Here is a 43417-nt window from a genome sequence, read left to right as displayed (position 1 = left end):
CGCCGAGCCAGCACCCGAGCGTCGGGCAATCCGCCGGGCTGTTGCCCGGCCAGCGGCCGCTGCCCAAGCTCCGTCCGCTAAGCCCGCCAGTACGGCCCCGCGTAAAGCTGCCGCCCCGGCATCCAAGGCCAAGCCGGCTGCAAAGTCTCCTAAAAGCAAGGCCGCTAAGGGCAAATAGAAGCCCGACTTCTGGTAGTCTGATTGCCCAATACCCACCACGCCGCACCACTAATGCCCGCTCCCGATAAATCTGCCGCGCCCGACCCGATTATTCAGCTTATCGTTTTTCGACTGGGGCAGGAAGAGTACGCCATCCGGATCGAGCAGGTAAAGGAGGTAACCCTCACGCCCGACATTGCGCGCATGCCCAAAACGCCGTCGTTCGTGAAAGGTATTGCCAACCTGCGCGGTGATATTATTGCCGTAATCGACCTGGAGGAGCGGTTTCAGCTACGCGAAGCCACCGAGGGGCCGGCTGCCCACACCTACACCATGGCCATCGAGGCCAAAGACTATACTATTGGCATAGTGGTGCGCGAGGTGCCTCAACCATTGTCGGTGCCGCAGTCGGCCATCGAACAAACGCCCGAATTCATTCAGGAGGCCAACATTCACGATAAATACATTGAGGGCATTGCCCGCATCAACGACCGGATTATTGTGGTGCTCGACATGCTAAAGCTGTTGACACCTGCCGAAATCATGCAGTTGCCCACTGCGGCGGCATCTTAGCCCCGTAGTCGCCGTACAACGGGCCAAGCCAGCCATCAGGCCAGGCCCTGCACTCTCACTTCGCATTTCACTTCCCCATGAAAAACCGCATTCTCATCGTCGACGATTCGTTCTACATGCGCACGATGCTCAAAAACATGCTCACCGATGCCGGCTACGAAGTAGTTGGTGAGGCGGCCAATGGCCAGCAGGCCCTGGAAATGGCCATCGAAACCAAGCCCGACCTGATTACGCTCGATGTAATTCTGCCCGATAACACCGGCCTCGACGTACTGCGCGGCATCCGCCAGGAGCAGCCCGATGTGAAAGTGGTGATGTGCTCGGCCGTAGGCCAAGAGGTTATTGTGAACGAAGCGCTGGAAAGCGGCGCCTCGGCGTATATCGTGAAGCCTTTTTCGGAAGAAAAAGTGCTCGAAATTGTGGGCAACGCCCTGCAATAGTCAGTTGCCAGTTGAAGGGACGTCATGCTGAGCATGCTCAGTATGACGTCCTCCTGCCTGTTGACTTACAAATAGCTTCCCTCGTGTCGTTTCCCCCGTCCGTATTTCTTGTCCTCGTTGCCAGCCCCCACCTGATTGGTGAGGCTGGTTGGGCGTGCGTGGCGGGCGGTTTTCAACTTTCGTGGCGCGATGAGTAACCGGGAGCAGGAGTACCGTGAGCTTTTCATGGCCGAGGCGTTGGAATACTACGACGCCATGAGCCGGCACATCAGCGAGCTGGAGCGCGACCCGGCCGATGAGCAGGCCCTACGCGAGCTGTTCCGGCTCATGCACAACCTCAAGTCGAACGCCCGGGCCATGGGCTACACCAGCATCGGCGAGGCGGCCCATCAGATGGAAACCGTGTTTGGCCAGCTGCGCGACGGGGAGGCCACCTTCACGGGCAGCATGGTGCCGGTACTGTTTGGTGGCATCGATACGCTGGGCGAGTTGATTAGGGCTGCGGGCGCCCAACAGGAAATGCCCGACGTGCAGCGGCTGCTCGACAACCTCGACCGGCTCACCCGCGGCGAAGAGCCCAACCTCGACGACGAGGAAGCCGACGACGAGGAAGACGTTAGCCGTAAGCTCGAACTCTCCGACCTGGTCTACATTCAGGTGCGCAAGCTCGACCACCTGATGAACCTGATGGGCGAGCTGATTATCGACCGGGACCGGATTCTGACGCTGAGCCGCGAAATAGACGCCCCTGCCTTAACGGCCGCCGCCGCCCACTTCTCGCGCATTGCCGATGAGCTGCAGTATAGCATCATGGACGCCCGCCTGGTAGGCGTGGGGTCGCTGTTCAGTAAGTTTCCGCGGGTGGTACGCGACGTGGCTACGGCCGAAGGCAAGGAAGTAAACCTGACGCTGCAGGGCGAAGACATCCAGATTGACCGCAATATCCTGCAGATTATAACCGATGCGCTGCTGCACTTGGTACGCAACGCTATTGCCCACGGCCTCGAAACGGCCGCCGAGCGCGAGGCGGCCGGCAAGCCTGCTGAGGGCCAGCTTACGCTTCTGGCCCAGGCCGAGCGCGACGATGTGCTGGTACAGGTGCAGGACGATGGCCGGGGAATTGATGTGGAAAAGGTGCGCCGCAAGGCCGTGGAGCGTGGCCTGGTAACCCGGGCCGCTGCCGCCCAACTGAACGATGCTGCTGTGCGGGCCTTCCTGCTGGAGCCCGGCTTCTCGATGGCAAAGGAGGTGACCGAAATTTCGGGCCGTGGGGTGGGGCTCGATGTGGTGAAGCTGGCCATCGATTCACTGGGTGGACAGCTACGCGTTGATTCCGTTCTGGGCGAAGGCACCACCTTTACGCTGGTGCTGCCTACCTCCATTGCCGTAAAGGGTGCCCTGCTGTTCGAGCTCGATGAGCGCAGCTACGCCCTGCCCCTCATGCATACCGACTCGGTGGTGTCGCTGATGCCCGGTAGCTTCAGCGTGGTAGGTGGGGTGCTGCTTACGCGCCTCCAGGACGAAAACGTGCCCGTGGTATCGTTGCGCGAGCTGCTGCACCTGAGCGGCGACCAGCCGCTGGCGCCGGCCCGCAAATCGACTCTGCAGGGTCGCCAGGATATCATCATTGTCAACTACAACAACCGCCGGCTCGGCCTTATCGTCGACCGGTTTTTACGCCAGCAGGACATCGTGGTGAAAGCCATGAGCAAGCCGCTGGATACCATTGATCTGTTTGGGGGGGTAACGCTACTCGGTAGCGGGCAAGTGTGCCTGGTGCTCGATGTGCCAGCGCTAACCCGACTCTTTTTAGCCAAACGGCCATAACTCTCGTACTGCAGTCTGGCCGGTTGCCCTTGTGGCCTGCCCTTTCACCTGAACCCTATGGAATTGCACATGACGGAACTGGAGCGCGACATTATTCGCGAAATCCTGAACATCGGTCTGGCCCGCGCCGCCGACTCGTTCGCGGTGGTAGCCCAGGAGAAAGTACTGCTTGAAGTTCCCAACCTCGAAATTGTATCGGGGCGGAGCATTCTCGAAAAAGTAAGTGACCTGCAGGCCGGCCACGTAGTCATTCAGTCCGATATCCTGGGCGACTTCAACGGCACTACGCTCATGTTTTTTTCGGGCCAGCATGTACAGCGCCTTTCGCGGGTTTGCCTGCGTATGCAAACCCCCGACTCGATTGCCATCGATCCGATGCAGGAGTCGCTGCTGCTCGAAATCAGCAATATCATTACCGGGGCGCTGGTAACGCAGCTGGCCAATATCCTCAAGGCGCGCATCTACGGCGCCCCGCCCGCTCATCCGCAGGGCGACATGAATGCTGCTTTGCGCAGCCTGCTGCACGACAATCCGATGGTGCAGCCGCTTATCTTTTCGGTAATAACCCAGTTTTCGGACAAGGAAAACTCGGTGGAGCTGCCGCTTATGATCTTCTTCGACCGCGAGACCTTTGACAAGATCATCGCCATCATTCGCACGTACGACTTCATGGGCGGCCACCAGCTCGGCGGCTAGGTGTACCTTCGAAGTGCCCTACTGCCGTAGAGCGAAAATCCGTTTCGCGACGGGCCGGACGAGTTCCTTTGCGGAACACTCGCTTCGCCCATCGCGAAACGGATTTTCGCTCTACGGGCATTTAACGCCGGCTTTTGTACCTTCTGCTTTCACGCCTCAACCTGTAATCTGCCATGGCTAATTCGGCCTCCTCCCTCAAAGAAAAGCTTGCCAACTTCGACCCCAACTCCCTCGCCGATGCCGCCGGTGGGGTGTTTGGGCTCCCGTTTACGCCCGAGGAAGCTCAGGTAGTGGTAGTGCCCGTGCCCTGGGAGGTAACTGTGTCGTACCGCGCTGGTACTGCCCAGGGGCCCGAGGCTATATATGCCGCCTCGCTGCAGGTTGACCTCTACGACCCCGACCTGCCCGACGCCTGGCGTATGGGGCTGGCCATGGAAGAGCCCGACGCCGCCATTGCCGCCGAAAGCCAGGAGCTACGCCCGCTGGCTGAGGCCTACATCGGCTGGCTCGAAGACGGGCAGCCCGAGGAGGGTCGCACCGAGCACGCCCCCACCGCCGGGCGCATCAACCAGCGGGGACGCGCCCTGTTGGAGTGGCTTAAAGCCAAGACCGGTGCCCTGCTCGATGCCGGCAAAGGCGTAGTGGTGCTGGGCGGCGACCATAGCACGCCGCTGGGCTACCTGCACGCACTGGCCGAGCGCCACGAGGAGTTCGGTATTCTGCAGATTGATGCCCATTGCGACCTGCGCCCCGCTTACGAGGGCTTCGAATTTTCGCACGCCTCCATCATGCACAACGCCCTGCAGCTGCCGCAGGTGAAAAAACTGGTGCAGGTTGGCATCCGCGACTATTGCCAGCAGGAGGCCGATTATATCGACCAGAGCAACGGCCGGGTAGCCCTGTTCGCCGACCGTTTCCTGCAGTCGGAAATGCTGGGCGGTAAGTCGTGGAAGAAAGAATGCAAGAAAATTATTGCCCAGCTGCCCCAGAAGGTATACCTGAGTTTTGACATCGACGGGCTCGACCCTAAGCTCTGCCCCGGCACCGGCACGCCCGTACCCGGGGGCCTCGAGTTCGAGCAGGCCGTGTACCTGTTGCGCATGGTAGTGCGCTCAGGCCGAACCATTATCGGGTGCGACCTGAACGAAGTGGCCCCCGGCGACACCGAATGGAACGCCATAGTGGGGGCGCGTCTGCTCTACCACATGGCCAACTGGATGGCTGTTTCGCAGGGCCGCCTCAAGGCCCGTGCCATAGAATAGCGTCCGGGTGCCGGCAACTGAAAAAGCGGGGGCTCGTATGGTATTCAACTCCCTGAATACTGTACTTCTCTCACCCAAACTACTCTTTCTACCCCATGAGCTTCATTCTCAAATTCATTCTCTCAGCCATCGTTACGTACCTGCTGGCTACCTTTTTGCCCGGCGCCTACATCCGCGGCTTCACCGACGCCATGATTCTGGTGGTGGTGCTGGCCGTTCTCAACGCCGTGGTAAAACCCATTCTACAAATCATTGGGTTGCCCATTACTATTCTCACGCTGGGCCTGTTCCTGTTCGTCATCAACGCGCTGATTATCATGCTGGCCAGCTACCTGATGGCAGGTTTCGAGATTAGCGGCTTCCTTTCGGCACTGCTGTTCAGCATCGTGCTTTCTCTAGCTACATCGGTGGTCGATTTGGTGGTTGACTAACTCTCAATCTCACTTTGCTACCTGCAGAATGCCCCGCTAACGAAAGTTGGCGGGGCATTCTGCTTGAATGGACATACGTATCTGGGTACATCTACCAACTGCTGAAGTGCCTTTACCGCCAGCGTCGGTAGGCCAGTCTCAGCATAATGCCGGCAACACTATCAGCAAGCTCTTAAACAGCCTCGGCGGCTTGCGGCTGGCGGTGGCTTACTTTGGCTGCCGGGCCCGGCGTCGGCGCCAGGTCTGCAAGGCCAAAATACCGGCCGTCAGCAACAACAGCAGTGGCCAGGCCGCCACGAGGCCCAGCATGAGGTTGGTGAGCACTTCCCAGCCGCTGTAGAACGATTCGAGCAGTCGGCTCCCGAAGGACAGCATCGGCGCATCGGGCCGACGCTGGCTGAGCTCCTGGTAGTAAGTGAGCGTAATAGTGGAGTAGCTTACCTCATCGTTGAGCGTGCGCAGGCGGCTTTGGGTGGACTCGATTTCCTCCCGAATCTCGCCCACCTTCTCCTCAATCTCCAGCATGTCCGACACTTTATTGGCCTTCTTGAGCAGTTCCAGATACCGCTGTTCCAGGGCCCGCTTGGATGCCAGCCGGGCCGTTACATCAGCGTGCTGGGTAGTCACGTCGTCGGTGGAAAGCTGCTTGGATTCGACGATGCCCAGACGGCCCAGTCCGCTTAGCAATGCCGGAAAGCGGGCCGGCGCCACGCGAATCTTCATCTCGTGCCGCCACTCGGTATCCTCACGCTCCTCCGAAGCTCCTTCCACGAAAGCCCCAAGAGCCCGCGTGAGGCTATCCATGCGCTGGTTGGCGCGGGCTAGGTCGGCCACCTTCATGCGTACCGTTGCCTGGTAGACCAGCTTGCGGTTGGCGGCTGGAATAGCGGAGTTGGACTCATCGGCCGGGGCCGCGTTTACGACGGGCGGAGTGAACTTGATTGTTGCAGCCGGTGCGGCTTCTTCCTCGGCAGACATCTCGCCACTTACTTCGGCGTCGGACGCGACCTCAGCCATTGGCGCTTCCATGCGCTGGCTGTTACCACAACTCAGCAGCCCTACTGTCAAACTCAACCACAACAATATCGGGATACGCATACGGCAGGATTTTTATGATGTGTGACTGGACAAAGCGGTTAGCGCTTGCCCTTCATACCCAACCCGCCGGAAGGTAACCTGCTGCCTACCGGTCAAAAAAACCGCCCGGCCCCACATAGTAGGAACCGGGCGGCTCAAGTCTAACAGTACTTGTTTCGGCATTAATAACTGATCAACAGTCGGCTATCTACAGCCTCCGGATCTGGGCGCCAAGGGCGATAAGGCGCTGGTCGATGTGCTGGTAGCCACGGTCAATCTGCTCCACGTTTTCAATTACGCTCCGGCCCTCGGCCGAGAGGGCCGCAATGAGCAGCGCCACGCCGGCCCGGATGTCGGGCGAGGTCATGGTGATGCCGTGCAGGCGTTTCTGGTGGTTGAGACCGATGACGGTGGCCCGGTGCGGGTCGCAGAGAATCACCTGGGCCCCCATGTCGATAAGCTTGTCCACGAAGAACAGCCGAGACTCGAACATCTTCTGATGAATCAGGACGGTGCCCTTGGCCTGGGTGGCCACTACCAGCACAATGCTCAGCAGGTCGGGCGTGAAACCGGGCCAGGTGTGGTCGGAGATGGTGAGGATGCTGCCGTCGAGGTACGTATCAATCTCGTAGTGCTCTTGGGCCGGAATGTGGATGTCGTCGCCGCGGAATTCGAGCTGGATGCCCAGCTTGCGGAAGGTATCGGGAATGAGGCCCAGTTCGGCAATCTGACAGTCTTTGATGGTGATTTCGGAACCCGTCATGGCGGCCAGCCCGATGAAGGAGCCGATTTCAATCATGTCGGGCAGCATGCGGTGCTCAGTGCCGCCGAGCTGTTCCACGCCCTCAATGGTGAGCAGGTTGGAGCCAATACCGTTGATTTTCGCGCCCATGCGGACCAGCATTTTGCAGAGCTGCTGCAAATACGGCTCGCAAGCGGCGTTGTAAACGGTTGTCGTGCCCTTGGCCAGCACAGCGGCCATCACGATGTTGGCCGTGCCCGTAACGGATGCCTCATCGAGCATCATGTAGGCGCCGGTCAGGCCGTTGTCAGCCTTGATGCGGTAGAAGTCTTTGCCTTCGAGCGTGAGCTTGCCGCCCAGCTTTTCGAGGCCCAGAAAGTGCGTGTCCATCGGCCGGCGGCCAATTTTGTCGCCGCCCGGCTTGGGCAGCTGGCAGCGTCCGAAGCGGGCCAGCATGGGCCCCAGAATCATCACCGAACCACGCAATGACCCGGCCTGGGCAATAAACTCGGGCGTGTCGAGGTAGGCCAGGTTCACGTTGTCAGCCTGAAACCGGTAAGAGTCGGAGGACAACTTGCCCACTTTTACGCCCAAATCGCGCAGCAGCTCGATGAGCTTGTTCACGTCGCGGATGTCGGGCACGTTGCTGATGGTGACCGGCTCGCTGGTCAGCAACACCGCGCACAGAATCTGGAGAGCTTCGTTTTTAGCGCCCTGGGGCACAATTTCACCACGCAGCGGCTTACCGCCAATTACTTCAAAGGAGGCCATGTGTTAAGCTGTTAGCTGACAGCTGACAGCTGTAAGCTTGATGTTCGATACTAGATTGGCAGGAGCCAGGAATTGAAAGAGCTATCAGCTAACAGCTAATAGCTTCACAAAGCCCTACTGCGGAGGCTGCTGAGGCTCGTTGCGGTTTTTACGGCCGCCACGGCGCTGCTTGTCGCGCCGGTTACCGCTGCCACTACTGCTATTGCCGCCACCACTACCGCCGCTGCGGCGGTTGCCGCCGCCGTCGCGCTCCTGGCGAGGCTGGGGCACGATAAAAGCCGCTTGCCGGCCGCCGGTGGTAGCGGCAAACTCGAACAGGTTTTCGTTCTGTACGCGGTCGGGGTCGAGACTCAACTCGCCGCCCGACAGCTCGCGCAGGTGCTTAATAATGGTGAGGTCCTTGGCGTTTTCCTTGTTGTGGGAACGGTACAGGAACTTCATGGTGCGGCCGATGATGATGGCGGCCTGCTCGCGCTCGGTCTCATCTTCCAGCGTCAGGGCCTGCGCCACGAGTTGCTCCACGGCCTGTCCGTAGGCCCGGAACTTGGGGCCTTTGGCAGGGTAGGCGAGGCGCTTGGGCGGCCCCAGGTTTACCTGAGCGGCCAGCGTGAAGGGCGCGTCCACGTCCAGCTCGCCATCGGCCATTTCAAAGATGTGGTTCCAGACCTTGGCCTGGCTGTCGGGCTGGTCGCGCAGCGTGGGCTGAATGCGGAAGATGAGCTGAACAATCTGCTGGGCCCGGCGGGTCCGCTCGTCGCGGTCCTCGATGCTGGCCAGCTGCTGCACGAGGATGAACGTGCTCTGGCCGTATTCGCGCTGGAGCAGCTCGTGTTTATGAAGAGAAGGGAGGGTCATGAAAATGGTATTCGAAAGGTCAAATATACGCCAAACCGCGCGCCGCTGGTAGTGCGTTTTGCACAGAAGCCAGCCGGACAAAGCTGGGTAGGGGCCACATGGGCCAGGCGGCCGCGTTGCGTCTTTCTAAAAGTAACGCAAAGCAACCGAATCAAGCCGAACCAACCGCTAATGCACCCGCAGCTTGGCGAAGCTCAGCAACAGCGTTTTCTCGCCTACTTCCTCGAACTGAATAATGGCCTTGGTGGAACCCTGAACGGTTTCGAGGCTGGTAACCTTGCCGAAACCGAACTTGGGATGCTCCACGCGCTGGCCGGTTTCCAGCTTGCTCGTGTCGGAGGGCACGAAGTCGGCGGGGGCCACGTACTTGGTGGCGGCGTTCTTTCGGGGCGGGGTGGGCACCAGGTTGGAGCGCCGCTCAAACACATGGCCAAAGGGCGACTCGCCCGGTCCGGTGCGGTCGGGCCCAGGGCCGGCCGAGAACTTGAAGTCGACATATATCGGGTCGATTTCGTCGAGAAACCGGCTTTTCTCGCAGCTGCGCAGGTTGCCCCACTGGTAGCGCGAGGTGGCATAGCTCAGCGTCAGCTTCTTCTCGGCCCGCGTGATGGCTACGTAGAACAGCCGGCGTTCCTCCTCCAAATCGGCCCGCGAGGTAATCATCATCTGGCTCGGAAACAGGTTTTCCTCCAGGCCCACGATGTACACGTTGCGGAACTCCAGGCCCTTAGCCGAGTGAATGGTCATCATCGTCACCTGCTCGCCCTCCTGCGCCGCGTCCTTGAGGTCCGAGTCCGTCACCAGGGCAATATCCTGCAGGAAGGAGCCGAGCGTTTTGTCCTCGCGCTCGGGGTCTTCCACGAAGGCCTTGATGCCGTTGAGTAGTTCCTGGATGTTCTCGTAGCGGCTCAGCCCTTCGATGCTCTTGTCGGAGTACAGCTCCTCGATCATGCCCGAGTTCTTGGCGATGAACTTGGCCGCCTCAAACGCATCTTCCTTGGCCGCCACGGCGGTGTAGGCCTTTATTTTCTCCGAGAAATCGACAATCGGGTTGGCGGTGCGGGTGGGCAGAAACTTATCGGCGTTGCTGACGACCTCCCAGATGGTGTGGTTGGCTTCTTCGGCCGCGTTGATGAGCTTGGCAAGCGTGGTGTCGCCGATGCCGCGCTTGGGGTAGTTGATAACCCGGCGCAACGCCTGCTCGTCGTTGGGGTTCACCGTGAGGCGCAGGTAGGCCACCAAATCCTTGATTTCCTTACGCTGATAAAAGCTCAGGCCGCCCACGATTTTGTACTTGATACCGAGCTTGCGCAGGGCTTCTTCCATGGCCCGGCTCTGGGCATTGGTGCGGTACAGAATAGCGAAGTTGTCGTAGGACAGATGGTGGTTCATCTTGTCCTCGTAGATGCTCTGGGCCACCAGCTTGCCCTCTTCGTTGTCGGAGGAAGCCTTGAACACCTCAATCAGCGGGCCTTCCTCGTTGTCAGAAAACACATCTTTGCGCAGCTGGGCCTGGTTATTTTTGATAACCGAGTTGGCCGCTTTCACGATGTTCTGGGTCGAGCGGTAGTTCTGCTCCAGCTTGAATACCTGCAGCTCGGGGTAGTCCTTCTCGAAGTTGAGAATGTTCTGAATATCGGCACCGCGGAAGGCGTAAATGCTCTGGGCGTCGTCGCCCACCACGCAGATGTTGCGCTCCTTTGCCGCCAGCTTACGGGCAATCAGGTACTGAGAGTAGTTGGTGTCCTGGTACTCGTCCACCATCACGTACTTAAACATGTTCTGGTACTTGTTCAGCACATCGGGATGGTCCTTGAACAGCACGTTGGTTTGGTACAGCAGGTCGTCGAAGTCCATGGCCCCGGCCTTAAAGCAGCGGTTGGCATACTGCTGGTAAATCACGCCCAGCTTGGGCCGCATGGCTGCCTCATCGTCCTGCTTTATCACCGGGTCCTGGAGGTACTGCTGCACCGAAATTAGCTTGTTTTTAGCCCCCGAAATCCGGCTCAGCACCATGTTGGGCTTGTACATCTTGTCATCCAGCTCCAGTTCTTTCAGAATCTGGCCAATCAGCGTCTTGGAATCCTGGGTGTCGTAGATGGTGAACGAGCGGGGATAACCGATCTTATCGGCCTCGGAGCGCAGGATGCGAGCAAAAACGCTGTGGAACGTGCCCATCCATAGGTTCTTGGCCTCGGGGCCGACGACCTTCTCGATGCGGGCGCGCATCTCCTTGGCGGCCTTGTTGGTGAAGGTGAGGGCCAGGATATTGAACGGGTTGACGTTCTGCTCCAGTAGGTTGGCGATGCGGTAGGTGAGCACCCGGGTTTTGCCCGAGCCGGCGCCGGCAATAATCATGCAGGGGCCTTCAATCTGCATCACGGCAGCGGCCTGCGAGGGGTTCAGTAGAGCGTGATAATCGAGTCCCATATTCGGTAGTCAGCAGCGGAAAACTAAGCCGGTTGGCTTGTTAGCAAAGGTAAGGCTTTCGGGCGGGGGAAGGAAACCTAACCATATCTTCGTGTCATGAACCCCACCGACCGCGCCCCCTTCCCCCTCTCCATCCTATGCCTCTCCGATAGTTGGGGCGGGCTGGAGTTGAACACGGCCCGGTTTGCGGGCTGGATGCAGACGCGGGGCTGGCCGGTGCAGGTGGTTACCCGCGCCAACTCGCCGCTGGCCGCCCGCGCCGCCGAACTGGGCGTAGCTGTCGTAACGCTCGAAAACCCCTGGAAAGCCCTCGACGTGCCGGCTGCCGGTCGCCTGGCCGGGTCCCTGCGGGTATTTGGGACGCGGGCGCTGCTCATCAGCCGCAACGGCGACCTGGGCTTGGCCGTGCTCTGTAAGCGGCTGTATCTGCCTAAGCTGCCGCTGGTTTATCAGCAACATATGCAGTTGGGCCTGGCCAAGCGCGGCCTGTTGCACACGCTACGTTACCGGGCGCTGGCGGCCTGGCTGGCCCCGCTGCCCGGCCTGGCCCGGCAGGTACTGGAAAAAACCCGATTGACTCCCGAAAAGCTGCACGTAGTACCGCTGGGCGTAGAACTGGAGAAATTCGCTGACGAGCAGCTAACCACCGTCGAAGCCCGCCGTCGTCTGCAGCTGGTGTTGCCCGATGATGCCGTGCTAATGGGCCTCATCGGCCGTCTCGACGATGGCAAGGGGCAGGATTTCGTGGTGGAAGCTCTGGCGGAGCTGCGCCAGAAGTTCCCGCAGTTGCACCTGCTGCTGGTAGGGGAATCCACCCGTAACGAAGGCAATTCCTACGCCGACGCGCTGCAGGCCCGCATTCAGGAGCTGGGACTGACCGGCGTTGTACACCTGCGCGGCTTCACGCCCCAGCCCGAAGTAGCCTACCGTGCCCTCGATATCTCCATCACGGCTTCCACGAACGAAACCTACGGCATGGTGACCATTGAGGCCTTGGCGGCGGGAAAGCCAGTGCTGGGCGCCGCCGCCGGCGGCACCCGCGAACTACTCGACGACAACCGCACCGGCCTGCTGTTTGCGCTGCGCGACCAAGCCTCGTTCGGGGCGGCGGTGGCGCGGTTGCTGCAAGAGCCGGGCCTGATGGCGCGCTTGGGCGAGGCCGGGCAGCAGGAGGCGCTGGCCACGTATTCGCACCATCGCCAATGCGAGCTGACGGAACAAATCCTCTGGTCGGTGGTGTAATTGCGGGTATCTTTGCGGCGGAGTTTCTCGCGGACCTCCGCCAGAAACCAGACAGTGCATGATTCAGATTCAAAACACCATCATCTCCGACGACGTTCGGGACAACTTTTTCGTCTGCAACCTCGAAGCCTGCAAGGGCGCGTGCTGCGTGGAGGGCGACCTGGGTGCGCCCCTGGAACCCGAGGAGCTAGTCATTCTCAACCAGGAGTACGAAAACATCAAGCCCTTCCTTACCGATGCCGGCCGCGCCGCCATCGAGCAGCAGGGTCGCTATATTAAAGACTGGGAAGGCGACTTTAGCACGACCACCATCAACGACCGGGAGTGCGCTTACGCCCTCTACGACGAGCGGGGTATCCTCAAGTGCGGCATCGAGCAGGCGTATCTGGCCGGGGCCACCAGCTTCAAAAAGCCCATCAGCTGCCACTTGTACCCAATTCGCATCACGAAGTACGACGGTTTCGAGGCCCTCAACTACGACCGGTGGACCATCTGCTCGCCCGCCTGCTCGTTTGGAGCCACCCTGGGCGTACGCATCTACCAATTCCTCAAGGAGCCGCTGATTCGTAAGTACGGCGAGGCGTGGTATGGTGAACTGGTAACGGAAATCGAGCAGGGCGGCGAGAAATAATATCTGGCGTAACGCTTAGTGGCGCTAAGGGATAGGGTCTTATCACATAAAAGAGGCCGGCCAATTGGCCGGCCTCTTTTATGTGGCTCTAACGTACTTCAGCAGGTTACTGCCACGTATCGGTGCGAGTAGCGGTGGTGCTGCTGGGCGTGAAGGCACGGTTGGCGCCGCCTTCCCACAGCACGTTGCCGGCCGCGTCTTTGCGCAGATACTTGTACTGCACGGCCGTACCGCTGATTAGGTTCACGGTGCCGCTCCATTTGGGGTAAGCCGCGCCGCTGAGCTTCTTGGCGTTGGCTGCATTCCAGGAGCCAAGTTGAGCCGTGCTACCCACCACGTACACATCCTGGCCGCTGGTGGTGTTGCTGTAGGTCACGTTGAATGTCACGGCCGTGGTAGTGCCGCCGGTGGGCGGGGGCGTGGTGGTGCCGCCGGTGGGCGCCCATACGGCGTAGCCGCGGGCCGGTACCGAGAAGGTGGCGTAGCCGCTGGCATTGGTCGTGATGGTGCCACTTATGTTGCCGCTTATGTTGCCGGTCTGGTCGGTGAGGGTGGCGTTTTTGAAGGGCGTCGTGATGCCCTTACTGCGGCCGGAGATGCCGTCGTTCAGCAATAGCAGCAGGCCCTGGTGGGTAGCGTCGCCGGCGCGGGAGTAGGCGTACACGTCGGCGTCGTTGGTGCTGGTGTACTCGGTGGCCGCCCCGTAGGCATTGGCCTGCCGGATCTGCATGAGCTTCTTGAGCTGGGCGCCCAGGCCGTACTCGTAGTAATCCTTGTAAAACACGCAGGGGTAACCCTTTTCGCGGGTCAAAATGTAAGCGTAAGCCAGCATCTTCAGGTTGGAAACCGGCGAGAACAACGCGCCGGTCGTATGGTCGGTGTCGTGGTTATCCACAAATGAAACCGAAAGCGCCCCGTTGGCCTCGGTGAAACCCGCGAACTGCAGGCCACGCATGTCCCAGCTGCCGTTGCCGTTGCTCATGTCGGCAAAGGTGTAGTGCAGCGGCACATCGAAGAGGCTGGTGCGGCCCCCGGTGGCAGCGGCGTAGTTATTCATGTCGGAAAGATTTCGGAACCAGGCCTCACTCACGACAAAACGGCCGCTGGTTTTCGCGTTATCCAGCCAGCGGTTCAGGTAAGTCGTCTGGATGTGTTTGGTGGCGTCGAGGCGGTAGCCATCCAGGTTAAGCTTGGTGGTAATCCAGTTGCTCCAGTTGATGGTTTCGTTGGCGTTATTGAGGTCGTTGTAGCGGATTTCCGAGCCCAGCAGGTTGTCGTAGGCGTCGTTGTTGGCGTAGGGCTGAAAATCGTAAGCCGCCCACTGGTACCAGCCGTTGTTGGGGGCTTGCTGCGTGGCCGAAAAGTTGTACCAGTGCCACTGGTAGTTGCTGTAGGTGTTGTTGCGGCCGGGGTAGGTGAAGCTGGTATACACGTTGTACTGGTTGTTGGCCAGCTCCTGGTTGTCGGCCGAGGTCAGGTGGTTCATCACCATATCCTCGTACACCTGAATGCCCTGCCCGTGCAGCGCCCCAATGGCCGACTGCAGCTGCCCGATAGTGCCATAACGGGTTGCTACGGTGCCTTTTTGGTTGAACTCGCCCAGGTCGTACCGGTCGTATACACCGTAGCCGACATCGAACTTGCTGCTGCCTTTGTAAGCCGGCGGAATCCACAGGGCCGTAATGCCAGCCGCTTTCAGCTCGCTGGCCTTTGCGCCCAGGTTCTGCCACCAAGTGCCGGCGGCGGTGCTCATCGGCACATCCCAGTAAAAACCCTGCATCATCACCCCGTTGGCAATTGTGGCATCCGACGACGATTTGGTGGTCAGCGGAGTAGAAGCGGAGGCAGCGGGCTCCATGCTTTCCTTGGTACACGAGCTCAACCATGAGCCAGCCGCAAGCAGCCCCGCCAGGGAGGCCGCTGTAAATAGGTTTTTCATACGGGTGGTGTTTTGGTTATAAGTAGTAGAACACCACAAGTATAAAGCCTTCGAATGGGAATTGTGCAATATTATTCGGGCCTTAACTAAATTAATAGTAAGTAATCACCTACCCAAAAAAGTTCGTTTTTGATATCATAATGATGTTGTGTTAGCCTGTTTGAGTAAATATTGTGTACTGCGAAAATGAGTAATGTTATATTTGCATTAAACGGTGCCCTGTTGCTTTGCAGTGCGACTTCCAATTCCTGCAACAAAAAAGCGGGCTGCCTCCGGTTGGAGGCAGCCCGCTTAATAGGTCCGATACTATCGGCTATTTCAGCTGCGAAAAGTCGAAGGAAGTTTCGAGGAATTTGGTCGTGAAGTCGCCGGCTTTGAACTGCTCGTTGTCCATCAGGGCCAGGTGGAAGGGGATGGTCGTTTTCACGCCTTCCACCACGAACTCGCTCAGGGCGCGCTTCATCTTCACAATGCACTCCTCCCGACTCTGAGCTACCGTGATGAGCTTGGCAATCATGGAGTCGTAGTTGGGCGGAATCTGGTAGCCGGCATACACGTGGGTATCCACCCGCACGCCGTGGCCGCCCGGAATATGCAGGGTCGTGATTTTGCCTGGTGAAGGCCGGAAGTTGTTGGCCGGGTCTTCGGCGTTGATGCGGCACTCCATGGCGTGCATCTGGGGGAAGTAGTTGGCGCCCGAAATCGGGATGCCGGCCGCCACCTTAATCTGCTCCTTAATCAGGTCGTAGTTCACCACTTCCTCCGTCACGGGGTGCTCCACCTGAATGCGGGTGTTCATCTCCATGAAGTAGAAGTCGCGGTTTTTGTCCACCAGAAACTCGATGGTACCCACGCCCTCGTAGCCAATGGCCGAAGCGCCGGCAATGGCCGCCGCGCCCATCCGCTCGCGCAAATCGTCGGTCATGAAAGGGGAGGGAGCCTCCTCCACCAGCTTCTGGTGGCGGCGCTGAATCGAGCAGTCGCGCTCGGAGAGGTGGCAGACGTGGCCAAACTGGTCGCCGCACACCTGAATTTCGATGTGGCGGGGCTCCACCACAAACTTCTCCAGGTACATGCCGTCGTTGCCGAAAGCGGCTTTCGACTCGGTGCGGGCGTCGTTCCAGGCCTTCTCGAACTCGTCTTCGGAGTTGATGATGCGCATGCCGCGCCCGCCACCACCGGCCGTCGCCTTGATGATAACCGGGTACTTGATTTCGGCCGCAATCTGCTTGCCCTGCTCCACCGATTCGAGCAACCCCACCGAGCCGGGCACCACGGGTACGCCGGCGGCAATCATGGTGGCTTTGGCCGAAGCCTTGTCGCCCATGCGGTTAATCATGTCGGGCGAAGCGCCGATGAACTTGATGCCGTTCTCGTGGCACACACGCGAGAATTCGGCGTTTTCGCTCAGGAACCCGTAGCCCGGATGAATGGCGTCGGCGTTGGTGATTTCGGCGGCTGCAATCAGCGTCGGAATGCTCAGGTAGCTCTGGGCCGAAGGGGGCGGGCCGATGCACACGGCCTCGTCGGCGAAGCGCACGTGCAGGCTCTCTTTGTCGGCTGTCGAGTACACGGCCACCGTCTTGATGCCCATTTCTTTGCAGGTCCGAATCACGCGCAGCGCAATTTCGCCCCGGTTAGCAATTAGTATTTTTTTGAACACGGTTTTTTCAATTAAAAATTAAAAGTGAAAAATCAAAAATTGAAAGAATGAAGTTGGCCAAGACGTGCGGCGTAATCCATTTTTAACTTTTAATTCTTAATTTTTAATTGACCTAAATTGCTTCAATCAAAAACAGCGGCTGGTCGTACTCAACGGGCGAGGCGTTTTCCACCAGTGCTTTCACGATGCGGCCCGACTGCTCGGCTTCTATTTCGTTGAAGAGCTTCATGGCCTCGATGATGCAGATAACCTGGCCTTTCTCCACCATATCGCCCACCTGCACGAAAGCCGGCGTTTCGGGGGTGCTGCTGCGGTAGAACGTGCCAATCATCGGCGACTTCAGGGGCGTGGCGCTGCTGGCGGCCGGAGCGGGCGCTTCGGCGGCCGCAGGGGCGGGGGCAGCAGCCGGGGCCGCCTGAAGAGCGGCCGGAGCAGGAGCCGGAGCATGCGCAGCGGCTGGCGCGGCCATCGTCACGGTTTTGGTGCTGGGGTCGCGCTGTACCGAAATTTTAAACTCTTCGGTTTCGATATTGACCTTGTTGAGGCCCGATTTGGCGATGAAATCAATCAGGTCCTGGAGTTCTTGGGCTTTCATGGCAAAGGAAAAGGCGTGGCCGGTGGATTGTTGACGTGCGTTACTTAACTCGCTCGACGTAGCTGTAGTCGGCGGTTTTGATCCGAATCTTGGTGTCCGTATCAACGAACAGCGGCACCTGAATGCGGGCTCCCGTTTCGACGGTGGCGGGCTTGAGGGTGTTGGTGGCCGTGTCGCCCTTCAGGCCGGGCTCGGTGTAGGTTACCACCAGCTCCACGGTAGTCGGCAGCTCGGCCGTGAGGGGCTGCTCGGTTTCGGCGTGGAACAGGATGCCAACCTCCTGGCCTTCCTTCATCAGGTCGGCGAAGGGCACCATGGCTTCGGGCAGTACCACTTGCTCAAAGGTCGCATTGTCCATGAACGTGAAGCCGTAATCATCTTTGAACAGGTACTGGTGGGGGCGCTGCTCCACGCGGGCCGTTTCTACTTTCACACCCGCATTGAAGGTGTTATCGAGGGTGCGGCCGGTTTTGATGTTGCGCATCTTGGTACGCACAAACGCCGGGCCCTTACCGGGCTTCACGTGCTGAAATTCGGTGATGACGTGCAGCTCGTTGTTGTAGTTGATTACGAGCCCGTTGCGGAAATCTGCGGTAGTGGCCATTTTCTGAATTAAAAATTAAAAGTAAGGATTAAAAATTGAGAGGGCGGGATTGACTTACTACCTCTTTTTGAGCGGGCAGTCAGCCAACTTTAAATTCTTAATTCTCAATTTTTAATTGTGCCAGCGGCACCATCGTATGCCCATTTCAGGTAGAGCGCGCCCCAGGTGAAGCCACCACCGAAAGCGGCTATGATGAGGTTGTCGCCCTTGCGCAGCTGCTGCTCGTAGTCGGAGAGGCAGAGCGGAATGGTACCGTTGGTGGTGTTGCCGTAACGATGGATGTTGAGCATTACCTTCTGGGGACCGATACCAACGCGGTGGGCCGTAGCATCGATAATGCGCTTGTTGGCCTGGTGAGGCACCAGCCAGTCGATGGTTTCGGCCGTGAGGCCGTTGCGCTCCGCTACCTGGGCCGCTACGTCGGCCATGTTTTTTACAGCAAACTTAAACACGGCCGCGCCTTCCTGATGCACGTAATGCTCCCGGTTGGCCACGGTTTCGGCCGAAGGCGGACGGCGCGAGCCACCGGCTTTCTGGTGCAGGTACTGCTCGCCGTTGCCGTCGGAGTGCAGCTCTTGGTCGAGCAGGCCCAGGCCCTCGTGGTTGGGTTCGAGCAGCACGGCCCCGGCCCCGTCGCCGAAGATGATGCAGGTGGAGCGGTCGGTGTAGTCGATGATGCTCGACATCTTATCGGCCCCCACTATTACTACCTTCTTATAGGTGCCGGTGGCAATAAACTGGGCTCCGGTGGCCAGTGCGTACATGAAGCCCGAACAGGCCGCCTGCATATCGAAGCTGAAGGCCTTGGTGGCGCCCACGGCCGCCGAAATAATATTGGCTGTGGCCGGAAACACCAGGTCGGGGGTGGTGGTGGCGCAGATGATCAGGTCAATGTCGGCGGCGGCTACCCCGGTTTTGGCCAGCAGGTTTTCCACCGCTTTTATGCCCATCACCGAGGTGCCCTGATCTTCACCCTTCAGGATGTGCCGCTCCTGAATACCCGTGCGGCTCAGAATCCACTCATTGGTCGTGTCAACCAATGTTTCCAGTTCCTGGTTGGTAAGCACGTAATCGGGCACGTAAGCACCCACCCCGGAAATGGCGGCGGTAATCTTCATGAGTGGGGTAAAGGGATAATAGAAGGTGCCGCAAAAAGTCCGGCCTCCCCAAAGGAAACCGGACTAAGCCGAAAATCAGGACTTGAAAGTAGCTTTAATTTGGTCGGCAATGCCGGCCGAGGCCATTTGATACCCTTGCAGCAGCATATTGCAGATGGCTTTGGGAGTGCTCACGCCATGCCCAATGATGGCATTGCCGTTGACGCCCAGGATGGGCGACCCGCCCACCGACTCGTAGTTGAACTGTTCGAAAAACGGATCGTGGAAGTTTTTATCAACCAGCGCATCGTACACCGACTCAGCCATTTTCAGCAGCACGTTGCCCGTAAAACCGTCGCAGATAATTACATCGGCTTTCTCGTTGAACAGGTCGCGGCCCTCGATATTACCGATGAAGTTGATATGCGGGTTGACTTTGAGCAATTGGTGGGCGGCCTGGGTTGCAGCCGTGCCTTTGCCCTCTTCCTCACCCAGGTTCATCAAGCCTACCTTGGGTCGCTCGATGCCCAGCACATACTGGGCATACAGGGAGCCCAGCTCGCCGAACTGCTCCAGCATTTCGGGCTTACAGTCGGCGTTGGCGCCCACATCGAGCATAATGCAGGTGCCGCCGTGTAGCTTGGGAACGAAGTTGGCAATAGCAGGACGCAGTACGCCGGGCACGGCCTTTACGCTGAACATGGCCCCCACGAGCATGGCCCCGGTATTGCCGGCCGAGCAGAACGCCTCCACCTCGCGGGCGGCCAGCATGCGGTAGCCCACGGCAATACTCGAATCCTGCTTGTGCTGGTAGGCTTTGGCCGGATGCTCGCCCATCTCAATTATTTGGGAGGCGGGCACCAGGGTGAGGCCGGCGGCGGCGGTCCCGTGCGCAACCAGCAGCGGCCGCACGGCTTCCTCCTGACCAATAAGCACAATCTCAGCCTTGCCTGCCAGCTGCTGAGCGGCAAGCACGGCCCCGTCGACGGCGGCTTGGGGAGCGAAATCACCCCCCATTGCGTCCAGAGCTATCTTCATGAAAGAAAAGTCAAGAGGGTCGGGATGTTGGTTGAGCTATTAGCCAATAGCTATTAGCCAATAGCTGTTAGCCGTTAGCTTCTGTTTTTTTGACAAGAGCTAACAGCTAACAGCTAACAGCTAACAGCTATCAGCTACAAAAGAAGGCTATTCGTCGTCGCTGTCGAGCGGCGCGGCGGCGGCTACGGGGGCGTAGTTCTTGATGGCAACTTTGCCGTTCAGGTACAGGTCGCCGTCAACTACGTAGGCCTTGTGGCGCAAGTGCAGCTCGCCGGTGTTGGCACAGAGGGTTACAGCTTTAGGGGTGAGCTTGTAGTGGCTGCGACGTCTGTCGCGGGCGGCGGAGGAGGTCCGGCGTTTAGGATGAGCCATGAGAAGAAAACAGTGAAAAAATGAAAAAAGTAAACGTGAAAACTCAAGCGGGTTTAGCGCTTAATTGAGGTTGCGGAGGGCATTCCAGCGCGGGTCGGATTCATCCTCGTCGTCGTCGGCAGCTTCGCCGCGGGTTGTGAAGATGAGCTTGGTTTTGGCGTCGGGCTCGTCGTCGGGCTCGTTCTGGAAGCGCGGGTGCAGCTTCTTCATTGGCAGGGCCAGCCCCACGAAATCGAACAGGTGCTGGGCCAGCGGCAGTGCCTGGGTATCGGGCGTTATTTGCAGCACATTATCGTCGAGCTCCTTGTTCTCGTCGCCGAAGCGCACCAGCAGTTGCTCGTGAGTTTCGATGTCCTGGTCGTAATCATCAAGGCTCCGGTCGCACACCTGGCGCACGGTACCTTTCATATCGAAATCAATGGTAATCAGGCGCTCAGTTTTGTGCAGCGTTACGTCCACATGCACGTTGCCGTCCGGAATCAGCTCCTGGTCGAACTGCTCGAAAAAGGCACGGTCGAGGTCGAACTCGAAGAGGTGCGTTTTATCGGCCAGCCGGGCTATATTGATGGTAGTGGGCGAATCCTTTTTCACGGGAGGTAGTAGCAAGGGGGCAAAAGTAGGCACTTTTACCCGGTATGTTAATCGTATAATGAGTGTAGGGTGGGGTCAGGCGTTTTTTAGAATAAAGTCTGACGGTATCCCCAGCCGCTCGTAAAGGCGTTTAGCTAGGTCGAGCGTTACGCGGCGCTTACCGCTCAGGATTTGGGAGAGGCGGCTGGCAGGCACTTCGAGTAGTTCGGCCAACTCCTTCTGCTTGAGGCGCATCTGCTGACGCTTGAGCTCAATCATCTCGGCCAGCGAGGTGGGCAGGTTCGGAATCGGCAGCAGCCCCAGCTTGCCCTCGTAGACATCGAGGGCCGTAATCAGCTCCCGAAACTCGGTTTCCAGCGCCTCGTTACCGTCCACGCCAGCGGCCGCCAGCGCATCGAGGCGGCGCAGAGCAGTACGGTAGTCGATGGGCGTCTGGAGGAGCATGTTTTTAAGCTGTTAACTAATAGCTTCTAGCTGGTAGCCAGTGGGCAAGCAAAACGCCGGAGCCTAGTGGTTCCGGCGTTTCTGTTGCAAAGGTAAAGAGTAATTCCGAATGCGCAAACAATCTTTCGTTTTTGGAAAGAAAGTTTCGGTATAGGGTTGATCAGGTAGCAGCGTGAAGCGGTGAAAAGAACGTCATGCAGAGCGGAGCGAAGAATCGCACGTGCTGACGTTGAGGACTGTTAGCTCGACGACTGCGAGCGAGATTCTTCACTTCGCTCTGAATGACGGTCCTCCTCACCTTCTATTATTCCCTTCTGCCGCCGCGTGGGGCCGGGCCGGGAATCAGGGGTTTGATTTCGGCTTCGGCTTGGCGGTATTTTACCAATTCGCAGGCCAAGTACAGCGCCTCGCGGAACGACGTTTCATCGGCTTTGAACTGGCCGGCGAGGCCGTAGGCGGTGCCGTGGTCGGGGGAAGTGCGGATGACGGACAGGCCAGCGGTGTAGTTGACGCCGCGTTCGAAGGCCAGGGTTTTGAACGGAATCAGGCCCTGGTCGTGGTAGAGGGAGAGGGTGGCGTCGAACTGCTTGTACTGGCCGGTGCCGAAGTAACCGTCGGCAGGATAGGGGCCGAACACCAGGTGGCCGCTCTGGAGCAGCTGCTGGATTACGGGCGTTACCACGGCGGCCTCCTCAGTGCCAAGCAGGCCGTTTTCGCCGGCGTGGGGGTTGAGGCCCAGCACCGCTACGCGGGGCTTCTCGATACCAAAGTCGTTCTTGAGCGAGGCCAGCAGGATGCGCAGTTTGTTGGTGAGTAGCTCTTTGGTGAGGCGCGCGGACACATCCTTGAGCGGGATGTGACCCGTGGCGGTGGCCACTCGCAGCTCGTCGGCCACGAGGAGCATCAGGCTCTCCTTGGCTTCGAAGAAGCTGGTCAGAAACTCGGTGTGGCCGGGAAAGCGGAAGTCGTCGGCCTGGGTGTTTTCCTTGCTGATGGGGGCCGTAACGAGGCCGTCGAGCAGGCCGGCTTTCAGGTCGCGGGCGGCGGCGAGCAGACTCTGGCGGGCCGCCGCGCCGCTGGCCGCGCTGGGCTGGCCGGGCGTGAGCTGCACATCGTCATCTTCCCAGCAGCTCACGGCGTTGTGCTTACCAGGGGCAATATCGGCCGCCTCACGTACCTGCCGGAACCGGAGCGGCTCGTGGTTGGGGTCGGCGGGAAAGTCGTCGAAGAGCACGGCGGCTGTGCCGTACACTACCGGGGTGCAGAACTTAAGCAGACGCGGGTCGAGGAAGGTTTTATAGATGACCTCGGGCCCGATACCGGCCAGGTCACCGACGGAAATACCAATTCGTGGGAGCATTCTTTAGTTAGAGCTTAGTGCTTCGTTGTTAGTGCTTAGACTGTTCGGGTGGGATACAGAGTAGGCGTTAACCGAGCTTTTGTTTGTAGTGGTTGATGAAGCCGTGCAGTAGCTTTTTGCAATCGGTAAGTTGAAGCAACACGGCCTCTAGCTCTGGCAGAGCAATTAGCTGCTGGTCGAAGCTTAGATACAATTGGGTTTCCAGTTCATAAAGAGAGCCTCGGGCAATATAGAAGAAGCTGATGGAGTCTTTAGGATGCTGACGTCCACATCCTTCGGCTATGTTGGATGGTACGGAAACAGCGCTGCGCCGCATCTGGCTCGTCAGCCCAAATACTTCCTCCCTAGGAAATCCTTTGGTCAAGGAGTATACCTCACCCACCAATTGCCGACTCCTTTGCCAGACTGTCAAATCAGTGTAAGAAGAAGTCATGTATTTAGAGCTTAGCGCGTTGCTATTAGTGTTTAGTTGCACGTTTTGGAATCCTAGTTACAGGATGGATTCTTATTGTCGGTGTTTCCTAAGCACTAATAACAAGGCACTAAGCTCTAAAAACTAAGCTCTACGCACTAAAAACTCATACGTGAGGCGTACGGCGGTGCCGGTGCCGCCTTTGCCGCGGTACGAGTCGGGGGCGGTGAGGAAGGCGGGGCCGGCAATGTCGAAGTGGACCCAGGGGTAGCCCTCGGCGTAGCGCTCCAGGAACTTGCCTGCCGAAATAGCCCCGGCCTCGGCCTTGCCCAGGTTGGTCATGTCGGCAATGGGGCTCTTGATGTGGTCGGCGTACTCGTCCCAGAGGGGGAATTCCACCAGCCGCTCGTGGGTAGCGTCGCCGGCCTTTTTGAGGTCGTGCATTACGTCCTCGTCGGCGGTGCCCATGTACACGATGCCCTCGATGCCGATGGCGCGGGCGGCCGAGCCGGTGAGCGTGGCGTAATCGAGCACCAGTTCGGGGTCGTACTTCTTGGCGAAGGCCAGCGCGTCGGCCAGAATCAGGCGGCCTTCGGCGTCGGTGTTGAGCACTTCCACGGAGAGGCCGCTGTACATCGTAATCACGTCGCCGGGGGCCAGGGCGGGGCCGCCAGGGCGGTTGTCGGTGGCCGGCACCAGCCCGATTACGTGCAGCGGAACCTTGTTTTTGGCCAGGGCCGTGAGCACACCCACCACTACGGCCGCGCCGCCCATGTCGCACTTCATCATGTCCATGCTGTTGGGCGTGGGCTTGAGGCTGAGTCCGCCGGTGTCGAACACCACGCCCTTGCCCACCAGCACAATCGGCTTGGCGTTGGTGGCGCCAGCAGGCTTGTACTCCATAATGCTGAACGTGGGCGGCTCGGGGCTGCCCTGGTTTACGGCCAGCAGTCCGCCCATGCGCAGGGCCTCAATACGTACCAAATCCAGCACTTCCACCTCGAAACCGGCTTCCTCGCCGGCCTTTTCGAACTGATGCGCCAGCTGGGTAGCGTTGAGGTGGCTGTAAGGGCGGTTCACCAGGTCGCGGGCCAGGTACACGCCCTGCAGCACGCCCTCCAGCTCGGCCACCTTCTGCTCCGACAAATCGGGGCCAACCAGCGTGAGCCGTTGCAGGGTGGGAGCTTGCTTGGACTTCTCGTCGGTTTTGTAGCCTGCGAACTGGTAGGCGGTCAGGGCAATGCCTTCGGCCAGGGCCAGCGAGGCGCCAGCGGGCGTGAGGTTGCAGATGAACAACTCCTCCACCTTATCGGCCTTGAGGTGGGCGTGCAGCTTGTGGCCGGCTTTGCGCAGCGCCTCCAGGCCCAGGGCCGGCGTCTTCTTGTCCTCGGCTACTATATAGTAATGGTGGTGACTATATTGGTTGACGACAACCAGTTTCTCATCAGCGGCCAACTGGGCGGCCACGTAGCTACGGGCGGCTTCGGGCAGGTCGGCGGCGGCCGTTACGGGCAACTCGGTGGTGCCGGCGGGCAGGATGAAGGCCGTGCTGGCAGTAGCAGGAAAATCGGCGGCGTAGGCGAGGGTCAGGGACATGGGCGGGATAGAACTGGGATGAAGCACCGGCCGAAACGACCGGCCGCGGCGTATCTTTGGCCGTGAAGGTAGGAAGTTTGATGCTTTGCAAGAACGTCATGCTATGCGAAGCCAAAGCATCTCTACCTCTGGCTAGCTTTTGCTGAAAACAACGAAACGGTAGAGATGCTTCGGCTTCGCGGACGCCAGATGAAGCATGACGGCCTATTTCTCTGCCAACGTCCGGCCAACCTAATTACCTGCCCCTCCGCCACTCACTTCTCCAGAATGGATTTCGTTAAAGCCAAAAAGCACCTCGGTCAGCACTTTCTCAACGACCCCAACATTGCCCGCAACATCGTGGAGGCCCTGCGCCTGCCCGACGGCGTAAAGCACGTGCTCGAAATCGGGCCCGGCATGGGCGTGCTGACCCAGACGCTGCTGCTGCACCCGGAATACGAGACGGCCGTAGTGGAAATTGACCGTGACTCGGTGACCTACCTGCAGAAGCACTACCCCGCCCTCGAGGACCGGATTTACTCCCAGGACTTCCTGAAAATGGACCTGACGGCGCTCTACGGCGAGCAGCCGCTGAGCATCATCGGCAACTTTCCCTACAACATCAGCACCCAGATTTACTTCCAGATTCTGGCCCACCGCCAGCAGGTGCGCGAGAGCGTGGGCATGCTCCAGAAGGAAGTAGCCGACCGCCTGGCCACCGGCCCGGGCTCAAAAACCTACGGCATCCTGAGCGTGCTGCTGCAGGCTTTCTACACGATTGACTACCTGTTCACGGTGCCGCCGCACGTGTTCAGCCCGCCGCCCAAGGTGCAGTCGGCCGTCATCCGCCTCACCCGCAACGATACCGAGCAGCTGGCCTGCGACGAAAAGCTATTCTTCCGGGTCGTGAAACAGGCTTTCCAGACCCGCCGCAAAACCCTGCGCAACGCCCTCAAACCTTTCGGCATGCCCCCCGAAACCACCACGGACGCCGTGTTCGACCTGCGGGCCGAGCAGCTCAGCGTGGCCGATTTCGTGGACCTGACCAACCGAGTGGCGGCAGATAAGACGCTGTAGAAAGCGCACTTTCTCACGTGCGCCTAACGGTGCTCATAAAGTGGCAATTGCTGAAGCATTTTAACTATTCATTATTCATGAGCAATATTTCACGCTGGGCACTCGGGGGTTTAGTAGCAGCATTTGGAGTGCTGTTACTCGGAATATTTGCTATTTATTTTGTTTTCTTCTCTGGTCCTGATGTGGAGCAGGCAGCACGTAATTCTAGTAATTCCCACCGGGTAGAAATTGGAATGAACCGCCATCAGGTTTTAAGTATTATGGGTCCGCCTAAACGAACAGAACCTCGCCTGCAACAACCAGGTACTGTCTACGTGTATGCGACCTCCTCCCTTGCTTCTCACGAAATCGCAGTTGCGATGGGACCGGATAGTTTAGTTGCAACTGTCTATCATGGATATTAAGCTAACCCTAGCCCCCTCTCCTTTTTCATTCCGCGCATGAAGCGGCGTAGGGGGTGAGGCACACGTGAGGTGCCTACATCTTCTCCTTGGAGTTCTGCACCGAGTAGATAAGGCCCAGCGTGAGGCCCTGGCCGGATGCCTTCCATCAACCTCCCTACTTACCTGAAAACGATGTCCCTCTGCCTCGTCATCGACGAAATGCACTCCAGCCTGCCGGACTACCTGGAGCCGCTGGGCCTGACGCTGCACTACCGCCCCAACCTGACGGCCACCGAGGTACCCGCTGCGCTGGCCGCCCACCCCTACGAGGGACTGGTGGTGCGCTCGAAGCTGCATGTTACGCGCGAGCTGCTGGCCTACGGTCCGCAGCTGCGCTACGTGTGCCGGGCCGGGGCCGGGGTCGATAATATTGATGAACAGGCCATGGCCGACGCGGGCGTAACGCTGCTCAACGCCCCCGAGGGCAACCGCGACGCGGTGGGCGAATACGCCGTGGGGCTGCTGCTGGCGCTGTTCCGTCATATTCCGCGGGCCGATGCCGAGGTGCGGGCCGGGCAGTGGCACCGCGAGGCCAACCGGGGCGAAGAACTGGGCGGCAAAACCGTGGGGCTGCTGGGCTACGGGCACATGGGCCGGGCGTTTGCGCGCCGCCTCAGTGCCTTTGGCTGCACGGTGCTGGCCCATGACTCCGACCCCACCTGCCCGCCCGACGAGTACGCCACGCTGGTGCCGCTGGCCGAATTGCAAGCCCGCGCCGAAGTGCTGAGTCTGCACATTCCGTACTCGGCGGCCAACCACCATTTCGTGAACGAGGAGTTTTTGGCCGGCTTCCCGAATGCCGTCTGGCTGCTGAACACGGCCCGGGGCGAAGTGCTCGACCACGCTGCGCTGGTGAGCCGCCTGCGCACCGGCCAAATTCGCGGCGCAGCCCTCGACGTGCTCGAAAACGAGAAGCCCACCACCCTCACGCCTGGGCAGCAAGCCCGTTTCGATTACCTGCGCACGGCGCCCAACGTGGTGCTCGCGCCCCACATCGGCGGCTGGACGGTTCAGAGCTATGAGCGCATCAATGCCGTGCTGGCCCGCAAGCTGGCGGCTTTTTTAGCCGAGTGAAGAAGTGAGGGGCTGAAAGAGGAAAAGGAGCGTCATTCCGAACGCAGCGAAGAATTGCGCGTGAAGTCATCGAACAACTGTTGCAACGTCAGCACGCGAGATTCTTCGCTGCGCTCGGAATGACGCTCTTCCTCCCCGCAGTCATAGAGTCGCCGATTTTCGTATATTTGCCAGCACCTACCAAGGGGAGAACGGCCAGCCACGCTGGCCGTTCTCCTTATTTTTTTGAGCTAATTCCACCCATGTCATGTCTACCATCAACTACTATACCCCCGAAGGCCTTCAGAAGCTCAAGACTGAGCTCCAGGACCTCAAAATCCGGGGCCGGGCCAAGGCCGCCGACGACCTGCGCGAGGCGCGCGACAAGGGCGACCTAAGCGAGAATGCCGAGTACGACGCTGCCAAAGATGCCCAGGGGCTATTGGAGTTGAAAATATCCAAGCTGGAAGAAGTATTGGGCAATGCCCGCCTGCTCGACGAAACCAACCTCGACCTGAGCAAGGTGCTGATTATGAGCAAAGTGAAGCTCAAAAATCTCAAGAACAACATGGTGCTCGACTACACGTTGGTAGCCGAGGAAGAAGCCAACCTGGCCTCTGGCAAAATCTCCGTTAAGTCGCCCATCGGCAGGGGCCTGCTGGGCAAGTCGGTCGGCGACACGGCCGAAATAACGGTGCCGGCTGGCAAGCTGCAGTTCCAGGTGCTGGAAATCAGCCGCTAGCGTTTTAGCAGCGAGAAATCAGAAGTGAGAGGTGAGACCCGGTTTGGGCCTCACCTCTTCGTTTTTGCGGTAAGTTCGTAGACTAACCGCCGGAGCTTTTCGTGCAGTCTGCCCAACACGACAGCCCGCTCATCCTGGCTGCCGTACCACCTCTCACCCTCACCTCTCACTCATAAGAAAATATGGCTTCCATTTTCTCCCGCATCGTGGCCGGCGAGCTGCCCGCTTATAAGGTTGCCGAAGACGAGCACCACCTGGCTTTTCTCGACATTACGCCGCTCGTGGAGGGGCACACGCTCGTTATTCCGAAGCGGGAGGTGGACTACATCTTCGATCTGCCGCCGGCCGAGCTGGCGGCGCTGCACCTGTTTGCCCAGCGCGTGGCAGCCGGGGTGCGGGCCGCCGTGCCCTGCAAGCGCATTGGCGTAGCCGTTATCGGGCTCGAAGTGCCCCACGCCCACATCCACCTGATTCCAATGAACAAAGTGTCGGATATGAACTTCGCCAACCCCAAGATAAAGGTGGACGAGCGGCGCATGAACGAGCTGGCCGCCGCCATCGGGGCCCAGGTGCCCGCCGTGGTGGCCGGCACGCCCGAACTGCCCACCGACCCGCGCGATACCAAAGGTGGCCGCGAAACCGTGGAAGCCTCCGAACCGGACGCTTTCCAGGCCCCAGCTCCCGACGACGAAGCCCAAAACGACGCGGCCCCGCAGCCCCTACGCGGCATGACCAAAGGCCTCAGTTATGTGAGTGAGTCGGAGGCGGCGCTGACGGCGGTGAGCTTCGCGGCTCCGGCCGGCGGCCTCACCGACGAGGCGCTGGCGAAGCTGGCGGGCGTACCGGCCGGCACGCCCGTGGAGCGGCAGGAGCTGACGCATTTCCTGCGCAACCACACCGCCGACGAGGGCTTGAGCGGCAGCGCCGAAACGGCCAACCGCTTCAAACAGCTGCAGATGTTTCTGAAGCAGGAGCTGAGCGGCACGCAGGTCTACCGCTTCGGCAAGGGCCCGCAGGTGCCGGTGCTGGTGCTTGGCGAGGGTGAGGGCGGCCGGCTGCAGGGCTTCAAAACGGTGCTGACCGAAACCTGAGAGCGTAAGCCAAGAAGCATAAGGTCCCCTGTTATCCTGAGCATTGCCCAGGATAACAGGGGACTTTCTTTTAGAAGCTACTCCGGCAGATTTGGTGGCTCTGGCGCCGGCAGGGGCTCGGCACGCTGGTGCTGGATCCGGCGGCGTATGCGGTTTTCGCGCTCGAATACGCCCACCAGCACGATGAGGTAGGAGAGCAGCAGCGGCCCCATCACCAGGCCCAGAATACCGAACAGCTCGACGCCCAGCACTACGCCGGCCAGCGTGATGAGCGGGTGGATGTCGCCCATGCGACGGGCCAGCACGATGCGCAGCAGGTTGTCGATGTTGATGATGACGATGACGCCCACCACCAGAATGCCCACGCCTTGGCCCACGTTGCCCTGGGCCAGCTTGAGGATGGCCGCCGGTCCCCACACCAGCGGCGTGCCCAGCACCGGAATAAAGGCCGTGAAGAAAGACAGCGTACCCCAGAACAAGGCGTCCTTAACCCCAAAAACCTGCAAGGTGAGGGTGGTGAGCAGGGCCTGCACCAGGGCAATGAGCGCCTGCCCGAGCACGTTGGCGTTTACCGTGTTGCGCAGCGAGTCGCCCAGCTCCTGCAGCGTGCCGGCGCGGAAGGGCAGGTAGCGGCGCAGGCCCCGCACGAAGGCTTCTTCCTGCACAAACATGAAGTAGAGCGTGAACAGCATGAGGCCGATAATGACCGTGAAGTGCAGCAGTCCGCTGGCCAGCGACGGGATGCGCGTGCTCAGCCAGGCCACCGCCTGCTGAATTATCTCGCGCACGTTGGTTTCGGTGGTGAACTGGTAGCCGGTTTTCTGCTCCACCAAGTGCAGCACCGTCATAATCTGGCTGGTGTCCTGGGCATAGAGGCGGATGCGGTTGACGAGCATCAGCACGAGGCCCGTGAACGGCATGATGATGACCACCACGGCAAACACCAGCAGCCCGGCCGTTACCAGCTGCCGGTTCCAGTGGCGGCGGTGCACCAGGGCCGCAAACCAGGGCCGCAGCACCACGTACAGCACGCCCGCCCCCAGAAACGCCGTGATGTAGGAGCCCAGCCCCAGCAGAATCAGCGCCGTCAGGCCCACGAGGCACACAATCAGCAGCACGTACTGCTGGCGGGGCGTGTAGATGTTTTCGGAAGCCATGAGCCGTTGAAGTCGAAGAGGAGAAGTCAAAAGTAAAGTCTTGCCCGTCAATCTGCCCGGGCCAGGGGGTGCCAAGGCCCGGTGCCGACCGATTGCGGCGCGGGGTCCGACTACTGTTCTTGAAACCCAGACCTCCGTCAGGCCACCCGGCGGCCCAGGGCGGCTACGGCCAGGCCCATGGCGGCAATTAGGGCGAAGGAAACGCGCAGGCTGCTGAAGCCGGCCACGAAGCCAATGAGCGGCGGGCCCAGCAGAAAGCCCATAAAGCCGACGGTGGTAACGGCTGCCAGCGCCATGCCCGCCGGCATGGTGGTGGAGCGCCCGGCCGCCCCGTACACCAGCGGCACTACCGCCGCCGTGCCCAGGCCCACCAGCATAAAGCCCAGCGTCGCCGTCCACAGCGCAGGAAAAGCCACCGCCAGCAGCAGCCCGGTGGCCTCCAGCAGCCCGCTAAGCACCAGCGTGCGGCGGCGGCCGTAGCGGTCAATGAACCAGTCGGCCACGAAGCGGCCAGTGGCCATCAGGGCCATGAAGGCGGCGAAACCCAGGCCCACCCAAGCCTCGGGCGCATGCACCACCTGCCGGAAATACACCCCGCTCCAGTCGAACATGGTGCCCTCGCACAGCAGCGAGCAGAACGCCAGCACCCCCAGCAGCAGCAGCGAGCGGTCGGGCAGGGCCAGCAGGGGGGCACCGGGCGGGCGGGGCGCATCGGCGGGCAGCAGGCGCGGAGCCAGCAGCAGCAGCGTGGGGAGTACCAGCACGGCTACCCCCAAAAAGTGCTGCAATGGCCCGACTTGCTGCCCAACCAGCAGCACGGCCAGCCCGGCGCCCGCAAAGCCGGCCAGACTCCAGAGGCCGTGGAAGGTGGCCATAATGGAGCGCCCGTAAAGCGCCTCCACGCCCACGGCCTGGGTGTTCACGCCGATGTTGCCCAGCTCGCCGGCCACCCCGAACAGCACCAGCGCCGCCAGCAGCTGGGGCACGGTGGTGGCCAGCCCCAGCAGCGGCAGCCCCAGCCCGTACAGCAGCATGCCCAGCAGCACCACCCGGCGGCTCCCGAAGTGGCTCACGAGCCAGCCCGCCAGCGGCAGCGCACCCAACGAGCCCACCGGCAGCGCCAGCAGCACCCCGCCCAGCTCGGCCGGCGACAAACCCAGCCGGCTTTGTACCGCCGGAATCCGCGAGGCCCAGGTGGCAAAGCACAGCCCCTGCACGGCAAAGGCGGCGGCCACCGTCCAGCGGTAGGTTTGAGGAGTGTGGGGCATTAGTTGAAATTGAACGGGCTGTTTAGGGTGAAGAGTAGGGGAGAAATAACGTCATGCTGAGCGCAGCCGGAGGCGAAGCATCTCTACCGCCATAGTAATCCTGACGTTGGTATTAGCATGGCGGTAGAGATGCTTCGGCAAGCTCAGCATGACGGTCTTCCTTAACGACTACAAGCCAACCACCACTTTCTAGCGTGTCGGGCCGCTGTCTGCCTGCGCTTCCAGCCGCTCCTGCGCTAAGAGGGGCAGGGCCGAGAGTAGGTCGAGGCCGGTGGCGGCTTCCAGGGCGTCGATGCTGGTGCGGTAGCGGCTCCAGTCGGGGCTTACCTGCTGATCGTTGGGCGTGTCGATGGCAATGAGGCGGGCCTGGCCGGCCGCAATGCGCTGCAGGTCGTTGGAACCGGCGGGCAGCAGCACCAGTACCTTCCAAACGCGGGCCGGCACCGTTACGCGGCCTTCATCGATAGTGGTTTTGAAGCCCTGCAGGCCGGTACCGCCCTGCCCATAGCTGCCCATGATGAGGTACACTTCCTGCCCGCGCTGCACCTGGGCGCGGGTCCACTCCTCGAGGTTGCCCCAGGTGCGCTGGTTGTTGTTGGCGGCCTGCGGAATCATGTTGGTCATCAGGAAAGTGGCCGAGTTGTCGTCGAGCGTGCGGGTGCGGTCGGCGCTGGGGCAATTGTGGCCCCTATCGAAGCCCGAGCCGCTGTAGCTGCGCGAGGTGGTGGCGTAGAACTGCCGGGGCAGGGCCGGGTCGGGCCGGAAATCGTCCTGGCGCGGCGCGCTGCCCATATCGGCGGCGCCCAGGTGCCAGCTCACCCAGGTGGGCGTGCCCCGGCGGGCATGGTAGCCCACCGCGTATTGGGGCCGCGTGAGCAGGTAGTTGTTGGGCGTATTCAGCGAAGCCGTGGCCCCACTGGGGTTGCCGAGGGCCAGGTTGTCATCGGGCTGAGAAACGGGCGACTGGGCTGCAGGGCCGGGAGCAGGGGCTGGCACCGGGCCGGGCTGGCTGGCCGGGCCGCCGGCTACGGGCGCGCCGGTGCCGGTTTCGAGGCCGATATCGTCGATATTGAGGCGGCCGGAGCCGGTGTCGGTCTTGCGGATTTCCAGCCGCAGGCTGCGGGCACTGCCGCCCTCAAAAGTGGTAACGAGCAGGCGCGGGCCCTGGGTGCGCACCGGCTGGCCGATGCGGCGGTAGCTGCGGCCGCCATCCTGGCTGCCCCACAGCTCCCAGGTGCTGGCTGCATCCTGCCCGTAGGCGGCCGAGCTGATGCGAATAAGCTGCACGCCGGCCGGGGCGTCGAAGGTCATGGTCAGGCGGCCGCCGGTGCGCAGTCGGGCGGCGCGGGCTCCCTGCTTGTGGTCCTGGTCGGAAGCGCCGATGAGGGCCTCGGTGAGTTGCCAGGCGCCCGTGCCCAGCGTTTCGGTGGCGGGGGCGTAGCTGCCCTTGGCACCGGCTTCGAAGGTTTCGGGAAAGCGGCTTGCGGCCTGGGCCGGACTGCTTTGCACGGCAATGGCCGGCGGGCCGGTAGGGGCAGGCGGGCGGAGGGTTTCGGCGGGCTGCGGCGAGCAGGCATTCAGCAGCAGCGAAAGCAGGGCGGGGGCAAGGCGAATCATGGAGGAAAGGTAGCTATAAGCTGTTTGCGAGGGAACAAGCGGGCCTTTTTAGGTCGGCTGTTGCCTTATAGTAATAGTAGGCGTCGTTGTGCAATGGCAGGTGGGGGCTGGTTCCGCAGCCAGCTTCGCAAATACACCCATATGCCAGCTCTTTCGTACAACCGCGTACCTATTCCGAAACCTTACTTCTGTTGCCAATGCCCCGCCTGCAACGGTTTCTGCTTCATCTGCTGCTGATCGTCAGTCTGCCGGCGCTGCTGGTTACGCTGCTCTCGCTGCTGACGGCCCAAATCTGGTGGCTGAAGCTGCTCGACTTCCCGCGCTTCCAGCTGCTGCTAGTGCATCTGGCGGGGCTGCTGGGACTGGGGCTGTTGCTGGTGCTGGGGCGGCGGCAGCAGCAAACTACCCGCCGTTGGGTGCTGGGCCTAAACTTGGTGGGGGTGGCCGTGCAGCTGTACTTCCTGCTGCCCTACCTGCCGCTGGCCCCGCGGCCCGTGCCCGATGCCACCGCCGCCGAAGCCGCCGATACCACCGCCCGCCTGCGCCTGCTGGAGGCCAACGTGCTGCAGAAAAACAACCGCGCCGACCTGCTGCTGGCCCGCGTGGCCCGGCAGCGGCCCGACCTGGTGCTGGCCCTGGAAACCGACCAGCGCTGGGTAACGGCGCTCCGGCCGCTGCGCCGCACCTATCCCTACTTCATCGAGCTGCCCCGGCCCAACACCTATGGCATGGTGCTGTACTCGCGCTTGCCGCTTATCGGGCCGCGGGTGTACGATTTCCAGGAGCCCGGCGTGCCCACCATCATCACCGATGTGCGCCTGCCCAACGGCCGGCTGGTGCGCCTGTATGCCGTGCATCCTTCCCCGCCGGTGCCCAGCCACCACCCCACCAGCCTGAGCCAGCCCAACCGGGTGCTGCTGCAGGTGGGCCGGCGCGTAGGGCAGCATCCCGGCCCGGCCCTGGTGCTGGGCGACTTCAACGACGTGTCGTGGTCGAGTCCTACGCGCACGTTCGAGGCCAGCGGCGAACTGTCCAACGTACGCCGGGGCCGGGGAATGTTCAGCACCTTCAATGCTACCAGCTGGGCCATGCGCTGGCCGCTCGACCACCTGTTCGTGACCCAGGAGTTCCGGCTGGTGCGGCTGGAACGGCTACCCGACATCGGCTCCGACCACTTCCCGCTGCTGGCCGAGGTGGTGCTGGCCAAATAGGGCCGGGAAGAATCGGCTGGGTTTTTGCCCGTTCGCCCGCGGCTTCAGTCTAATTCTCCACCCTTACTTTTTCCGCACATGAAAAGCATTCTACTCGCGGCCGCGCTGGCCCTGACCGGCCCGGCTGTTTTCGCTCAGGGAACCCCGGTGGGGAATCTGACTGCCGACAAGAAAGACAACACGCTGGTCGTGGAGTTGCCCCAGGAAGGGGTGGCGGCCTGGCAGCGCGTGGCCCAGGTGCTCACCGATCGGGGTTATCCGTTCGCACACAGTGATATCAACCTGCTGGCCCTCACCACTGCCTTCAATCCCATCAGCAGCACCAGCAGCCTGAGCGTGTCGGCGCTAATCCGGGGCCGTCAGCTCACGTTGCGTGGGCGTTCCGAGTCTGTTTCGGTGGTGGGTACGCCGAGCCAGCTTACCACAGTGCGGCGCAGCACCTCGCTGGCCGGCGTCAGTGAGGGGTGGCAGGAGCTGGAAGCCATCGCCCGCGAGCTGGGCGGCACGGTGCGGTACTCGCGCCTGGTAGTCCGATAAGCGCCTCCGCGCCGGACGAACGATCCGGCGTACCAACGGGTTTTTGCGCCGCCACTGTTGCTCCTAACACTTTTAGGCGTTACGCAAGTGTGTAGCGCTGTCCTTCGGTTCGCGCTACACACTTGCGTAACCCTTTCACGGAATTCCTGCCTTTATTTTTCTGCTTATGCTACGCTACGTCCTCCTGTTATCCGGGCTGCTGTTTCTGACCGCGTTTTCAACCTTCGCCCAAACGGGCGGGCTGCGCACCAAGCCCATCGATTTCGACAATACCATTGTGCTAACGCTGCCCGACGAAGGCCGCGCCGCCTGGCAAAGGGCCGGCCGCCTGCTCGCCCAGCGCGGCTACCCGATACGCTTTGCCAGTCCTGAGCTGCTCACGCTCAGTACCGAACCCGTTGGCAATTACACGCAGCGCGTGATGGGCATTACGTTGGTAGTGGAGGGGCACGAGTTGCGCCTGCAGGGCTATTACCCCAGCGGAGGGAATGGAGCCAGCTGGCTGAGTGTGATGGAGTATGCCAATGGCCAGGGCGTGCAGGGCCGCAGCTGGAAGGAGTTGGAGGAGATGGCCAGGCTTCTGGGCGGCACCGCGCACTACACTCGCTCGCCCACCCACTAGCCGCCCGGCCCGGCTCCATAGCGGGGCCGGCTTTTCTGCTTTATACCGTGTATCCCTATGAAAAGGATCCTGTTTCTGTTGCTGATGGCCTGCGCTGGTTTTCCGGCCTTCGCCCAATTCCCCGCGTTGCACACCGCGCCCGACCGCGCCGATGATACCATTGTGCTGACGCTACCCGGCGAGGGCGCGTGGCCTGGCAGCGGGCGGCTGCCGTGTTAGGGGCCCGTGGCTACACCCTGCGCCACTCCGACGCCGAGCTGCTCACGCTCAGCACCGATTTTACTACCCTCGAATCGAACCCGATTATGAGCATTTTCGTGCAAGTAACGGGCCACCAGCTGCTACTGCGCGGGCGCTGGATAACGGGCACTACCATAACCGACGTACCGCAGGTCGTGCGCCGGGGTGGGTTTCTGGGCGGCACCAGTACCGAGTGGCCCGAGCTGGAAGCCATTGCCCGCGAGCTGGGCGGCGCGGCCGCCTACTACAACTCGGTGGCGCGGTAGCCGGCTACTACCGTCCAATTGGGCTTACCGATACAGGCCAACCTGCCGTCGGCCTGTATCGGTAAGCCCCAACAGATAGGCTTCTCGCAACCAGTCGTTCCACTGCATAGTAGCCTCAGCGCACAAAAAAGCCCTCCCGGCCATGTGGCCGGGAGGGCTTTCGCACTTGAGGTGGACTTGGCGAAGACTAAGGTCTGTTTGTTTAAAAGCGCCCGAAGCTATGCGCTACGGAATGGCAACGCGCGACACGGTGAAGGGCAGCGTGGGGGCCGCGGGTGGGGGCGTGCTGCCGTTGGGGCGCAGGTTGAGCTGGGAGTTCACGACCAGGAAGAAATTATCGGCGCGGGCGATGGTGGTGTTGAACTTGAGGTTGCTACCGAAGCCCGCGCCCACCGTGCCCTGGGTGAAGGCATCGTTGAGCTGCACCGGAAATACCTGGCCCGTGGAGTTGCGCGATACGTAGAGCTTGGTGCCCGTCAGCCAGAGCCCGTCGCCGGCCGTTACGGGCTGGTCGAGCGTAACTTCGGCAATGGCCTTGCTCGTGCGGTCGATGCGGAAGACCTTGCCGGTGTTAGAGATGACGATGATCAGGTAGCGGCCATCGTCGGTGAGGGCGATGCCGTTGGCGTTGAAGCCCGTACCGTAGGGTAGCTGGGCGTCGGTGAAGGCCAGCCACTCTTCTACCTCGCCGGGCGTGCTGCCGCTCACCGCCGCGCGGTACACTTTCTGCACCCGCGAGTCGGTGAAGTACACGAAGTTGGCGTCCACGGCGCAGTCGTTGATGAAGCCGGAGTTGAACAGGGCCTTGGTGTCCCAGGTTTTAAGCAGGCTGCCATCGGGGTTGAGAACGTGAATCTTGTTTTCGGCCCCGCCAGCAATCCAGAGGCGGTTTCGGGCGTCGGTTTTCAGGCCCCGGCAGTCGGCCCGGTTCTGGGCGGCCCCGGCGGCGAAGATGCTCGCCGCGCCGGTTTCCACGTTCACCTGCACCACGTCGCCGTTGGTGGTGCTGCCCACGTAAAACGTGCCCTGGCTGGGGTTGTAGGCAATTCCTTCGGGAAAGAGCTGGTTGCCGGGCAGTACGTAGGACTCCTGCTTTATTTCAAACCGCTGGGTGGGCTCGTCGTCGTCGTCCTTGTTGCAGGCCGAGGTGCCCAAAACCAGGGCGGTGAGGGACAGATAGAGAAGGTTGCGCATTGACACAGGAAGGAAGAGGATGGGAAGATGGAATAAAGCAAAGGTCTGCTTAACGAAATGATAATCAAGATGTTGTTCGCGCAGTTAACTCTATACGCCCAGCAGCCCGATTGCCTCGGCGCTGAACCTGTAGAGGGCGGCCACCAGCGCATCGGGCTGCTGCTCGGCGTCGTTGGCATTGGTGGCGGCGCGGTACCGTGCCTCGTAGTTACTTCTGCTTGGTTTTGAGCTTGGTCGTGTTGGACGGGGCATTGGCTTGCTGCATCTGGGCGGCCAGCAGGCGGCTGCTCATAGCCATGATGGTCTGCTCATCGGAGAGGGAGGCATAGGAAAGGGCTACCAGGGCACCCTGCCATTTGCAGCTGAAGTCTTCGATGCGGCCGGGGCCGTAGAGGGCCTCCAGCGCGGGGCGTACCTTCCGCGTTTCGGCCGCGCCCTTCACGATGATGGTGACGGCCGCGAACTGCCCCCGAAAAAACTTGTAGTGAATGCGCGCTGCCGTGAAGCCGCCCACCTGCAATTGCTCGTCGAGGCGCTCATACACTTTCTCGTCGCCTTTGTCGCGCAGCAGCTGCAGGTGCAGGGCCTCGGTAAGCGGCGCCCCGAAGGGCAGGCCACGAAAGCCATTGGCTGCATCGAGGCGGGCAAGGGAATGGGTGTGGGCTGGCTGGGCCAGCAACAGGGCCAGCAACAGGGCCAGCAGCGTGGCAGGCATGATTTTCATATAGCGGAAAAGAGGGGCAACCGGCGCCAGACGACCAGTGCAAACGCTGCGCCAGAGACGGTAGCAGGGTTGCAAGTAAAACTACTACACAGAAAAAAGCGGGCTGGAAAACAAGCGGGAATTATGGGGTCTGCCGGCGGATGGAAACAGGGAGGACGCCGGCGCAACGCCCGGGCTGCTACTGTCGTCCTTGCCGCGTACCTTGCCTTCTAACCCGCCGCTCCCTATGAAACATCGCTACTTCCTGCCCGCCGCCGTGCTGCTGGCCGGCGCCTGCTCGCTGGCCGCCTGCGACTCGGGCAGCAAGCCCCGCACCGACACGGCCGCCACCGCCGACGCCACCTTCGACGATTACAAGGCACGTTTCATCGACTCGCTCTGGTATTATAACCCCGAGTGGGCCTCCTCGCAGGGCTTCCACCGCTACGACTCGGTGCTGATAGTGCCTTCGGCCGGCCGCCGGCAGACGGAGGCCGCCGCCATTGCCCGCCGGACCAAGGAGATGCAAAACTTCGAGCTGGGTAAGCTTTCGGTGAACAACCAGACCGATTACCGGCTGATGCAGAACTACCTGGCCTCGGCGCGCTTTTACGCCGATACGCTGCGCACCTGGGAGTGGAACCCGGCCAACTACAACGTGGGCGGCGCGGTGGCCGAGCTGCTCAACGGCCGCTACGCCCCCCTCGACAAGCGCCTGCGCGCCATCAGCCAGAAGCTTATTCAGGTAACCGACTACTACGAGGCGGCCAAGCAGAGCATCCAAAAGCCCACCCGCGAGCACACCAACCTGGCCATTCGCCAGAACCAGGGCGGCCTGAGCGTGTTCGGCCCGGCCCTGCTCGATTCGGTGGCCAAATCGGGGCTGAGCGAAGCCGAGAAGCAGGAGTTGCGCGGCCGGGTGGCCACCACCCGGCTGGCCATGGAAGGCTACATCGGCTTTCTACAGACCGAAGTGCTGCCGGCCGGTAGCTTCCGCAACTTCCGCATCGGGCCGGCGCTGTTCAACCGCAAGTTTGCCCTCGATATCCAGAGCCGCTACTCGGCCGATGAAGTGTACCGCAAGGCCCTGGCGCACCGCCAGGAACTGTTAACCGACATGAAGGTCCGGGCGCTGCGCGTCTATCCTAAATACGTGCAGTACCAGGCCGTGCCGCAGGACACGCTGGCCATTGTGCGCGACGTGGTAGCGGCCCTCTCGCGCGAACACGCCACGCCCCAGCGCTTCGTGGACGCCGTGCGCGAGCAGATGCCCGAGCTGGTACGCTGGGTAAACGAGCACGATTTGCTTACCCAGGACCCCACCCAGCCGCTGGTAGTGCGCGAAACCCCGCTCTACATGCGCGGCAGCGGTGCCGGCGCCAGCGTCTCGGCCCCCGGCCCCTACGATAAGGGCGCGGATACCTACTACAACGTCGACCCCATTGTGGGGCTGCCGGCACCTCAGGCCGAGAGCTACCTGCGGGAATACAACACCTACACGCTCCAGATTCTCAACATCCACGAGGCTATTCCGGGCCATTACACCCAGCTCGTGTACGCCAACCGCAGCCCGTCGCTCATCAAGTCCATCCTCGGCAACGGGGCCATGATTGAGGGCTGGGCCGTGTACGCCGAGCGCATGATGTTGGAGAGTGGTTACGGCGGTAACACCGACGAGTTCTGGCTGATGTGGAACAAGTGGAACATGCGCGTCACGCTCAATGCCATCATCGACCATGAAGTGCAGGCCGGTAACCTCACGGAGGCCCAGGCCGTGGAAATGCTGCGCCGCGACGGTTTCCAGGAAGAAGCCGAAGCCCGCAACAAGTGGCTGCGCGCCACCCTCAGCCAGGTGCAGCTCAGTTCCTACTTCACCGGCTACACCGAAATCTACGACCTGCGCGAGGAGCTGAAAAAGAAGCATGCCAAGGAGTTCAACCTCAAAACCTTCCACGAAAAGTTCCTCAGCTACGGCAGCGCCCCGGTAAAATACATCCGGGAGATGATGCTGGCGAAAGAGAAGAAGTAAGAAGCTGATGAGTTGAGTGGGTTCACTCATTCTTCATTGCGAGCGAAGTGAAGCAATCCGTTCCTGTAGCGCTGCAGCCCCAATAAGCGCAAAGCCCCTGATGCCAGCACGGACATCAGGGGCTTTGCGGTTTTTAAGATTGCTTCGCTTCACCCGCAAGGATAAGCGGGTTTGCTCCGCTACTTCTTCTTCGCCGGGGCGGTGCTCTTCGCCGGCGCACTGCTGCCGGCGGGCACTACCTGGCCGTTGCGGAAGGTCTTGCGCTCCTTAACCGTAGTGCCATCGGGGCCGAAGTAGGACCAGACGCCAGTTTCCTTGCCGTTGCGGAAGGCGCCGCTGGCTTCGGGCGTGCCGTCTTCGCGGAGCAGGCGGTAGGGCCCGGTTTTGAGGCCGCGCACGTAGGTGGTTTCGGCCTGCAGCTTGCCCGAAGGGTAGAATTCCTGGCCCAGGCCGGCGGGCTTGCCGTTCTCGTTCAGCAGCTTGCTTTTAAGCGTGCCGGTATGGTAGTAGGTCATCTGCTCGCCGCCGAGGCGGCCGTTCTGGTAGGTTTCGAGCTGCTGCACCTGCTTGCCACCGGGGAAATAGGTACGCCACTGGCCCACGGGCAGGTTGTTCTTGTACTGCTGCTCGCGCTGCACGGTGCCGTCCTCGAAGTAGCTCGTGATTTTCCGGTCGCGGGCCTGGTTGGCGTACTCGGTTTTCTGCCGGGGCTTGCCCGTTTCGTAGAAATCCTGCTGGGTACCCACCAGCGTGCCCTGGCGGTAAGTCATGGTACTCCTGACAGCGCCGTTTTCGTGGTAGGATTTGGCGGGGCCGTCGAGGTTGTTGGTGCCACCAGCCAGGGTGCGGGCCTGCTTGGTGAGGTCGTCGCCGAGCGGGTTTTTCACGGCCCGGCCCACCAGCGGCACGGCCACGTAGGTGCCTTCGGTCTGGAGCTGGCCCGAGCGGTAATAGCTGCGGTAGCGGCCGCGGCCGGTCTGGTCGGCCAGCACTTCAGTTTCGAGCTGGCCGTTGTCGTAATACGTTTTGTAGGGACCCGCCAGCAGCCCGCGGCGGTAGCTGCCCTCGCTCTGGAGCTGGCCGTTTTCGTAGTAGGTTTTCACCGGCCCATTGGCCTGCCCGTCGGTAAAGGTTATTTCGGCTTTGGGCTTGCCCGAATCATACAGCTCGCGCACCAAGCCCGAGGGCTGGCCCTTAGCCAAGGTGGTTTCCAGCTTGATGCGGCCGTCGGGGAAGAAGTAGCGCAGTTCGCCGTTGGGCTCGTCATCGGCGAAGGAGCCTTCCTGGGCCGGCTTGCCGGTGTCGTAGTAGGTTTTGAAGGGACCTTGGCGCACGCCGTCCTGGTAGGTTACCTCCAGCCGCCGGCCGCCGTTAGGGTGAAACTCCACGTAGGAGGAGTCGCGCTTACCGGCGGTGTAGCGGGTTTGGGCCTCCAGCTTGCCGGTGTAATAAAACCGCTTGTAGGGCCCCTGCATCACGGTATCAGCCCCCACAAGGGCCGAAAATTTCTCCCGCGGATGCACCCGCGTCGAGTCAAAGTAGGTTGTCAGCCGCCGCAGCTTTTGGGCCTGGGCGGCGGTGGTGGCAGTGAGGAGGAAAATAAAAGCGGGCAGAAATCTCATAGCGACAAGAACGGGGAAAAGGGCGAAGTAGTGCCTTGCGAGCAGGTGGGCAAACAAAAGCCCTGCCGCAAAAGGTGCGGCAGGGCTTTCAACTCCAAACGGAAATCGGCTACACAGTCCGTGAAATCCGATAAAATCCGTGCTAATTCGTGATCAGACTTTCTCTAGCACAATGCTGCTGGCACCACCGCCACCGTTGCAGATGCCGGTAACGCCGATTTTGCCACCCTCATTTTCGAGTACGCTCAGTAGCGTAGTCACAATGCGGGCGCCGGAAGCACCCAGCGGGTGGCCCAGCGAAACGGCCCCGCCGTACACGTTTACCTTGGTGCCTTCCAGGTTCAGCAGCTTGTTGTTGGCCAGCGAAACCACTGAGAAAGCCTCGTTGATTTCGTAGAAATCTACATCGGAAGCGTCCAGACCGGCGTTCTTCAGCGCCTTCGGAATAGCCAAGGCAGGGGTAGTGGTGAACCACTCGGGCGCCTGCTCGGCATCGGCGAAGCCCCGGATAATGGCCAGCGGCTTGATGCCCAGCTCGTCGGCCTTCTCGCGGCTCATCAGCAGCACGGCGGCGGCGGCGCCGTTGAGGGTGGAGGCATTGGCGGCCGTTACGGTGCCCTCTTTGGTGAAGGCGGCCCGCAGCCCGGCGAACTTACTGAAGTCAGCCTTCAGGTACTCCTCGTCGTCGGAAATAACGGTTTCCTTGCCGCGCACCGTGATGGTGACGGGCACGATTTCGTCCTTCTTCTTACCGGCTTTGGCAGCGGCAGCGCTCCGCTCGTAGCTCTGCTGGGCAAAGGCGTCCTGGTCTTCGCGGCTGATGCCGTAGTGGGCGGCCGTAGCGTCGGCGGCGTTGCCCATGGCGTAGTCGTTGTAGGGGTCCCAGAGGCCGTCCTTCATCAGGCCGTCAATCATCTGGCCGTTGCCATACTTAGCGCCAAAACGGGCTTTGTCGAGGTAGTAGGGCACGTTGCTCATGCTCTCCATGCCGCCGGCCATCACCACATCGGCCTGACCCAGCATAATGGCCTGGGCGCCGTACATGATGGCTTTCGAGCCCGAGGCGCACACCTTGTTCACGGTCGTGCACTCCACGGTGTCGGGCAGGCCGGCTTTCTTGGCGGCCTGGCGGGCAGGTGCCTGGCCCAGGTTGGCCGAAATCACGTTGCCCATAATTACCTGCTGCACTTCCTTGCCATCAACGCCAGCCTTCTCCAAAGCGCCCTTAATGGCAATAGCGCCCAGCTCTACGGCCGACAAAGAGGCCAGGCTACCACCAAACGAGCCAATTGGGGTCCGCACAGCGGCTACGATTACTACTTCCTTGATTTGCATAAGTTGAATTGGGTGGGGTGAGATTAGAGCCTAAAGGTACGAAAGGTGAAATAGTGAGTTGGCTGGCGGAGAAACAGTGGTCTGGTGAGTGGTTGATTCGATGAACCGTAAATGGGTGTCATTCTGAGCCGAGCGAAGAATCTCGCGTGCAATGCTAGCTCTTGTCTTACTCTGTGTGACGACGGAAACTACTCTGGCACGCGAGATTCTTCGCTGCGCTCAGAATGACACGCTTTTACGGTTCACCATTGCACTACCTAACCCAAGTTGCGAGGTATAAATAAGGCCAAAAAAAAGTCTGTTCGGCGTGAACAGACTAGGTTTGAAGTATTCGACCCCTTCAAGCCCTGCCGACCATGCGCGAACAGACCGTTGCAATGTACT

The 43417-nt window shown here is 60.7% G+C and carries 43 protein-coding genes; 19 read left to right on the top strand and 24 right to left on the bottom strand.

The window, feature by feature from the left end; all coding sequences use genetic code 11:
• Positions 1 to 201: 201 nt before the first annotated feature.
• The 6 genes from D0N36_RS15980 (at position 202) to D0N36_RS15955 (ending at position 5388) form a co-directional block, all read left to right on the top strand.
• Entirely contained in the window at positions 202 to 732 is a 531-nt protein-coding gene (locus D0N36_RS15980; RefSeq protein WP_242478952.1) for a chemotaxis protein CheW, read from the top strand.
• 77 nt (positions 733 to 809) lie between these two features.
• Positions 810 to 1172: a response regulator gene (locus D0N36_RS15975; protein ID WP_019948088.1), complete on the top strand. Its 363-nt coding sequence runs from the start codon at positions 810 to 812 to the stop codon at positions 1170 to 1172.
• A 189-nt stretch (positions 1173 to 1361) separates the two neighbouring features.
• On the top strand, positions 1362 to 2999 hold the full coding sequence (locus tag D0N36_RS15970; protein WP_116942836.1) for a chemotaxis protein CheA: 1638 nt from the start codon (positions 1362 to 1364) through the stop codon (positions 2997 to 2999).
• Positions 3000 to 3056: 57 nt separating this feature from the next.
• Positions 3057 to 3695, top strand: coding sequence for a chemotaxis protein CheC (locus tag D0N36_RS15965; protein WP_242478951.1), 639 nt, complete (start codon positions 3057 to 3059; stop codon positions 3693 to 3695).
• Between the two features lie 173 nt (positions 3696 to 3868).
• Positions 3869 to 4957 (top strand): agmatinase family protein, encoded by a 1089-nt coding sequence (locus D0N36_RS15960; protein WP_116942835.1) that lies wholly within the window; start codon positions 3869 to 3871, stop codon positions 4955 to 4957.
• A 95-nt stretch (positions 4958 to 5052) separates the two neighbouring features.
• Positions 5053 to 5388, top strand: a complete 336-nt coding sequence (locus D0N36_RS15955; RefSeq protein WP_116942834.1) for a phage holin family protein — start codon at positions 5053 to 5055, stop codon at positions 5386 to 5388.
• 207 nt (positions 5389 to 5595) lie between these two features.
• Here the strand turns inward: D0N36_RS15955 and D0N36_RS15950 are convergent, their stop codons facing one another.
• The 4 genes from D0N36_RS15950 to D0N36_RS15935 form a co-directional block, all read right to left on the bottom strand.
• Positions 5596 to 6486 (bottom strand): DUF4349 domain-containing protein, encoded by an 891-nt coding sequence (locus D0N36_RS15950; protein ID WP_116942833.1) that lies wholly within the window; start codon positions 6484 to 6486, stop codon positions 5596 to 5598.
• 187 nt (positions 6487 to 6673) lie between these two features.
• Entirely contained in the window at positions 6674 to 7978 is a 1305-nt protein-coding gene (gene murA, locus D0N36_RS15945) for a UDP-N-acetylglucosamine 1-carboxyvinyltransferase (protein WP_116942832.1), read from the bottom strand.
• 114 nt (positions 7979 to 8092) lie between these two features.
• Positions 8093 to 8833, bottom strand: a complete 741-nt coding sequence (locus tag D0N36_RS15940) for a DUF4290 domain-containing protein (RefSeq protein ID WP_147320944.1) — start codon at positions 8831 to 8833, stop codon at positions 8093 to 8095.
• 168 nt (positions 8834 to 9001) lie between these two features.
• The gene (locus D0N36_RS15935; RefSeq protein ID WP_116942830.1) at positions 9002 to 11263 is read right to left on the bottom strand and encodes an ATP-dependent helicase; all 2262 of its coding nucleotides are present in this window, start codon (positions 11261 to 11263) and stop codon (positions 9002 to 9004) included.
• A gap of 96 nt (positions 11264 to 11359) precedes the next feature.
• Here D0N36_RS15935 and D0N36_RS15930 point away from each other — a divergent pair, with 96 nt between their 5' ends.
• Together D0N36_RS15930 and D0N36_RS15925 are read left to right on the top strand one after the other, a co-directional pair.
• Complete coding sequence (locus tag D0N36_RS15930; protein ID WP_116942829.1) at positions 11360 to 12505, top strand: glycosyltransferase family 4 protein; 1146 nt, start codon at positions 11360 to 11362, stop codon at positions 12503 to 12505.
• 58 nt (positions 12506 to 12563) lie between these two features.
• Entirely contained in the window at positions 12564 to 13136 is a 573-nt protein-coding gene (locus tag D0N36_RS15925; protein WP_116942828.1) for a DUF3109 family protein, read from the top strand.
• A gap of 106 nt (positions 13137 to 13242) precedes the next feature.
• On the opposite strand, the gene D0N36_RS15920 is transcribed toward D0N36_RS15925, so the two are convergent.
• The 12 genes from D0N36_RS15920 to D0N36_RS15865 all read right to left on the bottom strand — a co-directional run bounded on the left by D0N36_RS15920 (position 13243) and on the right by D0N36_RS15865 (position 24847).
• Positions 13243 to 15075, bottom strand: coding sequence for an alpha-amylase domain-containing protein (locus tag D0N36_RS15920; RefSeq protein WP_190242720.1), 1833 nt, complete (start codon positions 15073 to 15075; stop codon positions 13243 to 13245).
• 313 nt (positions 15076 to 15388) lie between these two features.
• Entirely contained in the window at positions 15389 to 16738 is a 1350-nt protein-coding gene (gene accC / locus D0N36_RS15915; protein ID WP_116942827.1) for an acetyl-CoA carboxylase biotin carboxylase subunit, read from the bottom strand.
• Between the two features lie 112 nt (positions 16739 to 16850).
• Positions 16851 to 17333 (bottom strand): acetyl-CoA carboxylase biotin carboxyl carrier protein, encoded by a 483-nt coding sequence (gene accB / locus D0N36_RS15910; RefSeq protein ID WP_116942826.1) that lies wholly within the window; start codon positions 17331 to 17333, stop codon positions 16851 to 16853.
• Positions 17334 to 17373: 40 nt separating this feature from the next.
• The gene (gene efp / locus D0N36_RS15905; RefSeq protein ID WP_116942825.1) at positions 17374 to 17937 is read right to left on the bottom strand and encodes an elongation factor P; all 564 of its coding nucleotides are present in this window, start codon (positions 17935 to 17937) and stop codon (positions 17374 to 17376) included.
• Positions 17938 to 18041: 104 nt separating this feature from the next.
• Positions 18042 to 19055: a beta-ketoacyl-ACP synthase III gene (locus tag D0N36_RS15900; RefSeq protein WP_116942824.1), complete on the bottom strand. Its 1014-nt coding sequence runs from the start codon at positions 19053 to 19055 to the stop codon at positions 18042 to 18044.
• A 75-nt stretch (positions 19056 to 19130) separates the two neighbouring features.
• Positions 19131 to 20072 (bottom strand): phosphate acyltransferase PlsX, encoded by a 942-nt coding sequence (gene plsX, locus D0N36_RS15895; protein ID WP_116942823.1) that lies wholly within the window; start codon positions 20070 to 20072, stop codon positions 19131 to 19133.
• A 147-nt stretch (positions 20073 to 20219) separates the two neighbouring features.
• Complete coding sequence (gene rpmF / locus D0N36_RS15890) at positions 20220 to 20444, bottom strand: 50S ribosomal protein L32 (protein ID WP_116942822.1); 225 nt, start codon at positions 20442 to 20444, stop codon at positions 20220 to 20222.
• Positions 20445 to 20504: 60 nt separating this feature from the next.
• A complete protein-coding gene (locus D0N36_RS15885) occupies positions 20505 to 21050 on the bottom strand; it encodes a YceD family protein (protein ID WP_242478950.1) in 546 nt (181 codons plus the stop codon).
• Between the two features lie 60 nt (positions 21051 to 21110).
• Positions 21111 to 21479 (bottom strand): helix-turn-helix domain-containing protein, encoded by a 369-nt coding sequence (locus tag D0N36_RS15880; RefSeq protein WP_116942820.1) that lies wholly within the window; start codon positions 21477 to 21479, stop codon positions 21111 to 21113.
• A gap of 304 nt (positions 21480 to 21783) precedes the next feature.
• Positions 21784 to 22839: a 4-hydroxythreonine-4-phosphate dehydrogenase PdxA gene (gene pdxA, locus D0N36_RS15875; RefSeq protein ID WP_116942819.1), complete on the bottom strand. Its 1056-nt coding sequence runs from the start codon at positions 22837 to 22839 to the stop codon at positions 21784 to 21786.
• Between the two features lie 67 nt (positions 22840 to 22906).
• Positions 22907 to 23272 (bottom strand): four helix bundle protein, encoded by a 366-nt coding sequence (locus D0N36_RS15870; protein WP_116942818.1) that lies wholly within the window; start codon positions 23270 to 23272, stop codon positions 22907 to 22909.
• Positions 23273 to 23395: 123 nt separating this feature from the next.
• Positions 23396 to 24847, bottom strand: coding sequence for a leucyl aminopeptidase family protein (locus tag D0N36_RS15865; RefSeq protein ID WP_116942817.1), 1452 nt, complete (start codon positions 24845 to 24847; stop codon positions 23396 to 23398).
• A gap of 267 nt (positions 24848 to 25114) precedes the next feature.
• Here D0N36_RS15865 and rsmA point away from each other — a divergent pair, with 267 nt between their 5' ends.
• From rsmA to D0N36_RS20165, 5 genes are all read left to right on the top strand, one after another.
• Complete coding sequence (gene rsmA, locus D0N36_RS15860) at positions 25115 to 25903, top strand: 16S rRNA (adenine(1518)-N(6)/adenine(1519)-N(6))-dimethyltransferase RsmA (protein WP_116942816.1); 789 nt, start codon at positions 25115 to 25117, stop codon at positions 25901 to 25903.
• Between the two features lie 77 nt (positions 25904 to 25980).
• Entirely contained in the window at positions 25981 to 26307 is a 327-nt protein-coding gene (locus D0N36_RS15855) for a hypothetical protein (RefSeq protein ID WP_147320943.1), read from the top strand.
• 171 nt (positions 26308 to 26478) lie between these two features.
• Positions 26479 to 27420 carry an NAD(P)-dependent oxidoreductase gene (locus tag D0N36_RS15850; RefSeq protein ID WP_116942815.1) on the top strand — a complete coding sequence of 314 codons (942 nt, stop codon included), beginning with the start codon at positions 26479 to 26481 and terminating at the stop codon, positions 27418 to 27420.
• 247 nt (positions 27421 to 27667) lie between these two features.
• Positions 27668 to 28141: a transcription elongation factor GreA gene (gene greA, locus D0N36_RS15845; RefSeq protein WP_116942814.1), complete on the top strand. Its 474-nt coding sequence runs from the start codon at positions 27668 to 27670 to the stop codon at positions 28139 to 28141.
• A gap of 182 nt (positions 28142 to 28323) precedes the next feature.
• Entirely contained in the window at positions 28324 to 29232 is a 909-nt protein-coding gene (locus tag D0N36_RS20165; protein WP_116942813.1) for a nuclease A inhibitor family protein, read from the top strand.
• A gap of 77 nt (positions 29233 to 29309) precedes the next feature.
• Here the strand turns inward: D0N36_RS20165 and D0N36_RS15835 are convergent, their stop codons facing one another.
• The 3 genes from D0N36_RS15835 to D0N36_RS15825 form a co-directional block, all read right to left on the bottom strand.
• Complete coding sequence (locus D0N36_RS15835; protein WP_116942812.1) at positions 29310 to 30389, bottom strand: AI-2E family transporter; 1080 nt, start codon at positions 30387 to 30389, stop codon at positions 29310 to 29312.
• A 137-nt stretch (positions 30390 to 30526) separates the two neighbouring features.
• Positions 30527 to 31657: an MFS transporter gene (locus D0N36_RS15830; RefSeq protein ID WP_116942811.1), complete on the bottom strand. Its 1131-nt coding sequence runs from the start codon at positions 31655 to 31657 to the stop codon at positions 30527 to 30529.
• Between the two features lie 189 nt (positions 31658 to 31846).
• Complete coding sequence (locus D0N36_RS15825) at positions 31847 to 33274, bottom strand: DNA/RNA non-specific endonuclease (protein WP_242478949.1); 1428 nt, start codon at positions 33272 to 33274, stop codon at positions 31847 to 31849.
• A gap of 197 nt (positions 33275 to 33471) precedes the next feature.
• On the opposite strand from D0N36_RS15825, the gene D0N36_RS15820 reads away from it, so the two are divergent.
• From D0N36_RS15820 to D0N36_RS15800, 5 genes are all read left to right on the top strand, one after another.
• Positions 33472 to 34485: an endonuclease/exonuclease/phosphatase family protein gene (locus D0N36_RS15820; RefSeq protein ID WP_116942810.1), complete on the top strand. Its 1014-nt coding sequence runs from the start codon at positions 33472 to 33474 to the stop codon at positions 34483 to 34485.
• A 78-nt stretch (positions 34486 to 34563) separates the two neighbouring features.
• Positions 34564 to 35022 carry a hypothetical protein gene (locus D0N36_RS15815; RefSeq protein WP_116942809.1) on the top strand — a complete coding sequence of 153 codons (459 nt, stop codon included), beginning with the start codon at positions 34564 to 34566 and terminating at the stop codon, positions 35020 to 35022.
• A 166-nt stretch (positions 35023 to 35188) separates the two neighbouring features.
• Entirely contained in the window at positions 35189 to 35644 is a 456-nt protein-coding gene (locus D0N36_RS15810; RefSeq protein WP_116942808.1) for a hypothetical protein, read from the top strand.
• Positions 35645 to 35701: 57 nt separating this feature from the next.
• Positions 35702 to 35863 carry a hypothetical protein gene (locus D0N36_RS15805; RefSeq protein ID WP_190242719.1) on the top strand — a complete coding sequence of 54 codons (162 nt, stop codon included), beginning with the start codon at positions 35702 to 35704 and terminating at the stop codon, positions 35861 to 35863.
• A complete protein-coding gene (locus D0N36_RS15800) occupies positions 35857 to 36150 on the top strand; it encodes a hypothetical protein (protein ID WP_147320942.1) in 294 nt (97 codons plus the stop codon). Before D0N36_RS15805 ends, D0N36_RS15800 begins: the two co-directional genes overlap by 7 nt.
• 225 nt (positions 36151 to 36375) lie before the next feature.
• Here the strand turns inward: D0N36_RS15800 and D0N36_RS15795 are convergent, their stop codons facing one another.
• The 3 genes from D0N36_RS15795 to D0N36_RS15785 all read right to left on the bottom strand — a co-directional run bounded on the left by D0N36_RS15795 (position 36376) and on the right by D0N36_RS15785 (position 38068).
• Positions 36376 to 37344, bottom strand: a complete 969-nt coding sequence (locus D0N36_RS15795) for an SMP-30/gluconolactonase/LRE family protein (RefSeq protein WP_116942806.1) — start codon at positions 37342 to 37344, stop codon at positions 36376 to 36378.
• A gap of 90 nt (positions 37345 to 37434) precedes the next feature.
• Positions 37435 to 37596, bottom strand: a complete 162-nt coding sequence (locus D0N36_RS15790; protein WP_190242718.1) for a hypothetical protein — start codon at positions 37594 to 37596, stop codon at positions 37435 to 37437.
• Positions 37553 to 38068 (bottom strand): hypothetical protein, encoded by a 516-nt coding sequence (locus tag D0N36_RS15785; RefSeq protein WP_116942805.1) that lies wholly within the window; start codon positions 38066 to 38068, stop codon positions 37553 to 37555. Before D0N36_RS15785 ends, D0N36_RS15790 begins: the two co-directional genes overlap by 44 nt.
• A 226-nt stretch (positions 38069 to 38294) precedes the next feature.
• On the opposite strand from D0N36_RS15785, the gene D0N36_RS15780 reads away from it, so the two are divergent.
• Positions 38295 to 40076 (top strand): DUF885 domain-containing protein, encoded by a 1782-nt coding sequence (locus tag D0N36_RS15780; RefSeq protein WP_116942804.1) that lies wholly within the window; start codon positions 38295 to 38297, stop codon positions 40074 to 40076.
• 179 nt (positions 40077 to 40255) lie between these two features.
• Here D0N36_RS15780 and D0N36_RS15775 read toward each other — a convergent pair whose 3' ends face one another.
• Both D0N36_RS15775 and D0N36_RS15770 read right to left on the bottom strand, forming a co-directional pair.
• Positions 40256 to 41698: a toxin-antitoxin system YwqK family antitoxin gene (locus tag D0N36_RS15775; protein WP_116942803.1), complete on the bottom strand. Its 1443-nt coding sequence runs from the start codon at positions 41696 to 41698 to the stop codon at positions 40256 to 40258.
• 153 nt (positions 41699 to 41851) lie between these two features.
• Positions 41852 to 43033 (bottom strand): acetyl-CoA C-acyltransferase, encoded by a 1182-nt coding sequence (locus D0N36_RS15770; RefSeq protein ID WP_190242717.1) that lies wholly within the window; start codon positions 43031 to 43033, stop codon positions 41852 to 41854.
• Positions 43034 to 43417 lie beyond the last annotated feature (384 nt).

Source organism: Hymenobacter lapidiphilus, from assembly GCF_003417065.2.
Taxonomy (GTDB): domain Bacteria; phylum Bacteroidota; class Bacteroidia; order Cytophagales; family Hymenobacteraceae; genus Hymenobacter.
Note: the sequence above shows the minus strand (reverse complement) of the source record. Positions and strands in the feature narration are given on the sequence as shown.

Bases quoted from the DNA above. Each gene is read 5' to 3' on its own strand.
- D0N36_RS15825 (WP_242478949.1), bottom strand. From the start codon at position 33,274: ATGATTCGCCTTGCCCCCGCCCTGCTTTCGCTGCTGCTGAATGCCTGC.
- accB (WP_116942826.1), bottom strand. From the start codon at position 17,333: ATGAAAGCCCAAGAACTCCAGGACCTGATTGATTTCATCGCCAAATCG.
- pdxA (WP_116942819.1), bottom strand. From the start codon at position 22,839: ATGCTCCCACGAATTGGTATTTCCGTCGGTGACCTGGCCGGTATCGGG.
- greA (WP_116942814.1), top strand. From the start codon at position 27,668: ATGTCTACCATCAACTACTATACCCCCGAAGGCCTTCAGAAGCTCAAG.
- D0N36_RS15965 (WP_242478951.1), top strand. From the start codon at position 3,057: ATGGAATTGCACATGACGGAACTGGAGCGCGACATTATTCGCGAAATC.
- rpmF (WP_116942822.1), bottom strand. From the start codon at position 20,444: ATGGCTCATCCTAAACGCCGGACCTCCTCCGCCGCCCGCGACAGACGT.
- D0N36_RS15835 (WP_116942812.1), bottom strand. From the start codon at position 30,389: ATGGCTTCCGAAAACATCTACACGCCCCGCCAGCAGTACGTGCTGCTG.
- D0N36_RS15775 (WP_116942803.1), bottom strand. From the start codon at position 41,698: ATGAGATTTCTGCCCGCTTTTATTTTCCTCCTCACTGCCACCACCGCC.
- D0N36_RS15970 (WP_116942836.1), top strand. From the start codon at position 1,362: ATGAGTAACCGGGAGCAGGAGTACCGTGAGCTTTTCATGGCCGAGGCG.
- D0N36_RS15880 (WP_116942820.1), bottom strand. From the start codon at position 21,479: ATGCTCCTCCAGACGCCCATCGACTACCGTACTGCTCTGCGCCGCCTC.
- D0N36_RS15935 (WP_116942830.1), bottom strand. From the start codon at position 11,263: ATGGGACTCGATTATCACGCTCTACTGAACCCCTCGCAGGCCGCTGCC.
- plsX (WP_116942823.1), bottom strand. From the start codon at position 20,072: ATGAAGATAGCTCTGGACGCAATGGGGGGTGATTTCGCTCCCCAAGCC.
- D0N36_RS15925 (WP_116942828.1), top strand. From the start codon at position 12,564: ATGATTCAGATTCAAAACACCATCATCTCCGACGACGTTCGGGACAAC.
- D0N36_RS15795 (WP_116942806.1), bottom strand. From the start codon at position 37,344: ATGCGCAACCTTCTCTATCTGTCCCTCACCGCCCTGGTTTTGGGCACC.
- D0N36_RS15870 (WP_116942818.1), bottom strand. From the start codon at position 23,272: ATGACTTCTTCTTACACTGATTTGACAGTCTGGCAAAGGAGTCGGCAA.
- D0N36_RS15805 (WP_190242719.1), top strand. From the start codon at position 35,702: ATGAAAAGGATCCTGTTTCTGTTGCTGATGGCCTGCGCTGGTTTTCCG.
- D0N36_RS15920 (WP_190242720.1), bottom strand. From the start codon at position 15,075: ATGAAAAACCTATTTACAGCGGCCTCCCTGGCGGGGCTGCTTGCGGCT.
- D0N36_RS15820 (WP_116942810.1), top strand. From the start codon at position 33,472: ATGCCCCGCCTGCAACGGTTTCTGCTTCATCTGCTGCTGATCGTCAGT.
- D0N36_RS15785 (WP_116942805.1), bottom strand. From the start codon at position 38,068: ATGAAAATCATGCCTGCCACGCTGCTGGCCCTGTTGCTGGCCCTGTTG.
- D0N36_RS15975 (WP_019948088.1), top strand. From the start codon at position 810: ATGAAAAACCGCATTCTCATCGTCGACGATTCGTTCTACATGCGCACG.
- D0N36_RS15940 (WP_147320944.1), bottom strand. From the start codon at position 8,833: ATGACCCTCCCTTCTCTTCATAAACACGAGCTGCTCCAGCGCGAATAC.
- D0N36_RS15930 (WP_116942829.1), top strand. From the start codon at position 11,360: ATGAACCCCACCGACCGCGCCCCCTTCCCCCTCTCCATCCTATGCCTC.
- D0N36_RS15950 (WP_116942833.1), bottom strand. From the start codon at position 6,486: ATGCGTATCCCGATATTGTTGTGGTTGAGTTTGACAGTAGGGCTGCTG.
- D0N36_RS15865 (WP_116942817.1), bottom strand. From the start codon at position 24,847: ATGTCCCTGACCCTCGCCTACGCCGCCGATTTTCCTGCTACTGCCAGC.
- murA (WP_116942832.1), bottom strand. From the start codon at position 7,978: ATGGCCTCCTTTGAAGTAATTGGCGGTAAGCCGCTGCGTGGTGAAATT.
- D0N36_RS15780 (WP_116942804.1), top strand. From the start codon at position 38,295: ATGAAACATCGCTACTTCCTGCCCGCCGCCGTGCTGCTGGCCGGCGCC.
- D0N36_RS15830 (WP_116942811.1), bottom strand. From the start codon at position 31,657: ATGCCCCACACTCCTCAAACCTACCGCTGGACGGTGGCCGCCGCCTTT.
- D0N36_RS15955 (WP_116942834.1), top strand. From the start codon at position 5,053: ATGAGCTTCATTCTCAAATTCATTCTCTCAGCCATCGTTACGTACCTG.
- rsmA (WP_116942816.1), top strand. From the start codon at position 25,115: ATGGATTTCGTTAAAGCCAAAAAGCACCTCGGTCAGCACTTTCTCAAC.
- D0N36_RS15855 (WP_147320943.1), top strand. From the start codon at position 25,981: ATGAGCAATATTTCACGCTGGGCACTCGGGGGTTTAGTAGCAGCATTT.
- D0N36_RS15960 (WP_116942835.1), top strand. From the start codon at position 3,869: ATGGCTAATTCGGCCTCCTCCCTCAAAGAAAAGCTTGCCAACTTCGAC.
- D0N36_RS15770 (WP_190242717.1), bottom strand. From the start codon at position 43,033: ATGCAAATCAAGGAAGTAGTAATCGTAGCCGCTGTGCGGACCCCAATT.
- D0N36_RS15790 (WP_190242718.1), bottom strand. From the start codon at position 37,596: ATGCCCCGTCCAACACGACCAAGCTCAAAACCAAGCAGAAGTAACTAC.
- D0N36_RS15815 (WP_116942809.1), top strand. From the start codon at position 34,564: ATGAAAAGCATTCTACTCGCGGCCGCGCTGGCCCTGACCGGCCCGGCT.
- D0N36_RS15810 (WP_116942808.1), top strand. From the start codon at position 35,189: ATGCTACGCTACGTCCTCCTGTTATCCGGGCTGCTGTTTCTGACCGCG.
- D0N36_RS15850 (WP_116942815.1), top strand. From the start codon at position 26,479: ATGTCCCTCTGCCTCGTCATCGACGAAATGCACTCCAGCCTGCCGGAC.
- efp (WP_116942825.1), bottom strand. From the start codon at position 17,937: ATGGCCACTACCGCAGATTTCCGCAACGGGCTCGTAATCAACTACAAC.
- D0N36_RS15900 (WP_116942824.1), bottom strand. From the start codon at position 19,055: ATGAAGATTACCGCCGCCATTTCCGGGGTGGGTGCTTACGTGCCCGAT.
- D0N36_RS20165 (WP_116942813.1), top strand. From the start codon at position 28,324: ATGGCTTCCATTTTCTCCCGCATCGTGGCCGGCGAGCTGCCCGCTTAT.